General features: G+C 74.2%; 53 protein-coding genes and 1 pseudogene (2 of these 54 running past the window's edge). 28 read left to right on the plus strand and 26 right to left on the minus strand.

All coding sequences use genetic code 11. From position 1 onward, the window contains the following. The 6 genes from lpdA to G9H71_RS01510 all read left to right on the plus strand — a co-directional run. A protein-coding gene (gene lpdA / locus G9H71_RS01485) for a dihydrolipoyl dehydrogenase (RefSeq protein ID WP_166276756.1) crosses the window boundary here: on the plus strand, window positions 1–986 show its 3' portion. The gene continues 388 nt to the left of window position 1, outside the view; 986 of the gene's 1374 nt are visible here — the last part of the coding sequence; its start codon lies beyond the left edge, outside the window; its stop codon occupies window positions 984–986. A gap of 63 nt (window positions 987–1049) precedes the next feature. Further along, window positions 1050–2933 (plus strand): 2-oxoglutarate dehydrogenase, E2 component, dihydrolipoamide succinyltransferase, encoded by a 1884-nt coding sequence (gene sucB / locus G9H71_RS01490; RefSeq protein ID WP_196791511.1) that lies wholly within the window; start codon window positions 1050–1052, stop codon window positions 2931–2933. Between the two features lie 607 nt (window positions 2934–3540). Beyond that, window positions 3541–5022, plus strand: a complete 1482-nt coding sequence (locus G9H71_RS01495) for a DEAD/DEAH box helicase (protein WP_166278885.1) — start codon at window positions 3541–3543, stop codon at window positions 5020–5022. Window positions 5023–5161: 139 nt separating this feature from the next. Next, the gene (locus G9H71_RS01500) at window positions 5162–6031 is read left to right on the plus strand and encodes a class I SAM-dependent methyltransferase (protein ID WP_331272672.1); all 870 of its coding nucleotides are present in this window, start codon (window positions 5162–5164) and stop codon (window positions 6029–6031) included. 146 nt (window positions 6032–6177) lie between these two features. After that, the gene (locus tag G9H71_RS01505) at window positions 6178–6636 is read left to right on the plus strand and encodes a GNAT family N-acetyltransferase (RefSeq protein ID WP_166276759.1); all 459 of its coding nucleotides are present in this window, start codon (window positions 6178–6180) and stop codon (window positions 6634–6636) included. A 72-nt stretch (window positions 6637–6708) separates the two neighbouring features. Then, on the plus strand, window positions 6709–7902 hold the full coding sequence (locus G9H71_RS01510; protein ID WP_166276762.1) for an aminoglycoside phosphotransferase family protein: 1194 nt from the start codon (window positions 6709–6711) through the stop codon (window positions 7900–7902). A gap of 160 nt (window positions 7903–8062) precedes the next feature. Here the strand turns inward: G9H71_RS01510 and G9H71_RS01515 are convergent, their stop codons facing one another. From G9H71_RS01515 to G9H71_RS01550, 8 genes are all read right to left on the minus strand, one after another. Continuing rightward, window positions 8063–8419 (minus strand): VOC family protein, encoded by a 357-nt coding sequence (locus G9H71_RS01515; RefSeq protein ID WP_166276765.1) that lies wholly within the window; start codon window positions 8417–8419, stop codon window positions 8063–8065. A 286-nt stretch (window positions 8420–8705) separates the two neighbouring features. Beyond that, window positions 8706–9287, minus strand: a complete 582-nt coding sequence (locus tag G9H71_RS01520) for a nuclease-related domain-containing protein (protein WP_166276768.1) — start codon at window positions 9285–9287, stop codon at window positions 8706–8708. A gap of 483 nt (window positions 9288–9770) precedes the next feature. Next, complete coding sequence (locus tag G9H71_RS01525; protein WP_166276771.1) at window positions 9771–11234, minus strand: protein adenylyltransferase SelO; 1464 nt, start codon at window positions 11232–11234, stop codon at window positions 9771–9773. A gap of 57 nt (window positions 11235–11291) precedes the next feature. Next, window positions 11292–12998 (minus strand): DEAD/DEAH box helicase, encoded by a 1707-nt coding sequence (locus G9H71_RS01530; protein ID WP_166276774.1) that lies wholly within the window; start codon window positions 12996–12998, stop codon window positions 11292–11294. A 152-nt stretch (window positions 12999–13150) separates the two neighbouring features. After that, window positions 13151–13462 (minus strand): YciI family protein, encoded by a 312-nt coding sequence (locus G9H71_RS01535; RefSeq protein ID WP_166276777.1) that lies wholly within the window; start codon window positions 13460–13462, stop codon window positions 13151–13153. Between the two features lie 23 nt (window positions 13463–13485). Continuing rightward, entirely contained in the window at window positions 13486–13977 is a 492-nt protein-coding gene (locus tag G9H71_RS01540; protein ID WP_166276780.1) for an SRPBCC domain-containing protein, read from the minus strand. Then, complete coding sequence (locus tag G9H71_RS01545) at window positions 13967–14293, minus strand: ArsR/SmtB family transcription factor (RefSeq protein WP_231134107.1); 327 nt, start codon at window positions 14291–14293, stop codon at window positions 13967–13969. The genes G9H71_RS01540 and G9H71_RS01545 overlap by 11 nt, the downstream gene beginning before the upstream one ends. 59 nt (window positions 14294–14352) lie before the next feature. Then, the gene (locus G9H71_RS01550; protein ID WP_166276783.1) at window positions 14353–14709 is read right to left on the minus strand and encodes a VOC family protein; all 357 of its coding nucleotides are present in this window, start codon (window positions 14707–14709) and stop codon (window positions 14353–14355) included. Between the two features lie 194 nt (window positions 14710–14903). On the opposite strand from G9H71_RS01550, the gene G9H71_RS01555 reads away from it, so the two are divergent. From G9H71_RS01555 to G9H71_RS01565, 3 genes are read left to right on the plus strand one after another with little or no spacing between them, the layout of a single operon-like run. Then, window positions 14904–16295, plus strand: a complete 1392-nt coding sequence (locus tag G9H71_RS01555) for a TrkH family potassium uptake protein (protein ID WP_166276786.1) — start codon at window positions 14904–14906, stop codon at window positions 16293–16295. A gap of 39 nt (window positions 16296–16334) precedes the next feature. After that, window positions 16335–17003 (plus strand): potassium channel family protein, encoded by a 669-nt coding sequence (locus G9H71_RS01560; protein ID WP_166276789.1) that lies wholly within the window; start codon window positions 16335–16337, stop codon window positions 17001–17003. A gap of 47 nt (window positions 17004–17050) precedes the next feature. After that, window positions 17051–17545 (plus strand): GNAT family N-acetyltransferase, encoded by a 495-nt coding sequence (locus tag G9H71_RS01565; protein ID WP_166276792.1) that lies wholly within the window; start codon window positions 17051–17053, stop codon window positions 17543–17545. Here G9H71_RS01565 and G9H71_RS25405 read toward each other — a convergent pair. Beyond that, window positions 17532–17978, minus strand: a complete 447-nt coding sequence (locus G9H71_RS25405; RefSeq protein WP_166278894.1) for an ester cyclase — start codon at window positions 17976–17978, stop codon at window positions 17532–17534. The genes G9H71_RS01565 and G9H71_RS25405 overlap by 14 nt on opposite strands. Before the next feature lie 602 nt (window positions 17979–18580). Further along, window positions 18581–18724, minus strand: a complete 144-nt coding sequence (locus tag G9H71_RS01575; protein WP_166276795.1) for a hypothetical protein — start codon at window positions 18722–18724, stop codon at window positions 18581–18583. A 94-nt stretch (window positions 18725–18818) separates the two neighbouring features. On the opposite strand from G9H71_RS01575, the gene G9H71_RS01580 reads away from it, so the two are divergent. Together G9H71_RS01580 and G9H71_RS01585 are read left to right on the plus strand one after the other, a co-directional pair. Beyond that, window positions 18819–19769 carry a GlxA family transcriptional regulator gene (locus G9H71_RS01580; protein WP_166276798.1) on the plus strand — a complete coding sequence of 317 codons (951 nt, stop codon included), beginning with the start codon at window positions 18819–18821 and terminating at the stop codon, window positions 19767–19769. Window positions 19770–19805: 36 nt separating this feature from the next. Next, window positions 19806–20708, plus strand: a complete 903-nt coding sequence (locus tag G9H71_RS01585) for a TIGR01777 family oxidoreductase (protein WP_166276801.1) — start codon at window positions 19806–19808, stop codon at window positions 20706–20708. Here G9H71_RS01585 and G9H71_RS24885 read toward each other — a convergent pair. Then, entirely contained in the window at window positions 20693–22198 is a 1506-nt protein-coding gene (locus G9H71_RS24885) for an AAA family ATPase (RefSeq protein ID WP_166276804.1), read from the minus strand. The two genes, G9H71_RS01585 and G9H71_RS24885, sit on opposite strands and share 16 nt — an antisense overlap. A gap of 73 nt (window positions 22199–22271) precedes the next feature. Next, window positions 22272–24461 (minus strand): serine/threonine-protein kinase, encoded by a 2190-nt coding sequence (locus G9H71_RS01595; protein WP_166276808.1) that lies wholly within the window; start codon window positions 24459–24461, stop codon window positions 22272–22274. A gap of 67 nt (window positions 24462–24528) precedes the next feature. On the opposite strand from G9H71_RS01595, the gene G9H71_RS01600 reads away from it, so the two are divergent. Further along, window positions 24529–25749 (plus strand): NAD(P)/FAD-dependent oxidoreductase, encoded by a 1221-nt coding sequence (locus tag G9H71_RS01600; protein WP_166276811.1) that lies wholly within the window; start codon window positions 24529–24531, stop codon window positions 25747–25749. After that, window positions 25736–26464 carry a Type 1 glutamine amidotransferase-like domain-containing protein gene (locus G9H71_RS01605; protein WP_166276815.1) on the plus strand — a complete coding sequence of 243 codons (729 nt, stop codon included), beginning with the start codon at window positions 25736–25738 and terminating at the stop codon, window positions 26462–26464. Before G9H71_RS01600 ends, G9H71_RS01605 begins: the two co-directional genes overlap by 14 nt. 13 nt (window positions 26465–26477) lie before the next feature. Here G9H71_RS01605 and G9H71_RS01610 read toward each other — a convergent pair whose 3' ends face one another. Beyond that, window positions 26478–28667: an MMPL family transporter gene (locus G9H71_RS01610; protein WP_166276818.1), complete on the minus strand. Its 2190-nt coding sequence runs from the start codon at window positions 28665–28667 to the stop codon at window positions 26478–26480. A 128-nt stretch (window positions 28668–28795) separates the two neighbouring features. Here G9H71_RS01610 and lipB point away from each other — a divergent pair, with 128 nt between their 5' ends. Continuing rightward, the gene (gene lipB / locus G9H71_RS01615; protein ID WP_166276821.1) at window positions 28796–29461 is read left to right on the plus strand and encodes a lipoyl(octanoyl) transferase LipB; all 666 of its coding nucleotides are present in this window, start codon (window positions 28796–28798) and stop codon (window positions 29459–29461) included. Window positions 29462–29483: 22 nt separating this feature from the next. On the opposite strand, the pseudogene G9H71_RS25410 reads toward lipB, so the two are convergent. Together G9H71_RS25410 and G9H71_RS01625 are read right to left on the minus strand one after the other, a co-directional pair. Then, window positions 29484–30087 (minus strand): annotated as a pseudogene (locus G9H71_RS25410) (DinB family protein). A gap of 77 nt (window positions 30088–30164) precedes the next feature. Next, on the minus strand, window positions 30165–31097 hold the full coding sequence (locus tag G9H71_RS01625) for an LLM class F420-dependent oxidoreductase (protein WP_166276824.1): 933 nt from the start codon (window positions 31095–31097) through the stop codon (window positions 30165–30167). Between the two features lie 105 nt (window positions 31098–31202). Here G9H71_RS01625 and lipA point away from each other — a divergent pair, with 105 nt between their 5' ends. From lipA to G9H71_RS01645, 4 genes are all read left to right on the plus strand, one after another. Beyond that, window positions 31203–32144, plus strand: a complete 942-nt coding sequence (gene lipA, locus G9H71_RS01630) for a lipoyl synthase (protein WP_166276827.1) — start codon at window positions 31203–31205, stop codon at window positions 32142–32144. Window positions 32145–32254: 110 nt separating this feature from the next. After that, window positions 32255–32413 carry a hypothetical protein gene (locus tag G9H71_RS01635; protein WP_166276830.1) on the plus strand — a complete coding sequence of 53 codons (159 nt, stop codon included), beginning with the start codon at window positions 32255–32257 and terminating at the stop codon, window positions 32411–32413. Between the two features lie 55 nt (window positions 32414–32468). Further along, the gene (locus tag G9H71_RS01640; protein ID WP_166276833.1) at window positions 32469–33170 is read left to right on the plus strand and encodes a DUF4191 domain-containing protein; all 702 of its coding nucleotides are present in this window, start codon (window positions 32469–32471) and stop codon (window positions 33168–33170) included. Window positions 33171–33264: 94 nt separating this feature from the next. Further along, the gene (locus G9H71_RS01645; protein WP_166276836.1) at window positions 33265–34323 is read left to right on the plus strand and encodes an NAD-dependent epimerase/dehydratase family protein; all 1059 of its coding nucleotides are present in this window, start codon (window positions 33265–33267) and stop codon (window positions 34321–34323) included. Here G9H71_RS01645 and G9H71_RS01650 read toward each other — a convergent pair. Continuing rightward, the gene (locus G9H71_RS01650; protein ID WP_166276839.1) at window positions 34286–34705 is read right to left on the minus strand and encodes a hypothetical protein; all 420 of its coding nucleotides are present in this window, start codon (window positions 34703–34705) and stop codon (window positions 34286–34288) included. The two genes, G9H71_RS01645 and G9H71_RS01650, sit on opposite strands and share 38 nt — an antisense overlap. Before the next feature lie 44 nt (window positions 34706–34749). Then, the gene (locus G9H71_RS01655) at window positions 34750–35919 is read right to left on the minus strand and encodes a molybdopterin-dependent oxidoreductase (RefSeq protein ID WP_166276843.1); all 1170 of its coding nucleotides are present in this window, start codon (window positions 35917–35919) and stop codon (window positions 34750–34752) included. 112 nt (window positions 35920–36031) lie between these two features. Between G9H71_RS01655 and G9H71_RS01660 the strand changes: the two genes are divergently transcribed. Continuing rightward, window positions 36032–37372: a glycosyltransferase family 87 protein gene (locus tag G9H71_RS01660; RefSeq protein WP_331272674.1), complete on the plus strand. Its 1341-nt coding sequence runs from the start codon at window positions 36032–36034 to the stop codon at window positions 37370–37372. Here the strand turns inward: G9H71_RS01660 and G9H71_RS01665 are convergent. Genes G9H71_RS01665 through G9H71_RS01680 form a run of 4 tightly spaced genes read right to left on the minus strand, consistent with a single transcriptional unit; the run spans window position 37296 to window position 40120 of the window. Further along, window positions 37296–38081 carry an S-methyl-5'-thioadenosine phosphorylase gene (locus G9H71_RS01665; RefSeq protein ID WP_407939667.1) on the minus strand — a complete coding sequence of 262 codons (786 nt, stop codon included), beginning with the start codon at window positions 38079–38081 and terminating at the stop codon, window positions 37296–37298. The two genes, G9H71_RS01660 and G9H71_RS01665, sit on opposite strands and share 77 nt — an antisense overlap. Window positions 38082–38112: 31 nt before the next feature. After that, a complete protein-coding gene (locus G9H71_RS01670) occupies window positions 38113–38778 on the minus strand; it encodes a class I SAM-dependent DNA methyltransferase (RefSeq protein ID WP_166276849.1) in 666 nt (221 codons plus the stop codon). Next, window positions 38775–39464, minus strand: coding sequence for a TIGR04282 family arsenosugar biosynthesis glycosyltransferase (locus G9H71_RS01675; protein WP_166276852.1), 690 nt, complete (start codon window positions 39462–39464; stop codon window positions 38775–38777). Before G9H71_RS01675 ends, G9H71_RS01670 begins: the two co-directional genes overlap by 4 nt. Then, the gene (locus G9H71_RS01680) at window positions 39461–40120 is read right to left on the minus strand and encodes a glycosyltransferase family 2 protein (protein ID WP_331272675.1); all 660 of its coding nucleotides are present in this window, start codon (window positions 40118–40120) and stop codon (window positions 39461–39463) included. The genes G9H71_RS01675 and G9H71_RS01680 overlap by 4 nt, the downstream gene beginning before the upstream one ends. A 115-nt stretch (window positions 40121–40235) precedes the next feature. Between G9H71_RS01680 and G9H71_RS01685 the strand changes: the two genes are divergently transcribed. From G9H71_RS01685 to G9H71_RS01695, 3 genes are all read left to right on the plus strand, one after another. Next, window positions 40236–40988, plus strand: a complete 753-nt coding sequence (locus tag G9H71_RS01685; protein ID WP_166276859.1) for a response regulator transcription factor — start codon at window positions 40236–40238, stop codon at window positions 40986–40988. Beyond that, the gene (locus tag G9H71_RS01690; RefSeq protein ID WP_196791515.1) at window positions 40985–42154 is read left to right on the plus strand and encodes a sensor histidine kinase; all 1170 of its coding nucleotides are present in this window, start codon (window positions 40985–40987) and stop codon (window positions 42152–42154) included. Before G9H71_RS01685 ends, G9H71_RS01690 begins: the two co-directional genes overlap by 4 nt. A 113-nt stretch (window positions 42155–42267) precedes the next feature. Next, window positions 42268–43026: a VOC family protein gene (locus G9H71_RS01695; RefSeq protein WP_166276862.1), complete on the plus strand. Its 759-nt coding sequence runs from the start codon at window positions 42268–42270 to the stop codon at window positions 43024–43026. Window positions 43027–43060: 34 nt separating this feature from the next. Here G9H71_RS01695 and G9H71_RS01700 read toward each other — a convergent pair whose 3' ends face one another. Beyond that, window positions 43061–43552, minus strand: coding sequence for an RDD family protein (locus tag G9H71_RS01700; RefSeq protein ID WP_231133978.1), 492 nt, complete (start codon window positions 43550–43552; stop codon window positions 43061–43063). A gap of 217 nt (window positions 43553–43769) precedes the next feature. Between G9H71_RS01700 and glnA (G9H71_RS01705) the strand changes: the two genes are divergently transcribed. From glnA (G9H71_RS01705) to G9H71_RS01725, 5 genes are all read left to right on the plus strand, one after another. Then, window positions 43770–45194, plus strand: a complete 1425-nt coding sequence (gene glnA / locus G9H71_RS01705) for a type I glutamate--ammonia ligase (RefSeq protein ID WP_166276865.1) — start codon at window positions 43770–43772, stop codon at window positions 45192–45194. Window positions 45195–45337: 143 nt separating this feature from the next. Then, window positions 45338–45799 carry a hypothetical protein gene (locus tag G9H71_RS01710; protein WP_166276868.1) on the plus strand — a complete coding sequence of 154 codons (462 nt, stop codon included), beginning with the start codon at window positions 45338–45340 and terminating at the stop codon, window positions 45797–45799. After that, the gene (gene bla / locus G9H71_RS01715) at window positions 45796–46725 is read left to right on the plus strand and encodes a class A beta-lactamase (RefSeq protein WP_331272676.1); all 930 of its coding nucleotides are present in this window, start codon (window positions 45796–45798) and stop codon (window positions 46723–46725) included. The genes G9H71_RS01710 and bla overlap by 4 nt, the downstream gene beginning before the upstream one ends. A gap of 144 nt (window positions 46726–46869) precedes the next feature. After that, window positions 46870–48717 (plus strand): M20/M25/M40 family metallo-hydrolase, encoded by a 1848-nt coding sequence (locus tag G9H71_RS01720; RefSeq protein WP_166276871.1) that lies wholly within the window; start codon window positions 46870–46872, stop codon window positions 48715–48717. 88 nt (window positions 48718–48805) lie between these two features. Further along, on the plus strand, window positions 48806–49081 hold the full coding sequence (locus G9H71_RS01725) for a GlsB/YeaQ/YmgE family stress response membrane protein (protein ID WP_231133979.1): 276 nt from the start codon (window positions 48806–48808) through the stop codon (window positions 49079–49081). A 96-nt stretch (window positions 49082–49177) separates the two neighbouring features. Here G9H71_RS01725 and G9H71_RS01730 read toward each other — a convergent pair whose 3' ends face one another. Genes G9H71_RS01730 through glnA (G9H71_RS01745) form a run of 4 tightly spaced genes read right to left on the minus strand, consistent with a single transcriptional unit; the run spans window position 49178 to window position 54979 of the window. After that, a complete protein-coding gene (locus G9H71_RS01730; protein ID WP_231133980.1) occupies window positions 49178–50026 on the minus strand; it encodes a hypothetical protein in 849 nt (282 codons plus the stop codon). 31 nt (window positions 50027–50057) lie between these two features. Next, window positions 50058–53054: a bifunctional [glutamine synthetase] adenylyltransferase/[glutamine synthetase]-adenylyl-L-tyrosine phosphorylase gene (locus G9H71_RS01735; protein WP_166278914.1), complete on the minus strand. Its 2997-nt coding sequence runs from the start codon at window positions 53052–53054 to the stop codon at window positions 50058–50060. Between the two features lie 22 nt (window positions 53055–53076). Next, complete coding sequence (locus G9H71_RS01740) at window positions 53077–53610, minus strand: SRPBCC family protein (RefSeq protein ID WP_166276874.1); 534 nt, start codon at window positions 53608–53610, stop codon at window positions 53077–53079. Between the two features lie 31 nt (window positions 53611–53641). Next, the gene (gene glnA, locus G9H71_RS01745; protein ID WP_166276877.1) at window positions 53642–54979 is read right to left on the minus strand and encodes a type I glutamate--ammonia ligase; all 1338 of its coding nucleotides are present in this window, start codon (window positions 54977–54979) and stop codon (window positions 53642–53644) included. 87 nt (window positions 54980–55066) lie between these two features. Here glnA (G9H71_RS01745) and G9H71_RS01750 point away from each other — a divergent pair, with 87 nt between their 5' ends. Then, window positions 55067–55580: the 5' portion of an NAD+ synthase gene (locus G9H71_RS01750; protein ID WP_166276880.1), read on the plus strand. Its footprint extends 1331 nt past the window's final position; the window shows 514 of its 1845 coding nt (coding positions 1–514); it begins with the start codon at window positions 55067–55069; its stop codon lies off the right edge, out of view.

Below are 55580 nucleotides of genomic sequence, written 5' to 3' on the forward strand. Positions count from 1 at the left end.
ACCGGGGCCGCAACATCGTGCTGGCGACCGGCTCGGTGCCCAAGTCGCTGCCCGGCCTGGAGATCGACGGCGACCGGATCATCACCAGCGACCACGCGCTCCAGCTCGAGCACGTGCCGAGCTCGGTGATCGTCCTCGGCGGCGGGGTCATCGGCGTCGAGTTCGCCAGTGTCTGGAAGTCCTTCGGCGCCGACGTGACGATCGTCGAGGCGCTCCCCCACCTGGTCCCCCTCGAGGACGAGGCCAGCTCCAAGCTGCTCGAGCGCGCGTTCCGCCGCCGCGGCATCAAGTACGAGCTGGGCAACCGCTTCAACGGCGTCGAGCGCACCGAGTCCGGCGTCAAGGTCTCGCTCGCCGACGGCAAGCAGCTCGAGGCCGACCTCATGCTCGTCGCCGTCGGCCGCGGCCCGGTCTCCCAGGGCCTCGGCTACGAGGAGGCGGGCGTCCGCACCGACCGCGGCTACGTGATCGTCGACGAGTACTGCCGGACCAGCGTCCCGAACGTCTACGCCGTCGGCGACCTGATCCCGACCCTGCAGCTGGCCCACGTCGGCTTCGCCGAGGGCATTCTCGTCGCCGAGCAGATCGCCGGGGTCGCGACGACCCCGATCGACTACGACGGCGTCCCGCGCGTCACCTACTCCGAGCCGGAGGTCGCCTCCGTCGGCCTCACCGAGGCCAAGGCCAAGGAGAAGTACGGCGAGGTCGAGACGCTGGTCTACGACCTCGGCGGCAACGGCCGCAGCCAGATCCTCAAGACGCAGGGCTCGGTCAAGCTCGTGCGCCAGAAGGACGGGCCGGTCGTCGGCATCCACATGGTCGGCGCCCGCGTCGGCGAGCTCATCGCCGAGGGCCAGCTGATCTACAACTGGGAGGCCCTGCCCGGCGAGGTCGCGCAGCTGATCCACCCCCACCCGACGCAGTCGGAGGCGCTCGGCGAGGCGCACCTCGCCCTCGCCGGCAAGCCCCTGCACGTCCACGGCTGATCTGATTTCCACCCCCTCTTCGGATCGTCGTCGATCCGCAGGAACGAGACCCGGAGGCATCCCTTGCCGTTCTCGGTGACCATGCCGGCCCTCGGAGAGAGTGTCTCCGAGGGCACCGTCACCCGCTGGCTCAAGCAGGAGGGCGACACCGTCGAGGTCGACGAGCCCCTGCTCGAGGTGTCGACCGACAAGGTCGACACGGAGGTCCCGAGCCCGGCGGCGGGAGTGCTCCAGCGCATCGTCGTCGCGGCGGACGAGACGGTCGACGTGGGCGCCGAGCTCGCGCTGATCGCGACCGCCGACGAGGGGGCAGGCAGCGCGCCCGCGCCCGCCGCCCAGGACAACATGGCCTTCAACGAGGTCGCGTCCGACTCCGGCGCGCAGGGCGCCGCTTCGGCGAGCTACCCGGCCGCGCCCTCGAGCGTCCCCGCGCCGTCCGAGCAGCCCATCGTGTCGGCCGGCAACGCCGAGCAGGCGTCTGCCGACGCCCCGCAGGGCGCGCCCTCCGGCGGCGACGGTGTGCCGGTGAGCATGCCTGCGCTCGGCGAGAGCGTGACCGAGGGCACCGTCACCCGCTGGCTCAAGCAGGTCGGCGACTCGATCGCGGTCGACGAGCCGCTGCTCGAGGTCTCCACCGACAAGGTCGACACCGAGGTCCCCAGCCCGGTCGCCGGCACGCTGCTCGAGATCACGGTGCAGGCCGACGAGACCGTCGAGGTCGGGGCCACGCTCGCGATCGTCGGCGCCCCGGGCGCTGCACCCGCAGCCGCGGCCCCTGCTGCTGCTCCGGCCCCGGCTCCTGCCGCTGCTCCGGCGCCCGCTCCTGCTCCGGCCCCGGCTCCTGCCGCTGCTCCTGCTCCGGCCCCGGCTCCCGCTCCGGCCGCTGCTCCGGCGCCCGCTCCTGCTCCTGCTCCTGCCCCCGCGGCTCCGGCTCCGGCTGCCGCCGCTCCGGCCCCCGCTCCGGCGGCGGCTCCCGCTGCGGCGCCCGCCCCCAACAACGAGGGCGCCTACGTCACGCCGCTGGTGCGCAAGCTCGCCGCCGAGCACGGCATCGACCTGTCGACGCTGTCCGGCACGGGCGTGGGCGGCCGCATCCGCAAGCAGGACGTCCTCGAGGCGGCCGAGCGCAAGAAGCAGGAGCAGGCGCGTCCAGCCCAGCCGGCCGCGGCACCCTCGGCTCCGGCTGCGGCCTCCACCACGGTGGCGGCCCCGCTCGCCGAGCCGTCGCCGCTGCGCGGGACGCGGGAGAAGATGACCCGCCTGCGCAAGGTGATCGCCGCGCGCATGGTGGAGTCGCTGCAGACCTCCGCGCAGCTCACCAGCGTCGTCGAGGTCGACGTCACCAACGTCGCCCGGCTCCGTCAGCGGGCCAAGCGCGACTTCGAGGCGCGCGAGGGCGTCAAGCTCTCGTTCATGCCGTTCTTCGCGAAGGCGGCGGTCGAGGCGCTCAAGGTCCACCCGAAGATCAACGCGAGCATCGAGGGCGACGAGATCGTCTACCACGGCGCCGAGCACCTCGGCTTCGCGGTGGAGACCGAGCGCGGCCTGCTCGTGCCGGTCATCAAGGACGCGGGCGACCTCAACATCGGCGGCTTCGCCCGCAAGATCGCGGACCTCGCGGCGCGGACGCGCGACAACAAGGTGACGCCGGACGAGCTGGGCGGCGGGACGTTCACGCTGACCAACACCGGCAGCCGGGGCGCCCTCTTCGACACCCCGATCATCAACCAGCCGCAGGTCGCGATCCTCGGCACCGGCGGGGTCGTCAAGCGCCCGGTCGTGATCGACTCCCCGCAGCTGGGCGAGACCATCGCGATCCGCTCGATGGTCTACCTGTCGCTGTCGTACGACCACCGGATCGTCGACGGGGCCGACGGCGCGCGCTTCCTCGTGACGATCAAGCAGCGCCTCGAGGAGGCGGCCTTCGAGGCCGACCTGGGGCTCTGAGCCTCCGCTCCATCTGCGCAGGGCCGGTCGGGACTCGTGTCCCGACCGGCCCTCCGCCGTTGTGCGCCGCCCACTCACCCATCAACCGGGCCAGTGGCTGTCCGCGCTTCCTCCCGGCCCGCGCCGGGACCGAGACCGGGCTCACGAGCGACGTGTGCGCCTCGACGGCCGAGGACACCGTCGGGCTTGAGCCCGAGCGAAGGTGACCCTCGGCACCATCGTCGCTGCTCCCCCGAACCGGTGATGTCGGGCACAATGGTCCCGAGGGCAGCGCCGACGCGCGCCCGAGGTCGTCGCACCGCCTGTGGGGCGGGTTCCTTGGTGGACACGCGCAGCGGCCACCATCCGAAGGACTCGATTGACTCAGCACGCCTCGACCACTCCTGCCTCCGCGCGCTCGGGCGGCACCCCCGGCGGCCGTCGCCGCCGCGCCGGTTCCGCGCAGGGCCCCGCCCGGCAGGCCCCGGCCGCCTCGGCCTCCACCAACTCGGCTTCTCCCGGCCCGGACACCCGAGGGCGGGCCGCCGCCCGCCGCGGGACCGCTCCCGCCGCTCCGGCCCCCCTGCTCGACGACGCCCTCACCGCGCCCGCGGTCGACGCCGCACCGGTGTCCTTCGCCGATCTCGCGGTGCCGGCGCCCCTGGTCGCCTCGCTGGCCGCCGAGGGCAAGACGCTCGCGTTCCCGATCCAGGCCGCGACGCTGCCGGACTCGCTGGCCGGCCGGGACGTGCTCGGCCGTGGCGCGACCGGCAGCGGCAAGACCTTGGCCTTCAGCCTGCCCGTGGTGGCGCGGCTGCTCGCCTCCGGCGCGCGCCGTGAGCGTCGCCGCCCGCACGCCCTGGTGCTCGTCCCGACCCGCGAGCTGGCGAACCAGGTCGAGGCCACCGTCGCGCCGCTCGCCAAGGCCGCCGGCCAGGTGACAACGGTCGTGTTCGGCGGGGTGTCCCAGTCCCGGCAGGAGGCCGCGCTCAACGCCGGCGTCGACATCCTCATCGCCTGCCCGGGCCGGCTCGACGACCTGCTCAAGCAGGGTGTCTGCGACCTGTCCGCGGTGTCGATCAGTGTCCTCGACGAGGCCGACCACATGGCCGACCTGGGCTTCCTGCCCGTCGTGCGCCGGATCCTGGATCAGACGCCGGCGGGCGGGCAGCGCCTGCTGTTCTCGGCGACGCTGGACAACGGGGTCGACGTCCTCGTCAAGCGCTTCCTCACGGACCCGCGCGTGCACGCCGTCGCTCCGGCGGCCGCGCCGGTGCAGACCATGGAGCACCACATCCTCGAGGTGGCGAACGACGCCAAGGGCGCCGTCGTCCGCGAGCTCGCGTCCGGCACCGGGCGCCGTGTCCTGTTCACCCGGACCAAGCACCAGGCCAAGAAGCTCGCCAAGCAGCTGACGGCGGGCGGCGTACCGGCCGTGGACCTGCACGGCAACCTCGCCCAGAACGCCCGCGAGCGCAACCTCGCGGCCTTCACCGACGGCTCGGTGCGTGTCCTGGTCGCGACAGACATCGCCGCGCGCGGTATCCACGTCGACGAGATCGAGCTCGTGGTCCACGTCGACCCGCCGGCCGAGCACAAGGCGTACCTGCACCGGTCGGGGCGGACCGCCCGTGCCGGTGCCTCCGGCGCCGTCGTCACCGTGATGCTGCCCGAGCAGCGTGCCGACGTGGCGACGCTGCTCCGACAGGCCAAGGTCGCCGCGCCCATCACGCGCGTCGCCCCCGGTGACGCCACTCTCGCCGGCCTCGTCGGCGAGCGCGCTCCGCACGTCGAGCCGGCCCCGCCTGCGCCCGTCGAGCAGCCCGCTCGCGCGACCCGGGTCCCCGGCCCACGGGCCGGTGGGAGCCGCTCCGGCGGCCGCGGTGCCGGCGGCCGTTCCGACGCCGGCCGGGCTGCTGGTGGCGGTCGTTCCGACAGCGCCCGCACTGCGGGCGGCGCCCGGTCCGACGGCGCCCGCGCGACCGGCGCCCGGGCCCCGCAGTCGGGTGCTCCGCAGCGGCGTACGCCCACCGGTGGCGAGGCCGCTCCGGCCGCCCGTCGTTCGCGCAGCCGTCGTGGTGGCCAGGGCGGGCGCGTCGCCACCGGGTGACGTCCCCCCTCGTGATCTGACCGTGGCCCGGCTCCTGCGAGGAGCCGGGCCACGCGCATGTCGGGCCGGCTTCCGCGGCGCGTGGCCCCTTCCCGCGAGTGTCCTGCGGCGCGACCATGGCGACGGGGTAGCTCCCGCCGTGACGGAGGTCCTCGATGCTCGTCTCGCCCACCTTGCGCGCCGACCGATGCGTCCTGAACCGGTGAGCGCGGTGGCCGGGCGGGTGCCACGGCACAGCTTCGACGCCGAGCTCCAGCGGCACAACGCGATCCTGCGCGAGGCGTGCGACATCGGCGCGCACGAGCACGTGCTCGACGTCGGGTGCGGGACCGGGCTGACCACTCGGGAGGCCGCCCGGGCGGCATCGTCCGGCAGCGTGTTGGGGGTCGACACGTCGGAGGCCGCCATCGCGCGTGCCCGGTCGTTGGCCGACTCCGAGGGAATCCACAACGTCGGTTTCGTGTGTGCCGATGCCGAAGTCCACGACTTCGCAGGCCGGCGTTTCGATGTCGCCATCAGCCGGTTCGGCACGATGTTCTTCCGGGACCCCGTCGCCGCATTCACCAACATCGGACGGGCACTGAAGCACGGCGGGCGGCTGGTCATGCTGGTCTGGCAGGCCGCGGAGCTCAACGAATGGGACGTTGAGATCCGCGGAGCGCTGGCCAGGCCCGAGGCCGCGGCGCCTTCCCCTCCTGACCATCTGGACCCTTTCTCGCTCGGCGAGGCTGCGGTGCTCACCGAGGTGCTGCAGACGGCCGGGTTCACCGGCATTGGCCTTGCTGACGTCCGCGAGCCCGTCTACTACGGCCCGGACGTAGGCGTCGCCCTCGAATGGGCCCGCGGGTTCGCCAGCACGCGGGCTGTCGTGCAGTCGCTCGATGCCGTCGCGGCAGAGCGGGCGGAAGCCCGCCTGCAGCGGGTGATCGCGGCGCACCTGTCCGACGAGGGAGTCTGGTTCGAGTCCCGGGCCTGGCTCGTCTCGGCCCGGATACCAAGCGGGACGTGAGCTGGGACTTCTGGCAATCGGGCCTCCCCGAGCCCGGCGTCCGTGCCTCGTGCCGAATCCGCCCGACCTTCTGTCAATGCCACCGACGCAGCTGCCATTCTGGCGTGGTGCGGACACCTGAGGAGCCGCTGCTCACCCTGCGGCCGATGACACTGCAGGAGTTCGAGCCGTGGCAGGCCGAGCTCTCGCGCGCGTACGCCGCCGAGCAGGTCGCGGCCGGCGTCTGGACGGCAGACGAAGCCTTGGACAGGGCGCTGGAGGGAAGCGCCGCGCTGCTGCCCGACGGGCTCGCGACGCCCGGGATGCTGCTGCTGCTCGGCGTGCTCCCGGACGGCACGCGGGTGGGCCGGGTGTGGATCGGGCTGCAGCACCCGCGGGGCATTGCCGGCTGCGCGTTCGTCTACGACCTCGAGGTCGAGCCCGAGCACCGAGGCCGCGGGCTGGGCCGGGAGCTGCTGTCGCTCGGCGAGAGAGCCGCGCGGGACCACGGGGCGCGCGCGGTCGAGCTCAACGTCTTCGGCACGAACGCCACGGCCATCGCGCTCTACGCGAGCGCCGGCTACCGAGTGGTCACGCAGCAGATGCGCAAGGAACTCGCGGACTGAGCCCGGCGTACCTTCCCGGCGCCGCGCCAGAAGGTGGTCGCGGCGTCGAGGAACCGATGGTTGGGTGGCCGGGTGCAGTCGCAGGATTCGCGTCGGGTCACGCTCGTGCTGTGCACCTCGGAGGGTGTGCTGCTGGGCGCGCTGCCCGCCTTCGACGTGCCCGGTCGGTGGTGGCCCGACGTCGCGCCGGTCGTTGACGGGGCGCGGAAGGCCTTCGGCGTCGAGGTGACCGTGCTCCGGCTGCTGCGGACGGACGGCGGCCGCACCGGAGGCAGCGTGGACTATCTGGCGTCCACGCGCAGCACACCGGAAGTGCCGCTCGGCAGTTGGCCGGGCGACCCGTTGACTGCCGCGCCGCTCCGTCAGCCGTGGGCGCGGCCCGGCGGGCCGGAGGCGGACCTGGCGTGGGCGCTCGACGTCCTGGCGGCGCACGGGACGCCGCCGACCGGCCCCGCGCGTCAGCAGCGCACCTGGAACCTGTCCAGCCTGTGGCGGGTCCCGACAGCGGGCGGCGCTGTCTGGCTCAAGGCCGTGCCCTCGTTCTTCGCCCACGAGGGGGCGCTGCTCTCCACCCTCGACGCCGACTTCCTCCCGCGGCCGCTCGCCGTGGACGGGCACCGCATGCTGCTGCCCGAGGTGCCGGGCGAGGACCAGTACGACGCCGGCCCGGACCTGCTGGCGCGCATGGTGCGGATGCTCGTCGGGCTCCAGGCCGAGCAGGCCGCGCGGCTGCCCGCGCTGCTCGCCCTCGGGCTACCCGATTGGCGCGCGGAACCGCTGGCCGCGATGGGGGCCGACGTGATGGAGCGGACCGCCTCCGAGCTCGAACCCGAGGCGGGAGGCCGCGTCGACGCGCTGATCGCCGGATTGGAGACGCGGTACGTCGCCGTCGCCGAGTGCGGCGTCCCCGACTCGCTCGTCCATGGCGACTTCCATCCCGGCAACTGGCGAGGCACGGCTGAGCGGCTCACGTTGCTGGACTGGGGCGACAGCGGCGTCGGGGCGCCGCTGCTGGACCAGGCCGCCCTGGAGGAACGCCTCCCCCAGGCTCATCGCCACGTCGTGCGAGCCGAGTGGGTGCGCGCGTGGCGCGAGCACATCCCGGGCAGCGACCCCGCCCGCGCCGCGCAGCTCCTGCGGCCTGTCGCCGCCCTGCGCCAGGCGGTCATCTACCGCGGCTTCCTCGACCGCATCGAGCCCGACGAGCACGTCTACCACGCCGGTGACCCGGCGGTCTGGCTGCGGCGTACGGCAGAGCTCTGCTGACGGCACGCGGGTTCTTGCGGACGCATTGTTGCCCTGCGGCATCTGGTTTCGTCGGTGGGGATGGCGCGTCGTCAACGAGACCCCATGCGCCAAGGCGGCGGCCCGTCGGCATGTCCGAGCAGCGCGCCCGCCCTACTGACAGGTGGCGCGAGCCGACAGGCTAGGCCGGCGGCGCGTACAGCTGCAGCGCGTTGCCCTCGGTGTCGGTGAACGCAGCGATGCGACCCCACGGGTGCTCGCTGATGTCACCGGCGAACTGCACGCCCTTGCCGCGCAGCTCCTCGACCTCGCTCTCGATGCTGCCGTCCGGCTGCAGCGTCACGACGGCACCGCCATTGGAGGAGGCCGAGCCGGTGCCCTCCCGAGCGTTCAGCCCGATCATGAGCCCGTTCGCGTCCAGCTCGCTCCACTGCGCCCGGGTCTGCTTCACCTCGAGCCCGAGCACGTCGCGGTAGAACGCCACCGCTCGGTCCATGTCGTCCACGGGCAGCCAGACCGACGCCACACCGGAAGCCATGCCTTCTCCTTGTGCTACGACATCTCGGTTCGAACCGCGACGTACCCGGTCAGAAGTACCGCAACCCACGCGGTCAGCGGAGATCGTCTGGGCTGAGGTCATCGCCGAAGCCCCGCGGATGCCACCCTTCGGCGCCCCGAGAGGTGATGCTGAGGACTCGGCCGGTCGGACGAAGAGCGTTTGCCGTTCGAGAGCAGCCGCTATCAGCGAGTCGGAAGAGAGCGGACTGCTCGGTCCACTGGTGCTCGAGCGGCCGCGCATGGCGCACCGGACGAGTTCACGGGCCTCACTTCACCGCGGTCGGAAACCTCAAGGCGAGGTAGTCCGCCAGCGCCACACGGTCGTCGGGCCTCAGGTCCCCGTCGCGCTTGAGGAGCTTGGCCAGGCCTCGGCGCCCCACGAGCGGGACGCCGCGGATGCTCTCACCGAACCATGGCAGCTCCGTCCCGACGAAGCAGAGCACCCCGCGGACGGGCACGGGCGCGTTGACCGCCGCGAGCGCAGCGGTAACGTCGGCGACCTGGCCGTTCAACCCGTCCAGCAGCTTGGTCTGATCGCGACCGCGGATGTAGAGCCGTTCCCGTCGGGGCGAGAGGAGGCCACCGGAGCGGCGGACCTCGAGCTCGCCCCGGTGGGTCTTGGCGTCGATCACCCACACACCGTTGGCCGCCACTGCAATGTGGTCGATGTTCGCCCGGGACAGCCGGCCGTCGGGCCGGCGGCGGGCTCGGTCGTTCAGGACCTCGACGTGCGTGCCCGCCAGCTCCTCGAGCTTGGCGCCCACTGCTCGCTCGCCACGCGCGCCCTGCGCCCAGACGCGCGTGCTCGTGGGCTCGTCGGTGAGCGCGAGGATCAGGCCGCCGAGCAAGGGGTGACGTGTGCGGACGCGCTGCTCACGCTGCTGTGACCGGCGCTCGTACTCACGCCTGGCGGATGCGCCGGCAGCGTCGGCGCCGCGCGCCCGAGAGGCGACGGCGGGGACGGCTCTGTCCGAGTCCGCGGTGGCGGGCGCGGGCTGCGGGGTGGACGACGAGGAGCTGCACCCCAGGCACGTCACCGACCGTGCGTCGCCGTCCCAGACAGCACGAGTCCCAGGCGCCAGCGCAGTGAGACAGACGCAGCAGGTGTCGGGCCGTCGCAGCGCCAGGACCTTCACGCCCTGCTGTCGGCTACGCGTCGACCAGTCTGAGTGGAACACGCTGGGACGAGCCGCTCGTCGCAGTCCGCGCTACGACTCGGGCGAGCGACCGAGGGCACCAACAGCATCCGGGTCTCAGGGTCGTCAGCACGACCCTGGGACCCGGATGCGCCTGCCGCCCGGGTCGTGGCGGACGCAGCAGACTGCGATCGATCAGGTCCCGCAGAACGTCCGGTACGGCCCGGACCCCTCCGGCGCTGGCTCGGTGTAGCGCTCCAGCCCGGGCCGGACCTCGTACGGCCGCCGGACCACGTCCACCAGCTGCTCGAACGGCGCCGGGTCCCCGGCCGTCGCGGCGGCCAGCGCCTCCTCCACGAGGTGGTTGCGCGGGATGTAGACCGGGTTGACCCGGTCCATCGCGTCCGCGTCCGGCCCGAGCGCACGCCACCGGTCGAGCCAGGCGTCGATGCCGGCCAGGTCGAGGAACACGCCCCGCACGGGCTCGGCGTCGCCGCGGGCGGCCGCGGCCAGGTCGCGGAAGAACGAGGTGAGGTCGACGCGGGCGGCCTGCAGCAGCGGCAGCAGGTCGTTGGCCAGCGCCGAGGCCTCCGCGTCGTCGGCGGACGACGGCAGGCCGAGCTTGACTCGCATCCCGGAAGTCCAGGCGGCGGCGTACTGCGGACGGAACTGCCCGAGCGACTCGACGGCGAGCTCGATCGCCCGCTCCTGGTCGTCGGCAAAAAGCGGCAGCAGCGCCTCGGCGAGCCGGGCGAGGTTCCACTCGGCGGCCAGCGGCTGGTTGCCGTAGGCGTAGCGGCCGCCCTCGTCGATCGAGCTGTAGACCGCGCGCGAGTCGAAGCCCTCCAGGAACGCGCAGGGCCCGTAGTCGATCGTCTCGCCGGAGATCGTCATGTTGTCGGTGTTCATGACGCCGTGGACGAAGCCGACGAGCATCCACGACGCGACGAGCGACGCCTGCGCGGCGACGACCGCCTCGAAGAGCGCGCGGTAGGGGTGCTCCGCCGACGCGGCCTCCGGGTAGTGGCGAGCGATCGCGTGGTCGGCGAGACGGCGAAGCAGGTCGATGTCAGCGGTGGCGCGGGCGTACTCGAAGCTCCCGACGCGCAGGTGGCTGCTCGCGACGCGGGCGAGCACGGCACCGGGCAGCACGGTCTCGCGGCGTACGCCCCGGCCCGTCGCCACCACGGCGAGCGAGCGGGTGGTCGGGATGCCGAGGGCGTGCATGGCCTCGCTGACGACGTACTCGCGCAGCATCGGGCCCACGGCGGCCAAGCCGTCGCCGCCGCGCGCCCACGGCGTACGCCCTGAGCCCTTGAGGTGCAGGTCGCGGACGCGGCCGTCGGCGTCGACGAGCTCGCCCAGGAGCAGCGCCCGCCCGTCGCCGAGGCGCGGGCTGTAGGAGCCGAACTGGTGGCCGGCGTAGCCCTGCGCGACGGGGGCCGCGCCGGGCGGGACTCGCGTGCCGGTCAGCAGGCCGAGGCCGTCCGGCCCGCGCAGGGAGCCCGGGTCCAGGCCGAGCTCGACGGCCAGCGGCTCGTTGAGCACGAGCAGGCGCGGGTCGGGCGCCTCCTCGGCCCGCCAGCTCACCGCGAGCTCGGGGAGGTCTCTGGCGAAGCGGGAGCCGAGGGCGATGGCCGGTGCGGATGCGACGCTCACGTCGAGTCCAACACGGTGTCCGCTTCGCGGCATTCCGCCGGTGGCACGACCGGCGCCCTATGCGCGGGCACGGCCGTTGCCGCGCCCCTCGAACCGCTCCCGGCGCACCGTCGGCTTGCGCCCGCGCAGCGTGGTCGAGCGCAGGCTCGTGATCACCGTCTCGGCCATCTCGGACGGCACTTCCACGAGGGAGAACTTGTCGGTGATCTCGATCGCCCCGACGTCGCGCCCGGTGAGCGAGGTCTCCCCCGCGATGGCGCCGACGAGGTCCTGCGGGCGGATGCCGGCGCTGCGCCCGACGCCGACGTAGAGCCGCGTCATGGGCCGCGTGCCCGACCGCGGGCTCCGGTCGGGCCCACGCCCGCGCTCGGGACGGGTGCCGCGGTCACTGACGTCGCGCTTGCTGGGCAGCCGCTCCTCGGGGATCTCGTCCTCGTCGCCGTCGCGCCCGACCGTCGACTCGTGCGCCAGCTTCACGGCCGCCAGCGCGACCTGCACGATGTCGAACTCGTCGCTGAGCGTCTCGACGACGCTGCGGTAGCGCTCGAGCTCGTCGGTGAGCAGGCTCTCGCGCAGCGCGGCCCGGGTCAGCTCGAGCCGGCGGGCCTGCAGGTCCGCGATCGTCGGCAGCGTCTCGACCGAGATGCGCTGCCCGGTGACCCGCTCGATCGTCTTGAGCATCCGGTGCTCGCGCGAGCTGACCAGGGTGATGGCGACGCCCTCACGCCCAGCGCGGCCGACCCGCCCGATCCGGTGGACGTACGACTCCGGCGCGCTCGGCACGTCGTAGTTCACGACGTGGGTGAGGTGCTCGACGTCGAGCCCGCGCGCGGCGACGTCGGTCGCGACGAGCAGGTCGGCGGTCTGGGCGCGCAGTCGGCCCATCACGCGGTCGCGCTGGTCCTGGCTCATCCCGCCGTGCAGGGCCTCCGCCCGGTAGCCGCGCCCGTTCAGGCTCTCGGTGACGTCGTCGACCTCGTCCCGCGTGCGGCAGAAGACGATCGCCGCCGTCGGAGCCTCCAGGTCGAGCACGCGGCCGAGCGCGGCGGTCTTGTGCGCCCGGGAGACGAGGTACGCGCTCTGCCGGACGCGCGGCACCTCCCCCGCGGCGACGGGCGCCTTCTCGATCTGCACGTGCACGGGGTCCTTCAGGTGGCGGCGCGCGAGCGACGCCGTGCGCGCCGGCATCGTGGCCGAGAAGAGCACCGTCTGCCGTCCGTCGGGGGCGGCATCGAGCAGCGCGTCGATGTCCTCGACGAAGCCCATGTCGAGCATCTCGTCGGCCTCGTCGAGCACGACCGTCCGCAGCGCGTCGAACCGCAGCGCGCCGCGCCCCAGCAGGTCGAGCGCCCGGCCGGGCGTGGCGACGACGACGTCGACCCCGCGCGAGAGCGACCGCAGCTGCTGGCCGATCGGCGTCCCGCCGTAGACGGGGAGCACGCGCGCGCCAAGCTCCCGGCCGTACTTGTACATCGCCTCCGACACCTGCACCGCGAGCTCGCGGGTCGGTGTGAGCACGAGCGCCGTGGGCGTGCCCGGCCGCTCGTCCAACGGCGCGAGCGCTTGCAGCAGCGGCAGCGCGAACGCGGCGGTCTTGCCCGTGCCGGTGGCCGCCACGCCGAGCACGTCGTGGCCGGCGAGCAGCGGCGGCACGGCCTCGCGCTGGATCGGCGTGGGCTCCTCGTACCCGAGCGCAGCCAGCGGCCGCAGCAGCTCTTCGCGCAGCTCGAGGTCGGCGAACACGGGCCCGTCGGAGATGCTCATGCCACGAGTCTGCCCCGCGCTGCCGCTGCCATTGCGCGGAGCCTCGCCCCGGGCGCTGCAGCTCCGAGCCCGGGGCGGCCACGCGGCCACCGGCGCAGGGAAGACGGACGATCAGCTCTTCGCCGAACCGGCCTTCGCCGAAGCCCCGGCGCTCAGGCCGACAGCGGGCGTACGAACCCGCCGAGCACCGCGTGCACCTCGGCCCGCGCGGTCCCCGACGTGACAGCGGGGTCGCGCTCGCGTACGGCGTGCACGTCCTCCAAGGAGTCGGCCTCGACGACCCCCAGCCCCCACACTCCGGCGGGGTCGTCCACCGGGCCGAAGAACACCGCCGTCCCGCGCGCGAGCAGCTCCTGCCAGTACGTGCTGTGCCGCTCCATGGCCTCGGCCTCCGCCGGGCTCATGTCGAAGGCGAAGCCCGGCCGCGGGGGCAGCAGGCGGTAGACGAACAACTGCTTGCTCATGGGGTGTCCTTCCGGTCGTCGGATTAGTCCTCGACGGCCGACACGAGCCGGCCGAGGATCGTCGCCCAGCCCTGGGCGAAAGCGCCGCCGGCGTAGCCGCCGGGCAGTGCGCACGCCGCGGTGAGCTGTGCCTCGCTCAGCGCTTCCCAGCCGCGGTGCTCGACGGCGACGCGCGTCAGGGACTCGGCGAGCGAGCTGAAGGTCAGCTCCACCTCGGTGGCGGCGCCGGTGACCAGCCAGCTCATCGCGAAGCGCTCCGGCGGCTCCCAGGCCAGCACGGTCCCCCAGTCGCGCGTGGTCGCGTCCTGCCAGGTCTCGTAGACCCGCCCGCCGACCCGCTGCTCGAAGGTCACGTCGCGGGCCTGCTCCTGGCCGAAGGAGAAGGGCTGCAGCGGCCACCATGCGCCGATCGTCCGCACGAAGACGTCGAAGGTGTGCTCCCGCCCGCTGCGGACCACGACCGACTGCCGCACTGGCGGCCGCCGTAGCGGGAGGACCGTGGTGTCATCCGGCATCACGCACCTCCTGCCCGCCGCCGACCAGCTGGGCCCGGTCGGCCTCGACCAAACGGCGGGCCACGTCGAGTGACGCTGTCCAGGCCTCGTCGAGAAAGTCCCGGAGCCCTGCGAGCCCTTCGGGCCGCGCCCGGTAGAGCCGGCGCGTGCCCTCGCGCCGCTCCACGAGCAGGCCGGCCCCCTTCAGCACCGTCAGATGTTGGCTGACAGCGGTGCGGCTCACCTCGAAGGCAGCGGCGATCTCGCCCGCCGCCAGCTCCTCGTGGGCCACCAGGCGCAGGATCGCGCGCCGCCGCGGCTCCGCCAGTGCCCGCATGGTCTCGTCCAGCGCCTGCTCGTCCCGCGCCCGCTCGTCCTGGTCCGCCGGCACGCCGTTCATCCCCACAGGCCCACCGTGTTGCCGTCCGGGTCGGCGAACAGCGCGAAGCGGCCCCAGCCCGCGGGCAGGTCGGTGGGCGGGACGAGCGCCGTGCCGCCCAGCTCCTCGGCCCGTCGCAGGCTCTGCTCCAGGTCGTCCACCCGGACGTAGATCCGCACCCCCGGCGAGTCGGACTCCTCCACCGGGCCGATCCCCCCGCCGATCGCGCCCTCACCCGCGGCCGTGTCCACCAGCCCGTAGCCGCCCATGGCGGGGTCGGCGGCGACCTTCCAGCCGAACAGCTCGGCGTAGAACTGCTGCGCCCGCTCGTGGTCCGGGCTGCTGACCTCGAAGAACGCGACCGGAGCTCCCATGGCTGCCTGCCTCTCGTGGAGTATCTGTCGGTGTTCGCTAACGTTAGCGCGAACTGACACTCGAAGGAAGAGGCATTCGGCGCGGACTCCAGGGAGCTCGGCCCGCGGTCCCCTACGATTCCGGCCGTGGCGCTGCAGGGAGCCCTCGTCGACCGGCATCCGGACCTGTCGGTCGGGGAGACGGCGCCGTGGCGATGAGCCCCGATGGGCCCCTGGCCCGAGCCCGCCGCAGGCTCCTGCCCGGCGGGCTCGAGGTCGACCTCAGGCCCCGCCACCCGGCCCAGGTCATCAGCATCGCCTTCGCACTGGGGATCGGCCTCGGCACGCTGCTGCTGCGCCTCCCGGTCTCCGCCACGGACGACGAGGGCACGAGCTGGCTGCAGGCGCTGTTCACGGCCACCTCGGCGGTCTGCGTCACCGGGCTCGCGGTCGTGGACACGGGCACCCACTGGACCCCCTTCGGGCAGGCGGTGATCCTCGCGGGCATCCAGGTCGGCGGCATCGGGATCATGACGCTGGCCTCGGTGCTCGCCCTGCTCGTGTCGCGGCGCCTCGGGCTGCGCAGCCGGCTGCTCACACAGACCGAGACCGCGGCGTTCGGGCTCGGCGACGTACGCGGTGTCGTGCTCGCGGTGCTGCGGACCTCGCTGCTGATCGAGGGCGTCGTCGCAGCCCTGCTCACGGCACGCTTCGCCCTCGCGTACGACATGGGCTTCGGCACGGCGCTGTGGCAGGGCGTCTTCCACTCGGTCTCCGCCTTCAACCAGGCCGGGTTCACGCTTCCCGCGACCGGGCTCACCGAGTACGTCGGCGACCCGTGGGTGTGCCTGCCCATCGCGCTCGCCGTCGTGCTCGGCGGGCTCGGCTTCCCCGTCCTGGTCGAGCTGCTGCGCGAGCGTCGCACGCCGCAGAGCTGGAGCCTGCACACGAAGATCACGCTGGCGGGGTCGGCGGTCCTGCTCGTCGGCGGGTTCCTGATGATCACCGCGTTCGAGTGGTCCAACCCGGGGACCTTCGGGCCGTTGTCCTGGCCGCAGAAGGTGCTGGCCGGGGTCTTCCACACCGTGCAGCCGCGGTCGGCCGGCTTCAACACCCTGGACTACGGCGAGATGCGCGACGTGACCTGGCTCGGCACGGACGCGCTGATGTTCATCGGCGGCGGCAGCGCGTCGACCGCCGGCGGCATCAAGGTGACCACGTTCTTCGTGCTGCTCTTCGCCATCGTCGCGGAGGCGCGCGGCGACGCGTACGTCCAGGCGTTCCGCCGCCGGATCCCGGCCGCGACGCTGCGCCTGGCCGTGTCGGTCGCCCTGCTCGGCGTGGCCTGGGTGTTCCTGGGGACGCTGCTCCTGCTCGCCCTCACCGAGCAGCCGCTGGACCGGGTGCTCTTCGAGTCGGCTTCCGCGTTCGGCACCGCCGGGCTCTCCACGGGCATCACCGCCGACCTCCCGCAGCCCGCGCACTACGTGCTCGTCGTCCTGATGTTCGTCGGACGGGTCGGTATCGTGACCGCCGCCTCGGCCCTCGCCCTGCGCGAGCGCAAGCAGCTCTACGCCTATCCCGAGGAGCGCATGCTGATCGGCTGAGGTAGGCGAAGAAGCCTTCGGTGAAGGGCGGTACCGGCAATGGGTCGCAACATCCTCGAGGGCGGCGTGCTCGTCGTCGGGCTCGGCCGCTTCGGCAGCGCGCTCGCCGAGTCGCTCGCACGCTCCGGCACCCAGGTCCTCGCGGTCGACCCCCGCCACGAGGTGGTCCAGGAGATGGCCAACCGGCTGACGCACGTGGTCGAGGCGGACTGGACGAGCGAGGAGGCGCTGCGACAGCTGGGCGCGGCGGACTTCGAGGTCGCTGTCGTGGCGATCGGCACCGACATCGAGGCGAGCATCCTCGCGACGTCCGTCCTCGTGGACATCGGCGTCCCGCACATCTGGGCCAAGGCGGTCACGCACGCCCATGGTCGCATCCTCACGCGCGTCGGCGCGCACCACGTCGTCTTCCCGGAGCAGGACGCCGGCAAGCGGGTCGCCCATCTGCTGACCGAGAAGATCCTCGACTTCATCGAGTTGGACAACGGGTTCGCCATCACCAAGATGCGGGCGCCCCAGGAGGCCTGGGGCAGGACCCTCGGCGAGGCCCGGCTGCGCTCGAAGTACGGGGTGACCGTCGTCGGCGTGAAGCGCTACGGCCAGACCTTCACCTACGCCCAGGCCGACACGTACGTCGAGCAGGGCGACCTGCTCATCGTCGCGGCCCAGACCGAGGCGCTCGAGCGGTTCGCGGCCGAGACGTCCTGAGGGGAAAGGCCCTCGCGACCCGGGAGCCGGAGCGGCATGCTGCTGGGATGGAGCCGACGACCTCCGCCGCCCCGCGGGTCTGCTCGGTCGAGGACGCCGGGGCCGTCGCCGCGCTGCTCGACGCGTTCAACCGGGAGTACGGCGACCCGACCCCCGGCGTCGGCGTCCTCGCGACCCGGCTGCGCCGCCTGCTCGCCGGCGACGCCGCGATCGCGGTGCTGGCCGGCGAGCCCGCCGTCGGTGTCGCCCTGCTGAGCGTCCGTCTCAACGTCTGGTACGACGGCCCCGTCGCCGTGCTCGACGAGCTGTACGTCGTCCCCGGGCTGCGTGGCCATGGCATCGGCAGCGGGCTGCTGCGGGCGGCCGAGGCGGTGGTCATCGCCCGCGGCGGGGAGCTGGTGGAGATCAACGTCGACGGGGACGACGTCGACGCGCGCCGGTTCTACGAGCGGCACGGCTACAGCAACTCGGAGCCGGGCCGGGACGAGCAGCTCCTCTACTACTACCGCGAGCTGACGGCCGGGCCCGTCACGCCGGCGTGAGCAGCTGGGCCGTGAGCCCGGAGTCCTCCTGCTGGATCCAGTACTCGGTGATGCGGCCGCCGCTCACCCGGTAGACCGCGCTCGCGACGACCGTCAGCGGGCGCCCCGTCGCCGCCACGCCGTCGATGGCGCCGACGTGCCGCCCGGCCTGGGTCCAGCGGACGTAGACCCGGTCCCCGGCCGCCACGAGCTCGTCGATCGTCAGGTTGAACCGGCCGAACTGGCCGAGCATCTCCCGCACGTGGCCCGCGTAGCCCTCCGGCGTCCGCCGCACCGTCTCCGCGGCCCCCGACCGCACCTGGTGCGCGAGCACGACCGGGGCGAAGAACTCCCCCGCCCGGTCGGGCTCGCGGCCGGACCGCACGACGCGGAAGAACTCCCGGACCAACTGCTCCCCCGACGACGGTGCGGCGTCGTCGCCGAGGGCGCGCATCACCGCCGCGCCACCGAGCACGCCGGCCAGCGCCCCCACCGTCTGCAACGGACCGTAGGCGACGCCGAAGACTCCGATCAGCGGTCCCGAGGCCCCGAGCAGCAGCGCGGCCCAGCGCGGGACCGTGGCCGTGCCGGCGGCGGCGAGCGCCAGCAGGACGCCGCCGACGGCCCACAGCAGCGCGCCGCCGAGGAGGGTGACCAGGGCCGGGGCGGCGTACACGTCGTCGTAGACCGCTTCCGCGACGGCCGGCGCCGTGGCGTGCAGGCGGCCGATCGCCGGCTGGGCGAAGGCGGCGACGCCGAACCCGGCGAGCAGGCCCGCGCCGCCGAGGACGGTCGCGGCCAGGCCGGCCACGGCGTACCCGGGACGCCGGGTCGCGGGCAGCACAGCAGCGACGAGGGCGGCGGCGCCGAGCGTCCAGAGCGCCTGCCCGACGACGCTGCCGGCCAGGTGCTCGACCTGGAAGCGTCGCGTGGTCACGAAGCCGGACCAGCCGGCGAGATCGGCGGCCGGGTCCGGTTGGTGGCGCGCGGTCGTCCAGAGCAGGAGCGCCGCGGCGACCGGGAGGAGCCAGCCGGCGCGGGCGACGAACGCGCGGCTCATCGCAGGCTCCCGTGCCGGGTGCGGGCGCTGGGCCGGGCGCGACGGCTTCCGGCGAAGCCGTCCGAGCGCACCCACGGAACGAGCGCGACGGAGGAGGCGAGCAGGGCGAGGGCGGAGACCAGCTCCGGTATCGTGTTCATGGCAGGAACTCTGCTCCCGCCGACTTCCCGCCACCAGTGGCAGAGATGCCACTCTCCCGCGATTTCCTGCCAACGTTTGTGGCACTCTCGTCGCATGCTGCGCAACGTCGTCGCGATCGCCCTCCCGGGAGTGGCTCCGTTCGAGCTCGGGGTGCTCTGCGAGGTCTTCGGCCTCGACCGCACGGACCAGGGCGTGCCCGGCTTCGACTTCGACGTCGTCGCCCTCGAGCCCGGGCTCGTCGCCACCCCGATGGGGTTCTCCCTCGACGTCCGCCACGGCCTGGAGCGCGCCCGGAAGGCGGACCTCGTCGCCGTGCCGGCCTCCCCCCGTCACGCGCCGGCGCCCGAGCCGGTTCTCGAGCTGCTGCGGGAGACGGTCGCGCGCGGCGCCCGGGTGCTGTCGGTGTGCTCCGGGGCCTTCGTGCTCGGCCAGGCGGGGCTGCTCGACGGCCGGCGCTGCGCCACGCACTGGCGCTACGCGGACGAGCTGCGTGCGCAGCAGCCGGCGGCACGGGTGGACGCCGACGTGCTCTACGTGGAGGACCGCGGCGTCGTCACCAGCGCCGGCACGGCGGCCGGCATCGACGCCTGCCTCCACCTGGTGCGCACGGAGTTCGGCGCCCGCGTCGCGGCGACCATCGCGCGGCGCATGGTCGTGCCACCGCACCGGGACGGCGGCCAGTCGCAGTACATCGAGACCCCGATCGCCGCGACGCCGGCGGACACCCTCGGTGACCTCCTGGCATGGGCGTCCGCGAACCTCGACGCCGACCTCTCGGTGCAGGAGCTCGCCTCGCGCGCACACATGTCCGAACGCACGTTCGCCCGTCGCTTCCGTGCCGAGGTCGGGACGACGCCCCTGCAGTGGGTCACGGCTCAGCGGGTCGCGCTCGCCCAGCAGCTCCTCGAGGAGGGCGAGGACCCGGTCGAGGCCATCGCGGTGCGGTGCGGGTTCGGCACCGCCGCCCCGCTCCGCCACCACTTCCTGCGGCTGCGGGGGACGACGCCCCTCGCGTACCGCCGGCAGTTCCGCGCGACCGCCTGAGTGGCGGCGCTCCCCGGGCTCGGGGAGCATCGCCGGGTGGACACGAACCGCGGCCCCGTCGCCGTCACCGGCGCCTCCGGCCTCATCGGACGGGCGCTGGTCGCAAGCCTCGAGGCCGACGGGCAGCGCGTGCTCCGGCTCGTCCGGTCGGCGCCGCGCTCGCCGGACGAGGTGCGCTGGGACCCCAAGCGCGAGACGGTCGACGTCGAGGCCCTGCAGGGCGTCCGCGCGGTCGTCCACCTCGCCGGAGCGGGGGTCGGGGACCGGCGGTGGACGGCGGCGTACAAGCGGGAGATCCTCGACAGCCGGGTCAAGGGCACCGTGGCGATCGCGAGCGCCATGGCGGCCCTCGACCCGCGGCCGGACGTGCTCGTCGCGGGGTCGGCCGTGGGCTACTACGGAGACACCGGCGACCGGCCGGTGGACGAGACGTCCCCGCGCGGGCAGGGGTTCCTCGCCGACGTCGTCGCGCAGTGGGAGGCCGCGGCGGACCCGGCGCGGGACGCCGGTATCCGCGTCGTGCACGCCCGGACCGGGATCGTGGCGTCGCGCAAGGGCGGCGCGTTCGGACGGCTGCTCCCGGTCGTACGCCTCGGGCTCGGCGGGCGGCTCGGCTCCGGTCGCCAGTGGTGGAGCCTCATCTCGCTGCCCGACGAGGTCCGCGCCCTCCGGCTGCTGCTCGAGGACGAGCGGGCCGTCGGGCCCGTCAACCTCACCGCCGTGCCCGCGCAATTGGACGGGATCTTGCACGCGCTAGGCCGGGAGTTCCACCGGCCGACCGTGATGCGCGTCCCTGCCGCAGCGCTGCGGCTCGGCCTCGGCGAGATGTCGAGCGAAGTGCTCGGCAGCACCCGCGTCGAGGGACGTCGCTTGCAGGAACTTGGATTCAGCTATGAGCACCCGACGCTCGAGGCGATCGCGGCCTACCTCCACGGCTGAAGGCCCGGCCCGGCTTCGGCGACGAAGCTCAGGGAGGAGGCGTAGGCCTGGCGGGTGTGCGGGTGAGGCTCGGGCCCGCCCCCGGGCGCGGCGGCTCCGTCGCGCACGCCGAGGAGCGCGCGCGTCAGGCCCTGCGCGCTGTCGAGCAGGTCGTCGAGGGCGCGGATCAGGTGCTCGTCCTTGACGACGACGCCGTCCGGAGCGGCCTCGCCCTCGAGCGCCTCCAGCACGGCGCGGCGGAGCAGCTCCTTGACGAACGAGGCCGTGACCCCAGCCATCCGCTCGATCGCGTCGTCCTGCGTCGCGTCGGACACCTCGAGCCGGAGCCCGCGGGCATAGACGTCGAGCAGCCGCCGGCGGGCATCGGAGTCCGGGAGCCCGATCTCGACCGCGACGTCGACCCGGCCGGGCCGGGCCGCGAGCGCCTCCTCCAGCAGGTCGGCGCGGTTCGTCGTCAGCAGGAAGAGCAGGTCCGCGTCGGCCGCGGCCCCGTCCATCGCGTCGAGCAGCTCGAAGAGGACCGGGCTGGAGCCCGGGCCGAAGCCGCGGTCCTCGGCCACCAGGTCGACGTCCTCGAGCACGATTGCCGCCGGCTGCAGCTCGCGCGCCAGCTGCGTCACGGCACCGACGAGTTGCAGCGAGCGGCCGGACAGCATGAGAACCGTCGCGCCGGCCAGGTGCTGCACGAGGTAGCGGGTCGTGTGGGTCTTGCCGGTGCCGGGCGGGCCGTAGAGCAGCAGCCCGCGCTTGAGGTGGCGGCCCGCGGCGCGCAGGGCCTCGCGCCGGTCCGCGATGCCGATGGCGTGGCGCTCGATCCGGGCGAGCACCGCGTCGGGCAGCACGACGTCGGCCCGCTCGGTGGCCGGCAGCTCGGGGAACACCACGCTCAGCCCGCCGTGCATCTCGGGGGCGAGCTCGACCGTCTGGCCGCGGTAGACGTTGTGCCGCGTCCGCAGCTCGTCGAGCTCGCGCAGCACCTTCTGCGCCTCGTCCGTCGGCAGCCCGGCCAGCTCGAGCTGGAGCACCGGCTCACCCTGGTGCGGCTGCGGCGCGCGGGCGAACAGCACGAAGCGGCCGCGGGCCTCGTCGTCGACGAGGAAGAGCCCGTTGCGCACGCAGGCGGTGGTGCGCCCCGGCCCGGACGGAAGGTCGACCAGCTCGGGTGCCGTGAGCCGCGTCGGAGGCAGCGCCTCGCCGTGCAGCAGCTGCTGCAGCGTGACGGGCCCGTAGTGCGGCGGCAGCGTCACGCCCTCGACGACGACCGTGCGCTCCGGCTGCTCGCTCCACCGGTCGAGGGCGACCTGCACGTTGACCTGCTCGAAGGGCGCGAAGCCGCGGCCCACGACCGAGTGGCGGCGCCCCTCCTCGCCCACGTGCTCCTGGACCCGGCGCACGACCTCGTTGCCCTCGCCGCGCCCCGCGAGCTCGTGCATCGACTCGAGGAAGCGGACGTAGGAGCGGGCGAACTCGCGGGCCTCGTCGGTGGTCACGTCGGGAGCGTAGGAGCGGGCGGGCGCCGGTCGCTCGGAAATATCGCCCGGCCGGCATCTCGGGAAGCCCGGCTCACCGCCCTCCTCCCGGGCCCGCGGCGCGTACGTCCCAGTAGCGCCAGTCCCCGCTGACCCGTGCCAGGACGACCGTCCAGGTGCGCTCGCCGCGCCCGGCGACGGGCTGGGCAACCCCGTCGGAGCTCACGACGGAGTAGCCCGGCATCCGGTCGGTGACCCGCAGCGCCACGCGGGACGCCGCCCCGCCGGTGCGGGCGACGGAGACGACCTGCAGCCGCAGGCCACGTGCCCGGTATCCGGCCGCGATGTGCCGGTCCAGCAGCTCCCGGTCACGGACGAGGGCCGGGGCACCGTCGGCGTACGCGGACGAGAGCAGGGCCTGGTCGGCCGACGCGAAGGCCCGCGAGCGCAGCCCGTCCAGCCGGGCGAGGACGCCCGCCCACTCGGCGTCGCGGGCCGTGCCGGGCGCTCCCGCGGCCCTCTCCCCGGCGCCGGTCGCTGCAGCGCCGGCCGAGGAGGGCGGGCTCGACGTGGCGCCCGACGTGGCAGGCGAGGTCGCCGGGGCGGAGGCGTCCATGTCTCCCGACGCGCCCGTCTCTCCCGATGCGCCGGTCCCTGGCGCCGCGGCTGTCCCTGACGTGCCCGTCCCTCCCGATGTGCCCGTTCCTGCCGACGCGCCCGTCCCTGCCGACGTGCCCGTCCCTGCCGAGCCGCCCGGACCGGCGGCGTCGCCCGATCCCGCGGCGGCCCGGCCGGCGGCTGCTCGCCCGTCCCCGGACGTTGCCGGCGCGCTCCCTGCGGCGGGTCGGCCGGTCGTCCCTTGCCCCGCGCTGCCCACGCCGTCGCCGGCACCCGCGGCCCCCGGCGACGGCTGCGTCTGCGTCCCGTCCGTGCCGACGCCAGGGGCTGCCACCCCGCCCGAGGACGGCTCCCGCGAGGACCCGCCGCGCGAGGAGACGCCGCCCGCGGACGCCCCGGCCGACGCCGCGCCGGCGCCCCCGGGACCGCCCGCTTCGGCGGTGCCTGTCCCCGAGGCCGAGCCGCTCGGAACGGCCGCGCTCGCGGCCGACCCGCCCGACAGCGCACCCTGCCCGACCGAGGGCGGCTCCCCCGCATCAGGCAGAAGCCCCAGGAGCACGCGGACGGTCAGGGCGACAGCGGCGACCCCTCCGCCGACGGCCGCGACCGCCATCCGCCGCGAGCCGGGGCGCGCCGTGGCTCGCCGCCCAATCGCGCCGCCGCGGCCACTGGCGGACCGTCGGCCGAACGTGCCGCGGGCCCGGGGGTGCCCACCCCCGCGCGACGTCTCTCCCCGCGACGGCCGAGCGCGCCCGCCCCCGGCGGACGCCTCCCCCCGCGACGGCCGCGTGCGCCCTCCCGGCGAGCGGGGCGGGCCCGGCCGGTCGCCGGGGGTCGCGGACGGGTCACCGGCGAAACGCAGCGAGCCGACGGCCGAGGACGGCGCACCGGCTGGCTGGGCCGCGCTCGGGCCTGGCGGCGCCGGCAGCCGCAGGGGAACGGCGGTGCAGGTGTCGAACACGGCCGCGGCCAGCTGGGCGGCGGACGGACGCCGGTCCACCGGCGCGTCGAGCACCGAGGTCAGCAGCCCGGCCAGCGGCCGGGGCACCGCGGGGGCCAGCTCCGGCAGGGCGGTGCCGCCGGACGCCTCGTAGGGCTGGCCGGCGAGCACCTGCCAGCCGACCGCCGCGAGCGACCAGACGTCACCGGACGCCGACCCGCCCGGCATGCCCAGCCCCTCGCCGAGTGCGGCCAGGACGGGCCGGCCGTCATCGCCCACCCGCACCGAGTCCACGGAGACCCGGCCGTGCGGGAGTCCCAGCGCATGCACCGCGGCGAGCGCCTGCGCGATCGGCACGAGGAGGGTGACCGCCTCGCCCGCGTCGAGCCTCCCCCGCCCCGAGAGCAGGGCGGCCGCGGACAGCCCCGGCTCCTCGACGGCGACCAGGGCGAGACCGTCGCGGACCGGCAGTGCGGCGAGGACGGGCGCCAGGTGCGGGTGCACGGCGTCGGCGAGGACGGCGGCCGCGCGCCGGGCCTCCTCCACGCGGTCGTCGGCCAGCACCAGCCGGCGCACGGTCACGGCACCGCCGGTCGCTTCGTCCCGCGCCAGCCACACCCCGCCTCCGCCGCCCGGGCCCAGCCGCCGCACCGGCTCGTAGCCGGCCACGTCCCACGCCCGCCGCGCCGCCGACTGCTCCCGCGAACTCCGCCGTCCTGTCGCCATGGCAGGAGGATGGCCGAGGCGGGCGCCGGCGTGCCGGCGTCGTCCACAGGCGGTAGCGTCCGACCCCATGCCCGATGTCGTCGTCGTAGGAGCCGGGCTCGCCGGGCTGCACGCCGCTCGCCGGCTGCACGCCGCCGGCCTCGACGTGCGCGTCCTCGAAGCCTCCGACGGCGTCGGCGGCCGGGTCCGCACGGACGTCGTCGACGGGGTGCTGCTCGACCGGGGCTTCCAGGTGCACAACCCCTCCTATCCCGAGGCGGCTCGGGCGCTCGACCAGGACGCCCTCGACCTGCGCCCCTTCGACGCCGGCGTAGTCGTCGCCGTCGGCGGCCGACGCGTCCGCGTCGGCGACCCGCGGCGCGTGCCCGGCTGGGCGCTGTCGAGCACTCTCGCTCCCGTGGGCGGCCCGCTGGCGAAGGGCCGGCTGGCGCAGTACGCGCTCACCACCACGCGGACGCCGGTCGCGCAGCTGCTGTCGGAGCCGGACGCGACCGCGCGGCAGGCGCTCGCCGAGCGCGGGGTGAGCGGGCCGGTCCTGGAGAGAGTGCTCCGCCCGTTCCTCGCCGGCGTGCTGGGCGAGGAGGAGCTCGCGACCTCCCGTCGCTTCGTCGACCTCGTCGTCCGCTCGTTCGTCCGCGGCACGCCGAGCCTGCCGGCCGGCGGGATGGGCTCGATCCCCGAGCAGCTCGCCGCGGGCCTGCCGCCCGGCACGGTGGAGCTGGGGCAGCGCGTCGACGACGTCGGCACCCTGCGCAGGACCACCCGTGCCGTCGTGGTCGCCACCGACGCGGCCGCGGCCCGCCGGCTGCTGCCCGGCCTCGCGCCTGCGCGGCAGCGGGCGCTGACGACGTTCTACTTCCTGGCGCCGGAGCCGCCCTCGGACGTCCCGGCGATCCACGTCGACGGCGAGCGGCGCGAGCACGCCTCGCCGGTCGTCAACACCGCCGTGCTGACCAACGTCGTGCCCGAGTACGCCCCGGGACGCTGCCTGGTCCACGCCAGCGTGATCGGCGACCGGGCAGACGCGTCCACCGAGCGAGCGGTCCGTGACACCCTCGCCCGCGTCTACGGCTGCGGCACGACCGGCTGGGAGCTCGTGCGTGCCTACGCGGTCCCGCACGCGCTGCCGGCGATGCTGCCCCCGCTCGACGTCCGCCAGCCGGTCGCCCTCGGGGACGGCGTCTTCGTCGCCGGCGACCACCGCGACACCGCGTCCATCCAGGGCGCTCTCGTCTCCGGCCGCCGGGCCGCCGACGCCGTACTCGAGGAGCTGCATGCCCGCCGCTGAGCCCACGATCGTCGCGACCTCCATGGGCTTCCGCCCGGGGCGCCGGTCCTACCTCGCCCCCGGCCCCGTCTTCGACCTCATGGTCGACCTGGCGGGGCGGCCGGCGGCGCCGAAGCTGTGCTACATCGGCACGGCCAACGGGGACCAGCTGCACCGCCGGCAGCAGGTGCGAGAGGCATTTCAGGGAACGTCGATTCAGGTGACGGACCTCGCGCTCTTCACGATGCCGAACCACGACGACATGCGCGCCCACCTGCTGGACCAGGACGTGGTCTGGGTGGACGGCGGAAGCGTCGCCGGGCTGCTCGCGATGTGGGAGCTGCACGGCCTGGGTGACGCCCTGCGCACCGCCTGGGAGGCCGGCGTCGTGCTCGGCGGGGTCAGCGCGGGCTCGATCTGCTGGCACGTGGGCGGCACCACCGACTCCTTCGGCCCCGACCTGCGCCCGGTGACGAACGGGCTCGCGTTCCTCCCCTACGGCAACGGCGTGCACTACGACAGCGAGGCGCAGCGCCGGCCGCTGCTGCAGCGGCTGGTCGGTGAGGGGTCGATGCCCTTGTCGTACGCGACCGACGACGGTGTCGGCCTGGTCTACCGCGGCACGGAGCTGGCCGAGGCGGTGGCCGACCGCACGAGGGTGGCGGCGTACCGGATCGAGCAGGTCGCGCAGGGACGGGCCGAGGAGACGCGGATCGAGCCGCGCCTCCTCGGCTGAGCGGTCGTCGGGCTCAGGCCTCGACGGGCTCCCGGGCCGCCTCCCCCTGCCGCTCGTGCGTGCGCGGCCCCGGAGGAGCGAACGGCCACCACACCCTGTCGCCCAGCTGGTGGACGAGGGCGGGCACCAGCAGGGACCGGACGACGAGGGTGTCCAGCAGCACCCCGAACGCGACCGCGAAGCCGAGCTCGGCGAGGAAGACCAGCGGCAGCACACCGAGGGCCGCGAACGTCGCCGCCAGGACCACGCCGGCCGAGGTGATGACGCCACCGGTCACGGCGAGCCCGCGCAGCGTCCCTTCGCGGGTGCCGTGGCGTGCGGTCTCCTCCCGCACCCTCGTCATGAGGAAGATGTTGTAGTCGATGCCGAGGGCCACGAGGAAGACGAACGCGAAGAGCGGGAACGACGGATCGGCGCCGGCGAAGTCGAAGAGGAACTCGAAGACCAGCGCGCACACGCCCAACGTCGCCGCGAACGACAGCACCACCGTCGCGACCAGCAGCAGCGGAGCGACGAAGGCCCGGAGCAGCACCGCGAGGATCACGAAGATGACCAGCAGCACGACCGGGATGATGACCCGGGTGTCACGGGCGGACTCCTGCTTCACGTCGTAGGTGACGGCGGTGACGCCGCCGACCAGGACGTCGGTGCCGACCTGGTCCACGGCGGACCGCAGCCGGAGCACGGTGTCCTCGGCCGCCGGGGAGTCCGGCGCGTCGGTGAGCACCGCCTCCACCTGGACCTGCCCGTCGACCACCTTGGGCGGCCCCTCGGCCGTCGCGCCCTGCGCCGGCGGGGCCTCGGGGCGCAGCGCCGCGGAGGCCACACCCGGGTCCGCCCGGACGACCTCCAGGATCCGTTCGCCCTCGTCCTGCGGGCCGATGACGCTGGCCGGGGTGCCGGTCCCACCGGGGAAGTGCTCCCCCAGGACCTCCTGGCCGAGGACGGAGGGCACCTCGTTGGTGAACTGCTCTTCGGTCGTCAGGCCGGTCGCGTCCAGCCGGAAGATCATGGCGGCGAGCGCGACGAGCACGATGGCGGTCGCAGCCCCCACCAGCCGCGTCCGGCTGCCGACCAGCTCGGCGACCCGGCCCCAGATCCCGCGGCCGGCGGTCGGCACCTCGTCGTGCCGGGGCACGAACGGCCAGAACCAGTGCCGGCCGAGGGTCACGAGCAGCGCGGGCAGGAAGACGAGCATGGAGAGCATCGAGCACGCGATGCCGATGGCGGCGACGGGCCCGAGCGACTGGTTGCTGTTGAGGTCGGACAGCAACAGGCAGAGCAGGCCCAGGATCACGGTCACGCCGGAGGCGAAGATCGGGGGTGTGGCCCCGCGCAGAGCGCCCCTGATCGCCAGCCACGCCGAGTCGTGGGTGTGCAGCTCCTCCTTGTACCTGCTGATGAGCAGCAGGGCGTAGTCGGTCCCGGCCCCGACCACGAGGACGGACAGGATGCCCTGGCTCTGCCCGTCCACCGTGATCCAGCCGGCGTCCGCGGCGAGGTAGACGACGGCCTGGGCGAGGAAGAGGGCTCCGAACACCGACAGGAGCACCGGGATGAAGACGGGGCTGCGATAGATCAGCAGCAGGATCACGAAGACCACGCCGAGCGCGGTGAACAGCAGCCGGCCGTCGATGCCGGCGAACGCGGCGGCGAAGTCGGCGAAGCTGCCACCCGGGCCGGTGACGTAGGCGTCGGTGCCCTCGACGCCGTCGGCGATGGCCTGGATCTCGTCGACGACGTCGGGGAGCTCCTCGAACGCCGAGTTGTCGCCCGGCAGCGGGACGAGCGACTGCAGCGCCTCGCCGTCCTCGGACTCCCCGGCGGGCGACGGTGGCCCGGCCACGCCGTCGACCCGGCCGATCTGCTCGAGCGCGGACGCGACCGCGGAGCGGTCGGCGTCGGTGATGCCGCCCTCCCGCTCCCAGACGATGATCGCGGGGATGTCCTGGGCACCGGCGAAGCGCTCCTCGAGCAGGAGCGACTTGGTGGACTCCGCGGACTCGGGGAGGAATGCGGCCTGGTCGTTCTCCACCACCTCCCCCAGCTTGGCGCCGAGGCCTCCGGAGATGCCGATGACGACCAGGCCGACGAGCAGCACGATCGCGGGCGCGAGCCAGCGCACGATCCCCGGGCGTCTCTCCGGTGGGCGGCGGGCAGCAGGAACGGATGGGTCGGCGGGGTGGAGCGGCTTGGCAGGCATCGACAGCTCCTCAACGGGGCGACGCGCGACGTCCCGAGCGTAGGGAAGAACGGTGATCCGGCGCACTAGGGAAAACGCCCTATTGCTCCGGAGGCCCGGCACGGCGGTGCCGGACGTACTCTGCAGACGTGTCTGACCCCCTCCGACTCATCCGTGCCGGCCACGTGGGATTCGAGGAGGCCTGGGACATGCAGCGGCAGCTGCACGCGGCCCGGGTCGCGGACGAGGCGCCGGACACGGTGCTGCTCGTCGAGCACGACTCCGTCTACACCGCGGGCCGGCGCACGGCGTGGTACGACCGCCCGACCGACGGCACGGAGGTCGTCGAGGTCGACCGTGGCGGGCGCATCACCTGGCACGGGCCCGGCCAGCTCGTGGGCTATCCGATCCTGCGGCTGCCCGACCCCATCGACGTCGTCGCCCACGTGCGGCGGGTCGAAGAGGTCGTGATCCGGGCGTGCGCGGACTTCGGCCTCGCCACCGACCGCGTCGACGGACGCAGCGGGGTCTGGGTGCTCGGCGCCCCCGGCGAGCAGGACCGCAAGGTCGCCGCCATCGGCTGCCGGGTCGCGCGCGGCGTCACCATGCACGGCTTCGCGCTCAACTGCGACAGCGACCTCTCGGCCTTCGACCGGATCGTGCCCTGCGGGATCACGGACGCCGGGGTGACGTCGCTGACCCGCGAGCTCGGGCGCCGGGTGACCCTCGAGGAGGCGCTCCCGGTCGTGGAGCGACACCTGGTCGAGGTCTTCGCACTGCCGGCGGCCGCGCTGACGTCGTCCGCCACGGCCTGAGCCCAGAAAGCAGCGCACTCACTCACGAGCGTGCCGCCTCCGGCTCGGCCGCCCACGGCGTGACCCAGTCGCTCGCGGGCCACCCCTCGAGGCCGGCCAGCAGCTCGATCGCGTTCGCGCCGTCGACCGCCTCCCGCACGATGTCGGCGTGCCCGGCGTGCCGCCGTCTCCTGGATCAGGTGGAGCAGCACCCAGCGCACGGACCAGGCGTCCACGTCGTCGGGGAACCACGGCACGCCCTTCGGCACCGGCACCGGCCGGTCGAGGCTCTCCTCCGCACGGACCAGCCGCTCGGTCTCGGCGGCCACCGCGGCGTACCTGTCGAGGACCTGGGCGAGCGTCTCGTGGGCGCCGAGCCGGAAGCCGTCGTCGTACGACGCGGCCGCCGCCTCCATGTCGTCGTCGGCCTGCTGCGGCTGCCCGAGCATCGTGCGCATCCAGCCGCTCTCCATGTCGGCCAGGTGCTTGACCAGCCCTCCCACGCTCAACGTGCTCGGCGTGGGGGCAAGCCGGGCCTGCTCGTCGGTCAGCCCGAAGCAGGCTGCGCGCAGGTAGAGCCGCTGCTGCGCCAGGAAGGCGAGCAGCCCGTCGCGCTCGTCGCTGACCGGGCGGACGTTTCCGGGCATCGGGGCCTCCTTCGTCGGGGATGACGGAAGCCTCCTCGCCCAAGCGGTCAGATCCTGTCCGCTGCGCAGGTAGGTTCTCAGCGGACCCGCGGCATCACCTTCGACGCGACGAGCTCCAGGTGGTCCAGGTCGCCCAGGTCCAGGACCTGCAGGTAGGCGCGGGCAGCCCCTGCCGCCGCGAACCCCTCCAGCTTCGCGACCACTTCGTCCGGCGTCCCGGCCAGGCCGTTCTCGCGCAGCTCCGCGGGCTCTCGCCCGATCGCGGCGGCGCGGCGGCGTACCTCCTCCTCGTCCCGGCCCACGCAGAGCACCTGCGCGACGGAGTACGTCATCGAGCCCGCGTCGCGGCCGGCGTCAGCGACCGCCTGCCGCACCCGGTCGAACTGCTCGCGCACCTCCGGCAGGTTCGCGAAGGGCATGTTGAACTCGTCGGCATACGCCGCCGCCAGCCGCGGCGTGCGCTTCTTGCCCGCCCCGCCGATGAGCACCGGCGGGCCCGGGCGCTGCGCCGGCTTGGGCAGCGCGGGCGAGTCGACGAGGCGGTAGTGGTCGCCGTCGAAGGAGAACGTCTCGCCCTCCGGCGTGCGCCACAGCCCGGTGATGACCGCGAGCTGCTCCTCGTAGCGGTCGAAGCGCTCCTTCAGCGACGGGAAGGGCAGCCCGTACGCGGTGTGCTCCTCCTCGTACCAGCCGGACCCGAGGCCGAGCTCGACCCGCCCGCCGCTCATCTCGTCGACCTGCGCGACCGAGATCGCGAGCGGGCCGGGGTAGCGGAACGTGGCGGCGGTCATCAGCGTCCCGAGCCGGATCCGCGAGGTCTCGCGGGCGAGCCCGGCGAGCGTGACCCACGCGTCCGTGGGCCCGGGCAGGCCGCTGACGCCGCCCATCTTGAGGTAGTGGTCCGAGCGGAAGAAGGCGTCGAAGCCAAGGTCCTCGGCCGCCTTCGCGACCCGCAGGAGCGTGGAGTAGGTCGCGCCCTGCTGGGGCTCGGTGAAGATGCGCAGGTCCATGGCCGTCGAGCGTAGGCAGCGGCGCGGGCCGATCACCGCCCGGGACCGACGTACGCTGTCCGGGCGGGGTTCTCCCGTGCGGGTCAGGGATCAAGGAGGCGGCGGATGACGGCGGTCGCACCGGACGGGCGCAAGCTGCTCCGACTCGAGGTGCGCAACGCGCAGACGCCGATCGAGAAGAAGCCCTCCTGGATCAAGACGACGCTGCGCACCGGCCCGGAGTTCACCGAGCTCAAGGGCCTGGTCCGGCGCGAGGGGCTGCACACGGTCTGCGAGGAGGCCGGCTGCCCCAACATCTACGAGTGCTGGGAAGACCGCGAGGCGACCTTCCTCATCGGCGGCGACCAGTGCACCCGGCGCTGCGACTTTTGCCAGATCGACACCGGCAAGCCCCAGGCGCTGGACCGGGACGAGCCGCGCCGCGTGGCCGAGTCCGTGCGCACGATGGGGCTCCGCTACGCGACGGTGACCGGCGTGGCCCGCGACGACCAGCCCGACGGCGGGGCGTGGCTCTACGCCGAGACCGTCCGCCAGATCCACGAGCTCGTCCCGGGCACCGGGGTCGAGGTCCTCATCCCGGACTTCAACGGCCTGCCCGACCAGCTCGGCGAGGTCTTCTCCGCCCGCCCCGAGGTGCTCGCGCACAACCTTGAGACGGTGCCGCGCGTCTTCAAGCGCATCCGCCCCGGCTTCCGCTACGAGCGGTCGCTGGACGTGCTGACCCAGGCACGCGCCGCCGGCCTCGTGACGAAGTCGAACCTCATCCTCGGCATGGGCGAGACCCGCGAGGAGGTCGTCGAGGCGCTGCGCGACCTGCACGCTGCCGGCTGCGACCTCGTCACGATCACGCAGTACCTCCGCCCCAGCCCCCGCCACCACCCGGTCGAGCGCTGGGTGAAGCCGGAGGAGTTCGTCGAGCTGGCGGCCGAGGCCGAGGCGATCGGGTTCGCCGGCGTGCTGAGCGGGCCGCTGGTCCGCTCCTCCTACCGCGCCGGGCGGCTCTACGCCCAGGCGCGCGAGCGGCGGGCGGTCCCGGCGCAGCACTGAGCCGCCGGTTCGGACGGCCAACCGGTCCGCTCGTTACCCGGGTGACCGTGACGTCCGTTCTTGCCCTGCTTGTCACCTGGCCGCAACATCGGGCTGCTTGCCTGGACGGCATGACGACGACGACTTCCACGCCGCCGGTCGTAGCCACCACCGGCACCCGGCCCGGCGCCCCGTTCCGGGTCGTGCTCACGACCGCGGTCCGTGCCCTGTCCGCCCGGGCGCCGCAGCAGCGGCCGGCCCTCCTCCTGCACGTGCGCCCGCCGCGCTGACGCTGCGCGCGAACCTGGTCCGACCCAGGCGGCCGGGGACCGTACCCTGTGCGGCATGGCCCGCAGTTCTTCCGAGTCCGCCACGCCCAAGCCCCGCAAGCAGCGCTTCGGGTGGGTGCGCCAGCTTGCGCAGGCCTACAAGCTCACCGCCAAGAACGACTCGCTGATCGGGCTGCTCCTCGCAGCCGTCTTCGTGGTCGTCCTCGCGGTCTTCGTCACGATCGGCCTCTGGGTCGACCACCCGATCTACTTCACCGTCGTCGGCCTGCCGTTCGCCGTGCTCGCGGCGCTCATCGTGTTCGGCCGCCGGGCGCAGAAGGCGGCGTACGCCTCGGCGGAGGGCCAGCCCGGCGCGGCCGCGGCGGTGCTGCAGACGCTCAAGCGCGGCTGGACGGTCACGCCCGGCGTCGCGGTGACGCGCCAGCAGGACATCGTGCACCGCGCGACCGGGCGGGCCGGCGTCGTCCTCGTGGGCGAGGGGGCCCCGGCGCGGCTCGGCCCGCTGCTGGCGCAGGAGCGCAAGAAGCTCGGCCGCGTCGCCCCCGACGTCCCGGTCTACGACTTCCAGGCCGGCCAGGAGGAGGGGCAGCTCAGCCTCCACGAGCTCCAGCGCAAGGTGGCCAAGCTGCCGCGCACCCTCTCCCCCGGCCAGGTCGACGAGATCGAGAAGCGGCTCGCGGCGCTGGGCTCGCTCAACCTGCCGATCCCGAAGGGCCCGCTGCCGCGCAACATGCGGCCTCCGCGCAGCATGCGCTGAGAATTTGGCGCAGCATGCGCTGAGCTGATTACCGAACCCTGACGTCGCGCCGCCCGTACGCATGGGCCGGCCGCGCGGGCGACAGGATCGCGTCATGCGGGTCCTGCTCACCGGCGGTGCCGGGTTCATCGGCTCACACGTCCTCGAGTGCCTCCTCGACGCGGGGCACGAGGTGCGCGTGCTCGACGTGCTGCTCCCCGCCGCGCACGGCCCGGCGGCGAGCCCCCGCCTGCCGCGCGACGTCGAGCTGGTCCGCCGCGACGTACGGGACGCCGATGCCGTGGCGCAGGCGCTGTCCGGCGTCGAGGCCGTCGTGCACCAGGCGGCCATGGTCGGGCTCGGGACCGGGATCGGAGACCTGCCCGACTACGTCGGCGTCAACGACCTCGGCACTGCGGTCCTGTTGACGCAGATGGCGCGCAGCGGGGTGCACCGGCTCGTCCTGGCCAGCTCGATGGTCGTCTACGGCGAGGGGCGCTACAGCTGCGCGGAGCACGGTGACGTGCCGGCTCCCCCACGACGGCCGGAGGACCTCGAGGCCGGGCGGTTCGAGCCGTGCTGCCCGCAGTGCGCGCGCGAGCTGACGCCGGGGCTGGTGTCCGAGGAGGCCCCCGTGGACCCGCGCAACGGCTACGCGGCGACGAAGCTCGCCCAGGAGCAGCTGGCGGCCGTCTGGGCCCGTGAGACCGGCGGCGTCGTCGCGGCGTTGCGCTACCACAACGTCTACGGGCCGAGAATGCCGCGGGACACGCCGTACGCAGGGGTGGCGGCGATCTTCCGGTCGGCGCTAGAGCGGGGCGAGGCACCTCGCGTCTTCGAGGACGGTCGGCAACGGCGCGACTTCGTGGAGGTCGGCGACGTGGCGCGGGCCAACGAGGCGGCGCTCGCATGGACGACGCGTGCTTCCGGAAGTGGGTTGCGTGCGTTCAACATCGGTAGTGGGAGCCCCCGGACGGTCGGGGACATGGCGGGCGAGCTCGCGCGCGCGATCGGCGGCCCGGCGCCGGTCGTCACCGGCGCCTTCCGGCTGGGGGACGTCCGGCACGTCACCGCGTCCAGCGCCCGGGCCGTGGCCGAGCTCGGGTGGTCGGCTCGTGTCCCCTTCGCCGACGGCGTCAGCCGTTTCGCCGTCGCCGCGCTGCGCGGCGGTTGACCTCGACGACGAACGCCGTGAGGACGGTGACGCCGAGGACGAGGGCGAGCGCGGCCGCCAGCCCGCGCGGATAGTCCCGCGGCAGCACCGTCGGGTTCGAGCTCCCCGGCGCCAGCAGGAGCGGCAGGCCGACGAGAGCGAGGACGGCGGCCACCCCGAGCCCGGCCTGCACCACGACCCGCGTGGGCTGGGGCAGCAGGCGGTGGGCAGCGGCGGCCACGGCACAGGCCGTCGGGGCGATCACCAGGTCGTGCACGAGGACCGGGCCCACGAGCCACTTCACGAGGCTGCCGGGCGCCGTCAAGGCGCCACCGGTGCCGACCGACCAGGCGGCGGCCACCATGACGCAGACCCCTGTGCAGCCGAGCAGGAGACGGGCCACGCGGGCAGGCGAGGCCCCGGAGCCCGTGCTCGGCCCGCCGCGCGTCACAGCACCTCCAGCCGCGCGAGCCACTTCGTCTGCAGCACACCCGGCCGGTTCGGGGCGATGAGCCGGGCGGGGAAGCCGTGCTCGAGGTGCAGGGGCTCGCCCTCCAGGTCGAGGGCGACCAGCGTCAGCGGGTCGGCGGCGTGATGCCGCTGCACCAGGGACTCGCGGTAGTTCCCCTCGCGCTCCAGAGACACCGCGCGGACCTCGGCGCCCGCAGGCGCGCCCACCAGCTCGAGCAGGTCCCGCAGCCTCACCCCGCTCCAGCGGCCCGATGCGCTCCACCCCTCGACGCACGCGATGGGGAGCGTCGCTGCGTGCTGGGGCAGCGCCCGCAGCTCCTCCAGCGTCAGGCTGGCCGGGCGCGGCCCGCGCACCTCGAGCCGCCAGCCGGGGTCGAGCGCGGCCCGCTCGACGTGCGCCTGCCTCGACGTGCGGTTCACCGGCAGGCCCTGCGGGCCGACGGAGGGCCGGCGCGGAGCCAGCACCGCGAGCCGCTCCAACGGCGCCACGGTCTGCCCGACCGTGGCGACGGTGACGGCGCCGACCGCGCCCGTGACCCCCCAGAGGAAGCGCCGGCGCGAGAGCGCGTCCTCGCGCGGCTCCGCCGCACGGTGACGCCCGAGCGCTGCGGCGATGACCGGCCACTTCACCGCGAGGTGCAGCAGGACCGCGCCGAGGAGCAGCCACGCGACCTCGTAGTGCGCGGCGGGGAAGAAGAACGCCCACGGGTACCACTGCAGGGTGTTGAGCAGGCCGCTCACCACCTCGAACGAGGCCGCGCCGATGAGCACGAGCACCGACAGCCGTTCTGCGACGTCGCGCACGGTGCGGAACGGCGGCCAGCCGAAGAGCCGCGGATAGACGACCCAAAGCTTCGCCAGCAGCAACGGGATGACGGCGATGCCGGCCGCGACGTGCAGCCCCTGGGTGACGCGGTAGAGCTGGACGGGCCGGCTCGGCCAGGCCTGCCCTCCCGGCGGGTGCTGCACGAAGTGGCTGAACACGCCCGTGACGAGGCAGACGAGCAGCGCCAATCCGAGCGCCCGCCCGACCACCGCGGCGGTGCGCGGCCGGTGGACCGGAGAGCGGAAGAAGCCTTCACGGAAGGGCCCTACGCGCGACGTGTCCGGTGGCGGAGTCAGCGGCAGGTCGATCGGGTTCCGCATCCTTGGACGGTAGGCACGCCCTGGCGTCGTACCGGGGCTGCGCGGCCTTACGGAATCCTGACGTGCGGCGCGCTCCGGCGGTCACGGCCGCCACGGTGGGGACCCTGGGAGGGTGCGGAGAGCACTCGCCTGCCTGAGCCTGCTCGTCGTCGCCATGACGGCGGTCGTGCACATCGGCGTGCCCAACAACGCCCGGTGGCATCTCATCGCCGCGCTCGCCGTCGCCTTCGCCGCGTACCTGCTGGCGCTCGGGGCGCTGCGCCATGTGCCACGCCACGCCGCCGCGGGGGTGGTCCTCGGCGGCGCCGTCGTGCTTCAGGCGGTGGCGCTGACCCAGCCGCCGCGTTCCACGGACGACTTCCTGCGCTACGTCTGGGACGGCCGGGTGCAGGCCGCGGGCATCGACCCCTACCGCTACGCCCCGGTCGACCCCGCGCTCGCCTCGCTGCGCGACCCGTGGCTCTTCCCCGAGCACTGCCGGGAGTCGGCGTGCACCCGGATCAACCACCCGACCGAGCACACGATCTACCCGCCCGTGGCGCAAGCAGCGTTCGTCGCCGTCCACGCGGCGAGCCCGCCGGGGACGCGCGCCGGGCCGCTGCAAGCCGCGGCAGCCCTGTGCGGGCTGCTCGTGACGCTGCTGCTCCTGCGGCTGCTGCGCTCCGCCGGCCGGGACCCGCGGTGGGCCGCGCTCTGGGCGTGGTGCCCGTTGACCGTCTACGAGACGGCGAACAACGCGCACGTCGACGTGCTCGGGGTCGTCCTCGCCGTCGGCGGGCTCGCCCTCGCCGCGCGCCGGCGCTCCGGCTGGGCCGGCGTCGTCCTCGGCCTCGCGGTGGCGGTGAAGGTGCTTCCGGGGCTCGTCGTGCCCGCCGCGGTCCGGCACCGGCCCGTACGCCTCCTCCTCGCGATGCTCGGCACGCTGGTGCTCGTCTACGTGCCGCACGTGCTCGCGGTGGGGACGGGCGTCCTCGGCTTCCTGCCGGGCTACCTGTCGGAGGAGGGCTACTCCGGGGCGACGCGCTGGGCGCTGCTGCGCCTCGTGCTGCCCGACGCGGCGGCGCCGGTGGCCGGGGCGCTGGTGCTGCTCGCCGTCACCGCGTACGTCGTGCTCCGCGGCGACCCCGCGCAGCCGTGGGACGGCGCGCTCCTGGTCACGGGGACCGCGTTCGTGCTGGCCGGCCCACCGTACCCGTGGTACCTCCTGCTGCTCGTCGCCCTCGCGGCCCTGGGCCGGCGCCCGGAGTGGGTGGCGGTGGGCGCCGCCGCGTACCCGGTCTACCTGGCGCCGGCGCTGGGGATGGACCCGGTGCTCACGCAGCGGTGGGCGTACGGGGCGGCGGCGGTCGTCGTCCTCGTCGCCGCCGCCGCGCGCGTCAGGGCAGCGCGTACGGCAGCCGCTGTCCCTCCACCGCAGCCGCGCACGAGCACGTCGGCGCCGACGGCAGGGTGACGACGACGTCGGCCAGGAGCGCGCGCACGCGCTCGACATTGGCCGCCATGACACGGAAGACCTCTTCCTGCGTCACGAAGTCGTCCTCCCCGACGCCCGCGTCGAAGTCCGTGACGAGCGCGATGCCGGTGTAGCAGAGCGCGAGCTCACGGGCGAGCGCCGCTTCCGGCATCGCCGTCATGCCCACGACGTCGCCGCCACTCGCGGCGTGCCAACGGGACTCGGCGCGCGTGGAGAACCGTGGCCCGTTGACCACGACGAGGGTGCCGCCGTCGACAACGTCGTCCCCGCGAAGGCTGCCGGCTGCCAGCACCGCGCGCCGCCCGTCCGGGCAGTACGGGTCGGCGAAGGGGACGTGGACGACGCCGTCGCTGCCGTCGGCGTAGGTGTGCTCACGCCCCCAGGTCCGGTCGATGAGCTGGTCCGGGACGACGAAGCGGCCAGGTGCGAGGTCGGCCCGCAGCGAGCCGACCGCGTACGGCGCGAGGACCTGGCGTACGCCCAGCGCCCGGAGCGCCCAGAGATTGGCCCGGCTCGGCACCCGGTGCGGCGGGAAGCGGTGCCCCGGCCCGTGGCGGGGCAGGAACGCGACCGGCACGCCGCGGACCTCCCCGACCGCGAGCGGCCCGCTCGGGCTCCCGTACGGGGTGTCGGCCTCGACCACGCTCGCGTCGTCCAGGAAGCGGTAGAAGCCCGATCCCCCGATCACGCCGATGTGCGGCACCCGGCCCGCCACAGCCTCAGTCGACATGCGAACCCTCCTTCTCCCATACGACCACGGCCCGCCGGCTCCGGCCGACGGTCCGAACCGAGCGCAGGCGCAGGCCCGCCTGCTCCCCCAGCTGCGCGACGGCGTCGCAGCCAACGGCGGCCCAGCGCAGCGGGCCGCCCACCGTGCCGGAGGCCGTCGACGCCTCCAGCCGGTAGACGGCGCGACGCACGCCGGTCACGGTCGTCGAGACGTCCGCGACGACGCGCCCGCCTGGCCGCAGGAGCTGCGCGCACCGGGCGAGCAGGGCCGTCGGGTCGCCGCCGATGCCGATGTTGCCGTCCGCGAGCAGGATGCAGCCCCAGGCGCCGGTGTCGGGCACGGGCCCGAACACGTCGAGCTGCTCGGCGTACGCGCCGCGGAACCGCGCCAGCGCGACCGCCGCTCCCGACAGGTCGAGGCCGAGGGTAGGCACCCCGCGCGCGACTAGCTCGGCCGCCAGCCGGCCCGGCCCGCACCCCACGTCGAGGACGGGGCCGCCGGTGACGGCGCACGCCTGCAGCAGGTCCTCGTCGGCCGGGCCCGCCGCCTGCATCCAGCGCGCGACCGGCAACGCCAGCTTGTCGGCCCTCGCCCCGCGCACCACGCAGTCGACCCCGTGCAGGAGCGCCTGCTCGTACGCCGCGAGCGCGCTCATCGGCCGGCCGGCGCGGGAAGCGTGCGAGCCGCCTCGGCCACGGCGTGCGCGAACCGCGTGCCCGCGGAGCCGGCGGCGACCGCGACCGCGTCCTCCCAGTGGTCCACGTCGCGGTACGTCGCCAGCAGCCGCGGGGTCACCCCGCCGTCGACGAGGGCGTGCCGCGTCGCCTCCCCGGTGTCGGGCGTGGACATCTCGACGTCGCGGACGAGCGCCATGTCCCGGGCCTCGCGCAGCGCGAGCGCCCACCAGCCCCCGTCCACTGCCGGCCCGAGCGCCGCGGGCGCCGCCCCCAGCGCGGAGGCGGCGTCGAGCAGGGCGTCAGCGCCCGCCTGGGGCGTGTCCATGCCGACGAGCACGAGCGGGCCGCTCGGCACCCCGTCCCGCTGCGCGTTGAGCAGCCGCTCCCCCAGCGCCCCGCCGCGCTGGCGCACCACCCGGAACGCGGTGAACGCCGGCTGCAGCTCGTGCGCACGCACGGCCCGCCGCGGGTCGCCGGCGAGCGCGAGGACCGGCCGCGGCGCCGCGAGCAGGCGAGCGGCTAGGAGCACGTTGTCGAGCGTGTCGAGCAGTGCGGCGGCCGCAATCTCGGCCGCGCTCGTCGGGTGCAGCGGCGGCGACAGCCTCGTCTTCACGGTCCCGGGCACCGGAGCTTTGGCGACGACCATGAGGGCGGGCGCGGTCATCGCAGGGCCGCGGTGAAGTCGACGGCGGCGAGCACCGACCCGCGCAGGGAGCCGCTGACCTTCGACCGCGTCCCGCTCGCCCGCGGGCCGTAGGCGATGTGCACTTCGCTGAACCGCAAACCCTGTTCTGCAGCTCGCCGCAGCAGCTCAACCGGGTAGCCCATCCGGCGGTCGGCGACCCCGAGCGCGAGCAGCGTCTCCCGGGCGGCGAAGCGCATCGGGGCGATGTCGTGGACCGGGGCGCCCCTGCGGCGCAGCCGCGCGGCAGTCAGTGCCGTCCCGGCGCGCGCGTGCCAGGGCCAGGCACGGCCGTGCACGGGCACTCTCCGGCCCACTCCGATGTCCGCCCGGCCGGCCAGGACCGCGGCCGCGACGCGGGCGAGGTCCGAGCCCTCCATCGACCCGTCGGCGTCCATCGTCGCCACCCATCGGCGTGACGCGGCGAGCAGCCCGGCATGGACGGCCGCGCCGTACCCGGGCACGGGCTCGGAGACGACGAGCGCGCCCAGCCTGCGCGCGACCTCGGCCGTCCCGTCCCGCGACCCGTTGTCCACCACGATCGGGCGCCACCCCTGCGGCAGGCCGCGCAAGGCCCTCGGCAGGGCAGCCGCCTCGTCACGGCAGGGCAGGATCACGTCGACGTCGCGGGACTCCACGGCGAGAACCCTCCCCGCCGTGAGGCCCGCTGGGGCCGGACAACGCCTTACGGAACTCTGACGGCTCCTCCGCGTTCGGGCCCGGGGCGGCCCCGGCGGCCCTAGGCTCGGACGCATGCGGGGGCGTGTGCTGGTGGTGGACGACGACGAGACCGTCGCCGGCGTGGTCGTGGACTACCTGCGCCGCGCCGGGTTCGACACGGTCCACGTGACGGACGGGCTGTCCGCGCTCGCGGCCGCCGCACCGACCGCAGGCCCTGCGCCCGACCTCGTCATCCTCGACGTGATGCTGCCCGGGCTCGACGGCATCGAGGTGTGCCGACGGCTGCGGGCGGTCGAGCCGGCGTGCCCGGTCATCATGCTGACCGCCCTCGGCGAGGAGGAGGACCGCGTCCTCGGCCTCGAGGTCGGGGCCGACGACTACGTGACGAAGCCGTTCAGCCCCCGCGAGCTGGTGCTCCGGGTCGAGTCGGTCCTCCGTCGAGCACGCCCGCTGCCCGCGCAGCGCCCCGCCGGCCGGCTCGCCGGCGGGCCGGTCGAGGTGGAGCTCGAAGGCCGGCGCGCGTTCCGCCACGGGGTCGAGCTGGCCCTGACGGTGCGCGAGTTCGACCTCCTCGTCCACCTGCTGAGCCACCCCGACCGCGCCTTCAGCCGCGAGGACCTCCTGCAGCAGGTCTGGGGCTGGACGTTCGGCGACCAGTCGACCGTCACGGTCCACATCCGCCGGCTGCGGGAGAAGGTCGAGAACGACCCGTCCCGCCCGGAGCTCATCCAGACCGTGTGGGGCGTCGGCTACCGGTGGAGCGCCGGCGCGCCCGCGCCGGAGGAGGAGCCGGTGGGCCCCGCCGACGATCTCGCACCGGCGTGAGCGCTCAGTCGGTCGCGGTCCCCGCGGTGCTGGCGGACCCGCTCGCCAACACCTACGTGTGCGTCGCCGTCTACTCCGTCGTCGGCGCGGCGGCCGTCGCGCTCGCCAGCCTCGCGGTGGGGCGCGCGGTCCGGCAGCTCTCGCTCCGGGCGAACCTCGCGCTGGTCGTGCTGACGACCGTGCTGGCCGTCGTCGCCGGGACGGCCTTGGCGGTGCACAAGATGGTGCTCACCCCGGAGCAGATGCGGGTGGTGGTCGTCGTCTGCGCGGTCTCGGGGACCGTCGCGGCGCTGGTCGGGCTCGTCCTGGCACGCGGGGTCGTCCTCGACGCCCGTCGGGTGCGCACCCTCGCCACCTCCCTCGCGGAGGCCCCGGTCCGCCGGCCTGCCGCGCGGCAGCGGCCACTGCGTACCAAAGAGCTGGAGCAGATCGCCGGCGAGCTCGAGCTCAGCGCCGAACGGCTCGCCGAGTCCGCCGCCCGGGAGCGCACGCTCGAGGCCGCCCGGCGTGAGCTCGTGGCGTCGGTGTCGCACGACCTGCGCACGCCGCTCGCCGGGCTGCTCGCGCTCGTCGAGGCGCTCGAGGACGGGCTGGCGGACGACCCCACGCCCTACCTGAAGTCCATCCGGGTCGAGGTCGACTGGCTCTCGCGCATGGTGACGGACCTGTTCGAGCTGTCCCGGCTGCAGGCCGGGAGGGCGACCAGCCGGGCCGACGCGCTGCCCGTGCACGACCTGGTCAGCGACACGATCGCCAGCGCCCAGCCGCTCGCCCAGGGGCTCGGCATCGAGCTCGACGGCACCGCGCCGCCGAGCCTCGTGGTCTCGGGCGACGCGGCGGCCCTGATGCGCGCGCTGGCGAACCTCGTGGCGAACGCGATCCGCTACACCTCGCCCGGAGGGCGCGTCTTCGTCGCGGCCGAGGAGCGGGAGGGCTCGGCGGCGGTCACCGTCTGCGACACCTGCGGCGGGATCCCGGAGGCCCACCTGCCGCGCGTCTTCGACGTCGGCTTCCGCGGGGACTCGGCGCGTACGCCCGGGGCCGACGCCGGCGCCGGGCTGGGCCTGGCCATCGTGAAGGGCATCGCCGAGGCCCACGGCGGCAGCGTCACGGCCTCCAACGTCGAGGGCGGGTGCTGCTTCACGCTGCTGCTCCCGCTGGGGTGACCGCGCCCCCGCGGGACTGCTTCGGTGGCCCACCGAGGGCGTGACGACTGTCAGTGGGCGGTGGCATGGTCGGCACGACCGCGACATCCGGCCGCACCCTCCGAGGAGGAGCTATGCCCACTCGCGACACCCCATGGCCCGCCGGCACGCCCTGCTGGATCGACTACGGCGCCGCCGACCTCGACGCAGCGAAGACGTTCTACGCCGACGTCCTCGGCTGGAGCTACGACGGCGGCTCCGAGTCCGGGGGCTACCTCAACTGCCAGGTCCGGGGGCGCAACGCCGCCGGGATCGCCGCCCAGCAGGACCCCGACGACCCGCCGCGCTGGACGACGTACTTCGCCACGGACGACGCCGCCGCCTCCTGCGCGCGCGTGACCGGGGCCGGCGGCACGGTCATCGTGGAGCCGATGAGCGTCGGCCCGTCCGGCACGATGGCGATGGCCCTGGACCCGCAGGGCAACGTGTTCGGGCTCTGGCAGGGGGCCGCGCACATCGGCGCCCAGATCTACAACGAGCCCGGCTCGCTGGTCTGGAACGAGGCCGCGGTGGACGACCCTGCGGCCGCGCGGGAGTTCTACTCGGCCGTGTTCGGCTTCGGCTGGAACGCGGTCGACGAGCTGCCGGGCTACTGGACGTTCGCCGTCGAGGAGCGCCCGCTCGGCGGTCTCGGCGGCCCGAGCGAGGGCTCGCCGAAGGGCTGGTCGACCTGCTTCTCGGTCAGCTCGACCGACCAGGCCGTCGCGGCCGCCGAGCGCGGCGGCGCCAAGGTCACGCTGCCCGCCGAGGACACGTCGTTCGGCCGTTTCGCCGTGCTGCAGGACCCGTGGGGCGCGAGCTTCTCCGTCATGGCCGAGCCGGGCGAGGGCTGACCCCGCCGCCGCTCCTCGGCGGCGCCAGGGAACGTCAGACGCGGACGACCGCGGTGCCGGCGGCCTTGTCGTGCAGGCCGCGGCCGTCCGCGTCCCAGATCGCCGCGGGGACGACGAGCGTCAGCAGCACGGTGCGGATCGCGGTGCGCACGCCCCAGACGGTGCGCGGCTCACCCGGCCGCGCCATCTCCAGCCGCAGGCCAAGGGCGAGATAGCCCGGCGTACGCCCGGTGGCGGCGAGCGTGCCCCAGCTCACTGCGGCGAAGACGCCGAGCACCAGCAGGTCCCAGGCCTGCCCGTCGACGTCCGCCCCGATCGTCGCGATCCGGGTCAGCGCGAGCGCGAGCACCCAGTCCAGGAAGAGCGCGACGAGGCGGCGCCCGAAGCCGGCGACGGCCCCCGACCCTTCGACAGGGCGGCCCAGCCGCTTGCCCCGCGGCGGCAGCTGGACGCCCTGGGCCTCGAGGGTGGCGCGCGGCCCGTTCAGCCACGACCCGAGCGTGCGGCGGTCCAGGCTCGAAGGCATGGCAGCAGGCTATCCCGGGTAGCTGGGCACCACCTCTTCGTCAGCGGCCGCCTACGCCCCGCGTCCAGAGCGCGTGCCCGACCCCTGGGTCACGTGCCCGTAACACCGGCGTGAGATCCCGTAACACTGGTGAAACAGTAGGGTCATGGCCGGGTAACGGCACGTGCTTAGCCTGCGGCAAGGCGGCAGTCCCGCGCCGCAGCGACCAGGAGGGTGCATGTTCAACAACGCGGACGAGGTCCTGCGGTTCATCAAGGACGAGGGCGTCAAGTTCGTCGACGTCCGGTTCTGTGACCTGCCGGGCGTGATGCAGCACTTCAACGTGCCGGCGGACTCGGTGGACGAGGCGTTCTTCACCGAGGGCCAGATGTTCGACGGATCCTCGATCCGCGGCTTCCAGGCCATCCACGAGTCCGACATGAAGCTCATGCCGGACCTCGACACGGCCTACGTCGACCCCTTCCGCGTGCAGAAGACGCTCAACATCAACATGAGCATCGTCGACCCCTACACGGGGGAGGCCTACAGCCGCGACCCGCGCCAGATCGCGGCGAAGGCCGAGGCCTACCTGCGCGGCACCGGCATCGCGGACACCGCCTTCTTCGCCCCCGAGGCCGAGTTCTACATCTTCGACGACATCCGCTTCGAGACGAAGCAGAACGCCGGCTACTACTTCATCGACTCCATCGAGGGCGCCTGGAACACCGGGCGCGTCGAGGAGGGCGGCAACCGCGGCCACAAGACCCCCTACAAGGGCGGCTACTTCCCGGTCCCGCCGGTCGACCACTACTCGGACCTGCGCGACGCGATGGTCACCGAGCTCGACAACCTCGGCCTGCAGGTCGAGCGCTCGCACCACGAGGTCGGCACCGCGGGCCAGGCGGAGATCAACTACCGCTTCGACACGCTGCTGAAGTCGGCCGACAAGGTCATGCTCTTCAAGTACGTCATCAAGAACGTCGCGCACGCGGCGGGCAAGACGGTGACGTTCATGCCGAAGCCGATCTTCGGCGACAACGGATCGGGCATGCACTGCCACCAGTCGCTGTGGAAGGACGGCGCGCCGCTCTTCTACGACGAGCTCGGCTACGGCGGCCTCTCCGACATCGCCCGCTGGTACGTCGGCGGCCTGCTGCACCACGCGCCGTCGCTGCTGGCGTTCACCAACCCGTCGGTGAACTCCTACCACCGCCTGGTGCCGGGCTTCGAGGCGCCGGTCAACCTGGTCTACTCGGCCCGCAACCGCTCGGCCTGCATCCGCATCCCGGTCACGGGGTCGAACCCGAAGGCCAAGCGCATCGAGTTCCGCGTGCCGGACCCGTCGAGCAACCCCTACCTCGCGTTCGCCGCCATGCTCATGGCCGGCATCGACGGCATCAAGAACAAGATCGAGCCGCCGACGCCCGTCGACAAGGACCTCTACGAGCTCCCGCCCGAGGAGCACGCCGAGATCGCGCAGGTGCCCGGCTCGCTCGCCGAGGTCCTCGACGCCCTCGAGGCCGACCACGACTACCTCACCGAGGGCGGGGTCTTCACGCCCGACCTCATCGAGACGTGGATCGCCTACAAGCGCGCCAACGAGATCGACCCGATCCGCCTGCGCCCGCACCCGCACGAGTTCGAGCTGTACTTCGACATCTAGGCCTTCCTTCGGTCGAGCCGGACGGCCGCTCCCTGCGCAAGACGCAGGGGGCGGCCGTTCGTCGTTCGGGGGTTCAGGACGCGTCCGCGGCCTGCGCCTCGCCTCCCAGCTGAAGGCAACGGCGTGGGCACAATGGCACCGCCATGACGAACCCCAGGCTCCCCCAGCTCGAGGCCCTCGCCCGCCACCTCGCCGACCTGCGCGACGGCGTGCACGACGGCGTGGCCGGCCGCGGCGACAAGGAGCGCTCGTTCGCGCGCACGGTCGACCTGCTCGACCCCGTCGCGCGGCAGGCACTCGCCGAGGTCGACGAGCAACTGCTGCACGGCACCGGAACCGTGACCGCGTCCGGAGTCGTCCGCTCGTCCGACGGCGGCACTGAGGCGAGCTGGACGCTGCACTGGCCCGAGCAGCAGCGGCGCGGCCTGCCGGGCGTGACGCTCCAGGCGCACTTCGAGCGGTCGTTCCACCACCCGCACCTGCGCGGCACGACGGTCGGGGAATGGCCGCTGAACGTGTTCAGCGCCGCCGACGCGGAGGACCTGCACAACCTCGTCTACCGCAGCGACTGGTCGCTCGTGCCCGAGGCGCTCCACGAGCCGTGAGACGCCTTCTCCGCGCCACTGCGACCGCTGCGGTCCTTCTCCTGCCTGCCACCGGCTGCTCATTGACGCCGGGCGCCGGCGCCACGGCGTCGTCGACGCCATCCCCGACCGCCACCGCGCCGACGCCTGCGGCCGCGCCCCCGACTGCGGACGAAGAGTTCGGCGAACTAGAGGACGCCTATCAGGCCCGCCTCGGCGTCTACGCCGTCGACACCGGCACCGGCCGAGAGCTGACGTACCGGGCCGACGAGCGCTTCGCCTTCGCCTCGACCGTCAAGGCGCTCGCGGCCGGCGCGCTCCTGCAGCAGCTCTCCGACGCCGAGCTCGACGCGACGGTCGAGTACGACACGGCGGACCTCGTGCCGCACTCCCCCGTCACCGAGCGGCACGTCGTCACCAACTTGCCCTGGCGCACGGTGCTCGCAGCGGCGCTGCAGCAGAGCGAAAACACCGCGGCGAACCTGATGTTCGCCCGGCTCGGCGGCCCGGCCGGGCTGCAGCAGGCGCTGCGCGCCCTCGGCGACCGCGTCACCCGCTCCGACCGGGTCGAGCCGGCCCTCAACTCGGCCGTCCCAGGCGACGTCCGCGACACCACGACTGCGCGCGCCATCGCCCACGACCTGCGCGAGCTGCTGCTCGGCGACGCGCTGCAGGCCGATCGGCGCGCCCTGCTGCGTGCCTGGATGACGACCAACACGACAGGCGGCCCGTACGTCCGGGCCGGGCTCCCCGCGGGCTGGGAGGCCGCTGACAAGACGGGGAGCGGGGGCCATGGCACCCGCAACGACATCGCCGTCGTCTGGCCGCCGGGCGGCGGGGCGCCGTACGTCATCGCCCTCATGTCGGACCGGGGCGTCGAGGGCGCCCGCTCGGAGGACCGGCTGCTCGCCGACGCCACCCGCGTCGCCCTCGAGACGCTGCGCTGAGCAACGCCGATCCGCGTCGCCCTCGAGGCGCTGCGTCGTGCGACGCCACCCGACCGAAGGTTCACGAGCGCAACCAAGCTTGTGGGACACCGATATCGGGAGGAACCTCGACGGACCCGGAAGGACCGAGCGGAGAGAAGGCCCATGAGACTCCTGCGCCGACCATCGACCCGCGCCCTGCTCGTGGCCACAGCTGCCACAGCAGCGGCCATTACCGGAACGGCCGCCCCTGGCGCGTGGGCAGCGGCGTCCGCTCCCGCGGCGGCACCGCCCGTCGCCCAGGTCGCACCCAACCATGGGATCCCGGCCCTGATCGCGCTGGTCAACGAGCTGCGCGCGGACGGCAGCATCGGCGCCAACGCGACCGCCAGCCTGCTCGAGCGGCTGCAGCGGGCGCTACGCGAGGAGCAGGGCGGCAGCGAGGCCCGCCCGATCGCGTACCTGCGGCACTTCATCGCCCGCGCCGAGAACCAGGTGCGTGACGTGGCCGCGCGCGCCGAGCTCGTGGCCGCTGCGGAGTACGCGATCGCGTGGCTGCAGGAGGACGACGACGCGGAGATCAGCGGGTCCGCCCAGCTGCAGCAGGACGTGACGCTGGCCGGCGTGATGCGCCATCTCGAGGCGTTCCAGGAGATCGCCGACGCCAACGGCGGCAACCGCTTCGCCGGCAGGCCGGGCCACGACGACTCAGCCGAGCACGTCTACGAGCTGCTCGACGCGGCCGGCTACGACGTGAGCTACCAGCAGTTCCCCTACTCGATCGCGAACCCCACCTTCCAGCAGATCACGCCGGACGCGGTGACCTACACCCCGGTCGCGCAGTACAACCCCGCGACGAACACCGGCTACGGCGACGTCACCGGGCGGGTCGTCCCCGTCGACGTGAACAACACCCCGACGTCGGTCCCGAGCAGCAACACCTCCGGCTGCGAGGCCGGCGACTTCGCGGGCTTCCCCGCCGGGTCCATCGCGCTGCTGCAGCGCGGCACCTGCGATTTCGTCGTCAAGGCGGCCAACGCCCAAGCGGCGGGGGCCGCGGCCGCGATCATCTACAACGAGGGGACGCTCGGCGTCCCCGACCGCAACAACACGCTGAACCCCACGGTCGCCGGCCAGAACATCGCCATCCCGGTGATCGGCATCAGCTACCTGCTCGGCCGCGACCTGATGGAGCCCGCTAGCACGACGGTCCGGATCAAGACCGAGATCGTCAACCTCGTCACGAACAACGTCATCGCCGAGACGCCCGGCGGCAACGGCGAGAACGTCGTCATGCTCGGTGGGCACCTCGACTCGGTCGAGGAGGGGCCCGGCATCAACGACAACGGCACCGGCACCGCCGCACTGCTCGAGACGGCGCTGCAAATGGCTGGCGACCCGGTCAACAACAAGGTGCGCTTCGCGTTCTGGTCCGCGGAGGAGTCGGGCCTGCTCGGGTCGAACTACTACGTCAACAACCTGCCCGTCGCCGAGCGCGAGAAGATCGCGCTCTACCTCAACTTCGACATGGTCGGCTCTCCCAATTACTTCCGCGGCGTCTACGACGGCAGCGGAACGCTCGGCGGCACCGCACCGCGGCCTCCGGGCTCGGCCGCGATCGAGCAGCTCTTCAACTCGCATTTCGGCTTCAACGGGCTGCCGTTCGAGGACACCGAGTTCAGCGGGCGCTCGGACTACCAGGCCTTCATCAACACCGGCATTCCTGCCGGTGGCCTCTTCACCGGCGCGGAGGGCGACAAGTCCGCCGCCCAGGTCGAGCGCTACGGCGGCGTGGTCGCCGACTACGACCCCTGCTACCACCAGGCCTGCGACAGCTTCACCCCGACCGCCGACGGCGCAGACGCCGCGCTCTACGCCCAGCTCGCCACGGCGTACGGGCCCCAGCTCGTCGGCAACGTGAACACGTACGCACTGGACACCAGCGCCGACGCCATCGCTCACGCTGCGGCTACGTACGCCTACAGCACGGAGTCGGTGAACGGTGTCGGCTAAAGCCGAGGAGCGACCGACGATCTTCTATGTGTGAAGGCCGCCTGGATCGGGGATCAGTAGGCCTGCAACGACACGTCGGGAGGTCTCAATGTTCTTCATCATCGGGATGATTATCGTGGCCCTGATCGCGGGGTTCATCGCCCGCGCGGTGGTTCCGGGCCGTGACCCGATGGGACTGGGCGGCACGCTCCTTCTGGGGGTCGTCGGCTCGTTCATCGGCGGGTTCCTCGGATTCCTGCTCTTCGGGCGTGACTTCGAGGACGGCGCGGCGCAGACGTCGGGCATCATCGGCTCGATCATTGGCGCCGTCATCGCGCTGCTGATCTACCGCCAGGTGCGCGGGAACTCGCACGCCCGCATCTGACCTGCGGCACGCTCGTCGAGGGCGCCGCGGCCACCGGCCGCGGCGCCCTTCGCGTGTCTGCAGATCTGAGATGGCCCCGAGCGGAGCGATACTCGCTCAGAGCCCCGGCCCGGCGCCCCGCGCCAGCCCCGAGCGCACCCGCGCGGCTGTGACCGCCTCCACCGGCAGCTCGGGTAGCAGCGACTCGATCTCGGCCGGCTCCAGCCCGTCAGCGAGCAGCCGGTCGAGGAGGGCGTCCGCCTCGTGCGGCGGCACCGGCAGCGTCAGCCCGGCGTCGGCGAGCGCCGCCTCGGCGAGAAACCGCGCCGTGGCCAGGTCCGCCTGCTCGGCCGGCGGCTCGACCGCGGGCACGGCGGCTCGCGCGGCCGACTCCGCCGCCCGCACCAGCGAGAGCGGCAGCCCTTCGTTCTCCACCTCGAGCAGCGGCACGTCCCCCAGGGCCGCGAGCACGAGCTGCTCGGCCTCCACCTGCAACGGGTCGGACCACTCGGCCGCACGTACGACGGCGACCAGGTCGTCCTCGTCCTCGCCCACATCACTGGCCAGCTCGGCCCACGCCTCGGGACAGGTCTTCCTCGCCCGGTCGGCCGCCTGGACGCACGTCTCGAGCACGAACGGGACCAGCACCTGCTCCTCGAGCCGCTGGGCGTAGACCCCGCCCTCCGGCATCAGCGCCCCGAGCGCATCGCGGAAGGTGCCCGGCCGGGCCTCCCCCAGCTCCAGCGGACGGTCCTCCTCGCCTCCGAGCGGCAGCTCCGCCGCGGCCCGTGAGCCCAGCGTCTCCCCGCTCGGCGCCACGCGCCCGTGGCGCCGCTGCTGGTGCGGACGGTCCGACAGGCCGACCGCCCACGCGCACACCTCGACGATGAGCGCCGCACCCCGCTCGCGCAGCACCTGCCGCGTCAGCGGGCCCAGCTCCCCGTCGAACACCACGTCGTCGAACACCGCTCCAGAATGCCCTGCGACCCGGGCGGGGTCAGCCGAAGAAGACCCGGTCGAAGGCCGCCCGCGCCCGTCGCGTGGTGCGCTTGTGGTCCTCCAGCAGCTGCCCGCCGCCTCCCGGCGGGTAGCCGAGCAGGCGGGCCACCGCGGACACCTCGCGCAGGTCCTTGGGCAGCTCCGACCCCGTGCGCCCGCGGACGAGCACGACGGCATCGCGCAGCCGGGACGCGAGCACCCACGCCGTCCGCAGCGCCTCGGCGTCCTCGGCGTCCAGCAGGCCCGCCTCGGCCGCGGCAGCCAGTGCAGGCAGCGTCTGCGGAGTGCGCAGCCCGGGCACGTCGGCCGCGTGCCGCAGCTGCAGCAGCTGGACCGCCCACTCCACGTCGGAGATGCCGCCCGGCCCCAGCTTGAGGTTGCGCGACCGGTCCCCGCCGCGGGGAAGCCGCTCCGCCTCGACGCGCGCCTTGATCCGGCGGATCTCGCGCACGTCGTTCTCCGGCAGCCCGTCCGCCGGCCAGCGCAGCGGCTCGATCATCTCGAGGAAGCCGCGCCCGAGCTCGGCGTCCCCCGCGACCGGCGCGGCGCGCAGCAGGGCCTGTCGCTCCCAGACGGCCCCCCAGCGGGCGTAGTACGCGGCGTAGGAGCCCAGCGTCCGCACCAGCGGCCCCTGCCGGCCCTCCGGGCGCAGGTCGGCGTCGACGACGAGCGGCGGGTCGGGGGCGGGCAGCGCGAGCACGCGGCGCAGCTCGTTCGCCACGGCGTACGCCGCCTCGGCCGCGTCGTGGTCGTCCGCCCCCGGCACGGGCGAGTGCACGAACATCACGTCGGCGTCGCTGGCGAATCCCATCTCGCCGCCGCCGAGCCGGCCCATGCCGATCACGGCGATGCGTGTGGGCAGGGGGCCGCGGCGCTCGCCGGCGACGAACCGCATGGCAGCGTCGAGCCCGCCGGCGAGCGTGGCGGCGGCCACGTCGCTGAGCGCCGTGCCCACCTGCTCCACGTCGAGCAGGCCGAGGACGTCGGCCGCAGCCACGCGGAAGAGCTCGCGGCGGCGGACCGCACGGGTCACGGCCGCCGCGATCGTGGGGTCCTCGTGCCGGCGGACGCTCGCGAGCACCTCCTCGCCGAGCTGGAGCTGCCGCCGCGGCTGCAGCTCGGCGTCGTCGCCGAGCATGCCGACGGCCTCGGGCGCGCGTAGCAGCAGGTCCGCGGCGTAGCGGCTGGAGGCGAGCACGAGGGCGAGCCGTTGGGCCGTCTCACCCTCGTCGCGCAGGGTCCGGAGATACCACGGCGTGTCCCCCAAGGCGTCACTCACCTGGCGGAAGGCGAGCAGGCCGGCGTCGGGATCCGCCGCGTCGGCGAACCAGCCCAGCAGGGCCGGCAGCAGCGCGCGCTGGATCGCCGCCCGGCGGCGCACGCCGGTGGTGAGGGCCTCCAGGTGGCGCAGCGCTCCGGCGGGGTCGGCGTAGCCGAGCGCCTCGAGCCGGGCCCGCGCGGCCTCGGGTGCCAGCCGGGCCTCGCCCGGGGAGAGCCGGGCGACGGCCTGCAGCAGCGGGCGGTAGAACAGCTTCTCGTGCAGCCGCCGGACCTCGAGCGCGTGCCGCTTCCACTCACGCACGAGCTCCAGGGCCGGGTCCCCGCCGAGCCCGAGGGACCGGCCGATGCGGCGCAGGTCCGCCGAGTCCTCCGGCACCAGGTGGGTGCGCCGCAGCCGGTGCATCTGGATGCGGTGCTCGAGGGTGCGCAGGAAGCGGTACGCCTCGTCCAGCTTGGCGGCGTCCTCGCGCGCGACGTAGCCGCCGTCCGCGAGGGCCGCGAGGGCGTCGAGCGTCGTCGGCGAGCGCAGCTCCTCGTCGCCGCGCCCGTGCACGAGCTGGAGGAGCTGCACGGCGAACTCGACGTCACGCAGCCCGCCGCGGCCGAGCTTGAGCTGGCGGTCGGCCTGCGCCCGGGGCACGTGGTCCTCGACCCGCCGGCGCATCGCCTGCACGTCCTGGACGAAGTCGGGCCGCGCCGCCGCCTGCCACACCAGGGGTGAGACGGCGTCGACGTAGTCCTCGCCGAGCCGCCGGTCACCGGCCGAGGGCCGAGCCTTGAGCAGGGCCTGGAACTCCCATGTCTTGGCCCAGCGCTGGTAGTAGGCGAGATGGCTGCGCAGGGTGCGGACCAGCGGGCCCTGCTTGCCCTCCGGTCGCAGCGCCGTGTCGACCTCCCACAGCGGACCCTCGGGAGACGGTGCCGAGCAGGCCTTGAGCAGCCCCTGGGCGAGCCGTCCGGCCACCCGGAGGGCGTCCGCCTCGTCGGCGCCGGGGGCCGGCTCCGCGACGAAGACCACGTCGACGTCGCTGACGTAGTTGAGCTCGCGGCCGCCGCACTTTCCCATCCCGATCACTGCGAGCCGGGCGGAGCGGCCGGCGTCCGGCTCGCCGGCCCGAGCGATCGCCAGTGCGGCCTCCAGCGCGGCGTCGGCCAGCTCGGCCAGGTCTGCGGCGGTGCCCGGCAGGCCGCGCTCGGCGACGAGGTCGCGGGCCGCGACGACCAGCAGCGCCCGGCGGTACGCCGCCCGCAGCGCGTCCACCGCGTGGTCCGCAGTGGCGACGGGCAGCTCGTCCGTCGCGCGGGCGCCGACCGCGGAGAGGAGCTGCTCGCGCAGCGGGCGCAGCGTGAGCGGAGCGGCCCCGCGCAGGAGGCGCCAGGCGTCGGGGCTGCGGGTGAGCGTCTCGCCGAGGGCAAGGCTGGCGCCGAGCACCGCCAGCAGGCGGCGGCGCAGGGCCGCGTCGTGCTGCAGCTCGGCGAGCAGGGCGGACGCGTCCGGCTGGGCGGCGACGACGGCCGAGAGGCCCGCGAGGGCCTGGTCGGGGTCGGGGGCGGCCCCGAGGTCGGACAGCAGCCGTCCGTCCTCGGCCAGCGGCGCGAGCGGGCCGGTCTCCAGGGACTGCGCTGCGCGCTCGGCGTCGGTGAACCCCAGCCGCGCCAGGCGGGTGCGGCGGTCCCCGCCGGTCGGGCGGGCCGGCGGTGGCTGGGCCGGCACCGTGGTCACCTGTGCCCTCCGTTCACGGGCGCATCGTCGCACCCGGCGCGGGCCCGGTGGGGCGGGCGGGTCGGGCCCGGCCGGCGCGGCGCAGCAGCCGGACGTACGGGCTCCAGCGGGCCGGGCTGTGCACGCTCCCCTCGACCGCGAGCTCGGCCCGGTCGAGCAGGTCCTCGATGAGCGCGTCGTGCAGGTTGCGCAGCGCCAGCGACCACACCAGCCGCGTCGTCCCGTGCACCTCGGCCTCGAGCGTGTGGCGCAGGACCGTGCCGACGCGCTCGCGGCGCTCCACCTCGAACCGGTGCACGCCGACGACGCCCGCCGGGGACCGGAACCGGAAGACCGCGCTGCGCGCCGGCTGGTGCGCAACCACGGCGTACCGGATCCGGCCGTGGCCCCCCACGGCGCCGGCCCGGAGCGGGCGGTCGAGGCGCAGCGCGGGCCAGCGGTCCGACGGCCAGAGCACGTCGCTCTCGCCGCCGAGCGCGTCGACCAGCGCACCGACCGCGTCCGGGTCGGCGAGCAGCAGCCGCTCGTGAACGTTGCGGATCAGCATCCGCGCGCTCCCCCGGCCGGCAGTGCGTCCGTCAGAGCACCGGCAGGTAGCGGTTCAGCTCGAACGGCGTGACCTCGCGTCGGTACTCGACCCACTCCTGGCGCTTGTTGCGCAGGAAGAAGTCGAACACGTGCTCGCCGAGCGTCTCGGCGACGAGCTCGCTGCCCTCCATGACGCGGATCGCCTCGGCGAGGTTCGAGGGCAGCGGGTTGATGCCCAGCGCCCGCCGCTCGGCGTCGGTCAGCGACCAGACGTCGTCCTCGGCGCCCTCCGGGAGCTCGTAGCCCTGCTCGATGCCCTTGAGGCCAGCCGCCAGCAGCACCGCGAAGGTCAGGTAGGGGTTGCACGCGGTGTCGGGAGAGCGGATCTCGATGCGCGTCGACCCGCCCTTGTTGGGCTTGTACATCGGGACGCGCACGAGCGCGGAACGGTTGTTGTGGCCCCAGCAGATGAAGGCCGGCGCCTCGTTCTCGCCCGACAGCCGCTTGTAGGAGTTCACCCACTGGTTGGTGACCGCCGTGATCTCGGAGGCGTGGCGCAGCAGCCCCGCGATGAACGAGCGGCCCACCTTCGACAGCTGGTACGGCGCCCCGGCCTCGTGGAAGGCGTTGCGGTCGCCCTCGAACAGCGACAGGTGCGTGTGCATGCCGGAGCCGGCGTGCTCGGTGAACGGCTTGGGCATGAAGGAGGCCTGCACCTCCTGCTCGAGCGCGACCTGCTTCATCACGAGGCGGAACGTCATGAGGTTGTCGGCCGTCGTCAGCGCGTCGGCGTAGCGCAGGTCGATCTCCTGCTGGCCTGGGGCGCCCTCGTGGTGGCTGAACTCCACCGAGATGCCCATCGACTCCAGCATCGTGATCGCCGCGCGCCGGAAGTCGTGCCCGATGCTGTGGGGCGTGTTGTCGAAGTAGCCCGCCCGGTCCACCGGCACCGGCCGGCCGTCCGCCGCGAGCTCCTTCTCGAAGAGGTAGAACTCGACCTCGGGGTGCGTGTAGAAGCTGAAGCCGAGGTCGGCCGCCTTGCTCAGGGTGCGCTTGAGGACGTAGCGCGGGTCCGCGAACGACGGCGACCCGTCCGGCATGAGGATGTCGCAGAACATCCGGGCGACGCCCGGGGACTCCGCGCGCCAGGGCAGGATCTGGAACGTCGTGGGGTCGGGCTTGGCGAGCATGTCCGACTCGTAGACGCGGGCGAAGCCCTCGATCGCCGAGCCGTCGAAGCCGATGCCTTCGTTGAAGGCGGCCTCCAGCTCGGCCGGGGCCACGGCCACCGACTTCAAGAAGCCGAGGACGTCGGTGAACCACAGCCGTACGAAGCGGATGTCGCGTTCCTCGATCGTCCGGAGGACGAACTCTTCCTGCCTACCCATGGCCGCATCCTCCTATGAACCGTGTGTCGCCGAGGTTACGGGTCCTCCGCGTGTCACGGAGGGAGCTCTCGCCCCTACGCTCGTGTCGTGCCTCAGATGCGAATCGCGCTCGCTCAGGTCAACCCCGTGGTCGGCGCCGTCTCGGCCAACGCCCAGCTCGTGGTCGACAGCGTCCGGGAGGCGGCCGCGCAGGGAGCGCACCTCGTCGCCCTGCCGGAGCTCGCCCTGACGGGCTACCCGGTCGAGGACCTCGCCCTGCGCAAGACGTTCCAGACGGCCTCCCGCACCGAGCTGGCCCGGCTCGCCACGCGGCTGGCCGACGAGGGCCTCGGCGACACCGTCGTGGTCGTCGGCTACCTCGACGCGCTGCCCGACGCGGTGCCCCAGCTCGGCAAGCCCGCCGGCTGCCCGCAGAACGCCGCGGCGTTCCTGCACGGCGGCCGGGTGGTCGCCCGCTACGCCAAGCACCACCTGCCGAACTACGGCGTCTTCGACGAGTTCCGCTACTTCGTCCCGGGCAACTCGCTCGCCGTCGCGCGGGTGCACGGCGTCGACGTCGCGCTCGTGATCTGCGAGGACCTCTGGCAGGACGGCGGCCCGG

The organism is Motilibacter deserti (assembly GCF_011250635.1).
GTDB lineage: Bacteria > Actinomycetota > Actinomycetes > Motilibacterales > Motilibacteraceae > Motilibacter_A > Motilibacter_A deserti.

What these genes read in the sequence shown, in the direction of transcription:
- G9H71_RS01560 (WP_166276789.1), top strand. Translation starts at nt 16,335, where the DNA reads ATGGGTCGCAACATCCTCGAGGGCGGCGTGCTCGTCGTCGGGCTCGGC.
- G9H71_RS01675 (WP_166276852.1), bottom strand. Translation starts at nt 39,464, where the DNA reads ATGACCGCGCCCGCCCTCATGGTCGTCGCCAAAGCTCCGGTGCCCGGG.
- glnA (WP_166276877.1), bottom strand. Translation starts at nt 54,979, where the DNA reads ATGGGTAGGCAGGAAGAGTTCGTCCTCCGGACGATCGAGGAACGCGAC.
- G9H71_RS01710 (WP_166276868.1), top strand. Translation starts at nt 45,338, where the DNA reads ATGACGAACCCCAGGCTCCCCCAGCTCGAGGCCCTCGCCCGCCACCTC.
- glnA (WP_166276865.1), top strand. Translation starts at nt 43,770, where the DNA reads ATGTTCAACAACGCGGACGAGGTCCTGCGGTTCATCAAGGACGAGGGC.
- G9H71_RS01720 (WP_166276871.1), top strand. Translation starts at nt 46,870, where the DNA reads ATGAGACTCCTGCGCCGACCATCGACCCGCGCCCTGCTCGTGGCCACA.
- G9H71_RS01535 (WP_166276777.1), bottom strand. Translation starts at nt 13,462, where the DNA reads ATGAGCAAGCAGTTGTTCGTCTACCGCCTGCTGCCCCCGCGGCCGGGC.
- G9H71_RS01545 (WP_231134107.1), bottom strand. Translation starts at nt 14,293, where the DNA reads ATGCGGGCACTGGCGGAGCCGCGGCGGCGCGCGATCCTGCGCCTGGTG.
- G9H71_RS01575 (WP_166276795.1), bottom strand. Translation starts at nt 18,724, where the DNA reads ATGAACACGATACCGGAGCTGGTCTCCGCCCTCGCCCTGCTCGCCTCC.
- G9H71_RS01580 (WP_166276798.1), top strand. Translation starts at nt 18,819, where the DNA reads ATGCTGCGCAACGTCGTCGCGATCGCCCTCCCGGGAGTGGCTCCGTTC.
- G9H71_RS01530 (WP_166276774.1), bottom strand. Translation starts at nt 12,998, where the DNA reads ATGAGCATCTCCGACGGGCCCGTGTTCGCCGACCTCGAGCTGCGCGAA.
- G9H71_RS01515 (WP_166276765.1), bottom strand. Translation starts at nt 8,419, where the DNA reads ATGGCTTCCGGTGTGGCGTCGGTCTGGCTGCCCGTGGACGACATGGAC.
- lipA (WP_166276827.1), top strand. Translation starts at nt 31,203, where the DNA reads ATGACGGCGGTCGCACCGGACGGGCGCAAGCTGCTCCGACTCGAGGTG.
- G9H71_RS01555 (WP_166276786.1), top strand. Translation starts at nt 14,904, where the DNA reads ATGAGCCCCGATGGGCCCCTGGCCCGAGCCCGCCGCAGGCTCCTGCCC.
- G9H71_RS01605 (WP_166276815.1), top strand. Translation starts at nt 25,736, where the DNA reads ATGCCCGCCGCTGAGCCCACGATCGTCGCGACCTCCATGGGCTTCCGC.
- G9H71_RS01600 (WP_166276811.1), top strand. Translation starts at nt 24,529, where the DNA reads ATGCCCGATGTCGTCGTCGTAGGAGCCGGGCTCGCCGGGCTGCACGCC.
- G9H71_RS01505 (WP_166276759.1), top strand. Translation starts at nt 6,178, where the DNA reads ATGACACTGCAGGAGTTCGAGCCGTGGCAGGCCGAGCTCTCGCGCGCG.
- G9H71_RS01550 (WP_166276783.1), bottom strand. Translation starts at nt 14,709, where the DNA reads ATGGGAGCTCCGGTCGCGTTCTTCGAGGTCAGCAGCCCGGACCACGAG.
- G9H71_RS01695 (WP_166276862.1), top strand. Translation starts at nt 42,268, where the DNA reads ATGCCCACTCGCGACACCCCATGGCCCGCCGGCACGCCCTGCTGGATC.
- G9H71_RS01540 (WP_166276780.1), bottom strand. Translation starts at nt 13,977, where the DNA reads ATGCCGGATGACACCACGGTCCTCCCGCTACGGCGGCCGCCAGTGCGG.
- G9H71_RS01635 (WP_166276830.1), top strand. Translation starts at nt 32,255, where the DNA reads ATGACGACGACGACTTCCACGCCGCCGGTCGTAGCCACCACCGGCACC.
- G9H71_RS01725 (WP_231133979.1), top strand. Translation starts at nt 48,806, where the DNA reads ATGTTCTTCATCATCGGGATGATTATCGTGGCCCTGATCGCGGGGTTC.
- G9H71_RS25405 (WP_166278894.1), bottom strand. Translation starts at nt 17,978, where the DNA reads ATGCGCGCCCTCGGCGACGACGCCGCACCGTCGTCGGGGGAGCAGTTG.
- G9H71_RS01640 (WP_166276833.1), top strand. Translation starts at nt 32,469, where the DNA reads ATGGCCCGCAGTTCTTCCGAGTCCGCCACGCCCAAGCCCCGCAAGCAG.
- G9H71_RS01685 (WP_166276859.1), top strand. Translation starts at nt 40,236, where the DNA reads ATGCGGGGGCGTGTGCTGGTGGTGGACGACGACGAGACCGTCGCCGGC.
- G9H71_RS01700 (WP_231133978.1), bottom strand. Translation starts at nt 43,552, where the DNA reads ATGCCTTCGAGCCTGGACCGCCGCACGCTCGGGTCGTGGCTGAACGGG.
- G9H71_RS01625 (WP_166276824.1), bottom strand. Translation starts at nt 31,097, where the DNA reads ATGGACCTGCGCATCTTCACCGAGCCCCAGCAGGGCGCGACCTACTCC.
- G9H71_RS01610 (WP_166276818.1), bottom strand. Translation starts at nt 28,667, where the DNA reads ATGCCTGCCAAGCCGCTCCACCCCGCCGACCCATCCGTTCCTGCTGCC.
- G9H71_RS01565 (WP_166276792.1), top strand. Translation starts at nt 17,051, where the DNA reads ATGGAGCCGACGACCTCCGCCGCCCCGCGGGTCTGCTCGGTCGAGGAC.
- G9H71_RS01740 (WP_166276874.1), bottom strand. Translation starts at nt 53,610, where the DNA reads ATGCTGATCCGCAACGTTCACGAGCGGCTGCTGCTCGCCGACCCGGAC.
- G9H71_RS01670 (WP_166276849.1), bottom strand. Translation starts at nt 38,778, where the DNA reads ATGAGCGCGCTCGCGGCGTACGAGCAGGCGCTCCTGCACGGGGTCGAC.
- G9H71_RS01655 (WP_166276843.1), bottom strand. Translation starts at nt 35,919, where the DNA reads ATGCGGAACCCGATCGACCTGCCGCTGACTCCGCCACCGGACACGTCG.
- G9H71_RS01595 (WP_166276808.1), bottom strand. Translation starts at nt 24,461, where the DNA reads ATGGCGACAGGACGGCGGAGTTCGCGGGAGCAGTCGGCGGCGCGGCGG.
- G9H71_RS01645 (WP_166276836.1), top strand. Translation starts at nt 33,265, where the DNA reads ATGCGGGTCCTGCTCACCGGCGGTGCCGGGTTCATCGGCTCACACGTC.